General features: G+C 64.4%; 53 protein-coding genes and 1 tRNA gene. 25 read left to right on the plus strand and 29 right to left on the minus strand.

Translation table 11 applies throughout. The features are described from left to right. Positions 1–132: 132 nt before the first annotated feature. Positions 133–1,038: a PhzF family phenazine biosynthesis protein gene (locus IVA91_RS05335; protein ID WP_247418795.1), complete on the plus strand. Its 906-nt coding sequence runs from the start codon at positions 133–135 to the stop codon at positions 1,036–1,038. Between the two features lie 130 nt (positions 1,039–1,168). Here the strand turns inward: IVA91_RS05335 and IVA91_RS05340 are convergent, their stop codons facing one another. Together IVA91_RS05340 and IVA91_RS05345 are read right to left on the minus strand one after the other, a co-directional pair. Then, positions 1,169–1,630 carry a DUF488 domain-containing protein gene (locus tag IVA91_RS05340; RefSeq protein WP_247280749.1) on the minus strand — a complete coding sequence of 154 codons (462 nt, stop codon included), beginning with the start codon at positions 1,628–1,630 and terminating at the stop codon, positions 1,169–1,171. Between the two features lie 8 nt (positions 1,631–1,638). Then, a complete protein-coding gene (locus tag IVA91_RS05345; RefSeq protein ID WP_247280750.1) occupies positions 1,639–2,475 on the minus strand; it encodes a DUF72 domain-containing protein in 837 nt (278 codons plus the stop codon). A 100-nt stretch (positions 2,476–2,575) separates the two neighbouring features. Here IVA91_RS05345 and IVA91_RS05350 point away from each other — a divergent pair, with 100 nt between their 5' ends. The 4 genes from IVA91_RS05350 to IVA91_RS05365 all read left to right on the plus strand — a co-directional run bounded on the left by IVA91_RS05350 (position 2,576) and on the right by IVA91_RS05365 (position 6,150). Further along, positions 2,576–2,956, plus strand: coding sequence for a hypothetical protein (locus IVA91_RS05350; protein ID WP_247280751.1), 381 nt, complete (start codon positions 2,576–2,578; stop codon positions 2,954–2,956). 88 nt (positions 2,957–3,044) lie between these two features. Next, positions 3,045–3,248: a hypothetical protein gene (locus IVA91_RS05355; RefSeq protein WP_247280752.1), complete on the plus strand. Its 204-nt coding sequence runs from the start codon at positions 3,045–3,047 to the stop codon at positions 3,246–3,248. A 259-nt stretch (positions 3,249–3,507) separates the two neighbouring features. Continuing rightward, on the plus strand, positions 3,508–4,641 hold the full coding sequence (locus IVA91_RS05360; RefSeq protein ID WP_247280753.1) for a glycosyltransferase family 2 protein: 1,134 nt from the start codon (positions 3,508–3,510) through the stop codon (positions 4,639–4,641). Between the two features lie 6 nt (positions 4,642–4,647). After that, on the plus strand, positions 4,648–6,150 hold the full coding sequence (locus IVA91_RS05365; RefSeq protein WP_247280754.1) for a glycosyltransferase family 39 protein: 1,503 nt from the start codon (positions 4,648–4,650) through the stop codon (positions 6,148–6,150). A 5-nt stretch (positions 6,151–6,155) separates the two neighbouring features. Here IVA91_RS05365 and IVA91_RS05370 read toward each other — a convergent pair whose 3' ends face one another. Beyond that, positions 6,156–8,045, minus strand: coding sequence for an adenylate/guanylate cyclase domain-containing protein (locus IVA91_RS05370; protein ID WP_247280755.1), 1,890 nt, complete (start codon positions 8,043–8,045; stop codon positions 6,156–6,158). A gap of 61 nt (positions 8,046–8,106) precedes the next feature. Continuing rightward, on the minus strand, positions 8,107–8,631 hold the full coding sequence (locus tag IVA91_RS05375; RefSeq protein ID WP_247280756.1) for a FecR domain-containing protein: 525 nt from the start codon (positions 8,629–8,631) through the stop codon (positions 8,107–8,109). 671 nt (positions 8,632–9,302) lie between these two features. Here IVA91_RS05375 and IVA91_RS05380 point away from each other — a divergent pair. After that, the gene (locus IVA91_RS05380; RefSeq protein ID WP_247280757.1) at positions 9,303–10,409 is read left to right on the plus strand and encodes a DUF2778 domain-containing protein; all 1,107 of its coding nucleotides are present in this window, start codon (positions 9,303–9,305) and stop codon (positions 10,407–10,409) included. Positions 10,410–10,416: 7 nt separating this feature from the next. On the opposite strand, the gene IVA91_RS05385 is transcribed toward IVA91_RS05380, so the two are convergent. Then, on the minus strand, positions 10,417–11,037 hold the full coding sequence (locus tag IVA91_RS05385) for a glutathione S-transferase N-terminal domain-containing protein (protein WP_247458405.1): 621 nt from the start codon (positions 11,035–11,037) through the stop codon (positions 10,417–10,419). A gap of 11 nt (positions 11,038–11,048) precedes the next feature. After that, complete coding sequence (locus tag IVA91_RS05390; RefSeq protein ID WP_247280759.1) at positions 11,049–11,642, minus strand: cysteine hydrolase family protein; 594 nt, start codon at positions 11,640–11,642, stop codon at positions 11,049–11,051. A 128-nt stretch (positions 11,643–11,770) separates the two neighbouring features. On the opposite strand from IVA91_RS05390, the gene IVA91_RS05395 reads away from it, so the two are divergent. The 4 genes from IVA91_RS05395 to lepB all read left to right on the plus strand — a co-directional run bounded on the left by IVA91_RS05395 (position 11,771) and on the right by lepB (position 13,521). Then, the gene (locus IVA91_RS05395) at positions 11,771–12,604 is read left to right on the plus strand and encodes a LysR family transcriptional regulator (RefSeq protein ID WP_247280760.1); all 834 of its coding nucleotides are present in this window, start codon (positions 11,771–11,773) and stop codon (positions 12,602–12,604) included. A 170-nt stretch (positions 12,605–12,774) separates the two neighbouring features. Next, a complete protein-coding gene (locus tag IVA91_RS36620) occupies positions 12,775–13,185 on the plus strand; it encodes a S26 family signal peptidase (RefSeq protein WP_253075130.1) in 411 nt (136 codons plus the stop codon). After that, positions 13,116–13,298, plus strand: coding sequence for a S26 family signal peptidase (locus IVA91_RS36625; RefSeq protein WP_253075131.1), 183 nt, complete (start codon positions 13,116–13,118; stop codon positions 13,296–13,298). The genes IVA91_RS36620 and IVA91_RS36625 overlap by 70 nt, the downstream gene beginning before the upstream one ends. Then, a complete protein-coding gene (lepB, locus tag IVA91_RS36630) occupies positions 13,228–13,521 on the plus strand; it encodes a signal peptidase I (RefSeq protein ID WP_346015466.1) in 294 nt (97 codons plus the stop codon). The genes IVA91_RS36625 and lepB overlap by 71 nt, the downstream gene beginning before the upstream one ends. Positions 13,522–13,696: 175 nt before the next feature. Here the strand turns inward: lepB and groL are convergent, their stop codons facing one another. Together groL and IVA91_RS05410 are read right to left on the minus strand one after the other, a co-directional pair. Continuing rightward, complete coding sequence (gene groL, locus IVA91_RS05405; protein ID WP_247458406.1) at positions 13,697–15,337, minus strand: chaperonin GroEL; 1,641 nt, start codon at positions 15,335–15,337, stop codon at positions 13,697–13,699. 42 nt (positions 15,338–15,379) lie between these two features. Next, positions 15,380–15,694: a co-chaperone GroES gene (locus IVA91_RS05410; RefSeq protein ID WP_247280104.1), complete on the minus strand. Its 315-nt coding sequence runs from the start codon at positions 15,692–15,694 to the stop codon at positions 15,380–15,382. A 379-nt stretch (positions 15,695–16,073) separates the two neighbouring features. Between IVA91_RS05410 and IVA91_RS05415 the strand changes: the two genes are divergently transcribed. Together IVA91_RS05415 and IVA91_RS05420 are read left to right on the plus strand one after the other, a co-directional pair. Continuing rightward, complete coding sequence (locus IVA91_RS05415) at positions 16,074–16,361, plus strand: usg protein (RefSeq protein ID WP_247280103.1); 288 nt, start codon at positions 16,074–16,076, stop codon at positions 16,359–16,361. 164 nt (positions 16,362–16,525) lie between these two features. Further along, positions 16,526–17,053, plus strand: a complete 528-nt coding sequence (locus IVA91_RS05420; RefSeq protein WP_247280102.1) for a cupin domain-containing protein — start codon at positions 16,526–16,528, stop codon at positions 17,051–17,053. A gap of 134 nt (positions 17,054–17,187) precedes the next feature. Here the strand turns inward: IVA91_RS05420 and IVA91_RS05425 are convergent, their stop codons facing one another. After that, entirely contained in the window at positions 17,188–18,438 is a 1,251-nt protein-coding gene (locus IVA91_RS05425) for a nucleoside transporter C-terminal domain-containing protein (RefSeq protein ID WP_247280101.1), read from the minus strand. 184 nt (positions 18,439–18,622) lie between these two features. On the opposite strand from IVA91_RS05425, the gene IVA91_RS05430 reads away from it, so the two are divergent. Continuing rightward, positions 18,623–19,861 carry an MFS transporter gene (locus IVA91_RS05430; RefSeq protein ID WP_247458413.1) on the plus strand — a complete coding sequence of 413 codons (1,239 nt, stop codon included), beginning with the start codon at positions 18,623–18,625 and terminating at the stop codon, positions 19,859–19,861. A gap of 159 nt (positions 19,862–20,020) precedes the next feature. Here the strand turns inward: IVA91_RS05430 and IVA91_RS05435 are convergent, their stop codons facing one another. The 5 genes from IVA91_RS05435 to IVA91_RS05455 all read right to left on the minus strand — a co-directional run bounded on the left by IVA91_RS05435 (position 20,021) and on the right by IVA91_RS05455 (position 25,072). Next, a complete protein-coding gene (locus IVA91_RS05435; RefSeq protein WP_247280099.1) occupies positions 20,021–20,779 on the minus strand; it encodes an SDR family oxidoreductase in 759 nt (252 codons plus the stop codon). Positions 20,780–20,803: 24 nt separating this feature from the next. Continuing rightward, on the minus strand, positions 20,804–21,562 hold the full coding sequence (locus IVA91_RS05440; RefSeq protein ID WP_247280098.1) for a proteasome-type protease: 759 nt from the start codon (positions 21,560–21,562) through the stop codon (positions 20,804–20,806). A 171-nt stretch (positions 21,563–21,733) separates the two neighbouring features. Continuing rightward, positions 21,734–22,582, minus strand: coding sequence for a transglutaminase family protein (locus IVA91_RS05445; RefSeq protein ID WP_247280097.1), 849 nt, complete (start codon positions 22,580–22,582; stop codon positions 21,734–21,736). Between the two features lie 124 nt (positions 22,583–22,706). Further along, entirely contained in the window at positions 22,707–23,651 is a 945-nt protein-coding gene (locus tag IVA91_RS05450) for an alpha-E domain-containing protein (protein ID WP_247280096.1), read from the minus strand. Between the two features lie 2 nt (positions 23,652–23,653). Further along, positions 23,654–25,072: a circularly permuted type 2 ATP-grasp protein gene (locus IVA91_RS05455; protein WP_247280095.1), complete on the minus strand. Its 1,419-nt coding sequence runs from the start codon at positions 25,070–25,072 to the stop codon at positions 23,654–23,656. Between the two features lie 277 nt (positions 25,073–25,349). Between IVA91_RS05455 and IVA91_RS05460 the strand changes: the two genes are divergently transcribed. The 3 genes from IVA91_RS05460 to IVA91_RS05470 all read left to right on the plus strand — a co-directional run bounded on the left by IVA91_RS05460 (position 25,350) and on the right by IVA91_RS05470 (position 27,388). Continuing rightward, positions 25,350–26,087: a molybdopterin-binding protein gene (locus IVA91_RS05460; RefSeq protein WP_247280094.1), complete on the plus strand. Its 738-nt coding sequence runs from the start codon at positions 25,350–25,352 to the stop codon at positions 26,085–26,087. Positions 26,088–26,129: 42 nt separating this feature from the next. Then, positions 26,130–26,657 carry a xanthine phosphoribosyltransferase gene (gene gpt / locus IVA91_RS05465; protein WP_247458407.1) on the plus strand — a complete coding sequence of 176 codons (528 nt, stop codon included), beginning with the start codon at positions 26,130–26,132 and terminating at the stop codon, positions 26,655–26,657. 113 nt (positions 26,658–26,770) lie between these two features. After that, positions 26,771–27,388 (plus strand): hypothetical protein, encoded by a 618-nt coding sequence (locus IVA91_RS05470; RefSeq protein ID WP_247280092.1) that lies wholly within the window; start codon positions 26,771–26,773, stop codon positions 27,386–27,388. A gap of 18 nt (positions 27,389–27,406) precedes the next feature. Here IVA91_RS05470 and IVA91_RS05475 read toward each other — a convergent pair whose 3' ends face one another. Beyond that, positions 27,407–28,429, minus strand: a complete 1,023-nt coding sequence (locus IVA91_RS05475; protein WP_247280091.1) for a methionine synthase — start codon at positions 28,427–28,429, stop codon at positions 27,407–27,409. Positions 28,430–28,534: 105 nt separating this feature from the next. On the opposite strand from IVA91_RS05475, the gene IVA91_RS05480 reads away from it, so the two are divergent. Then, entirely contained in the window at positions 28,535–29,143 is a 609-nt protein-coding gene (locus IVA91_RS05480) for a 2-hydroxychromene-2-carboxylate isomerase (RefSeq protein ID WP_247280090.1), read from the plus strand. Next, the gene (locus IVA91_RS05485; RefSeq protein ID WP_247280089.1) at positions 29,143–30,120 is read left to right on the plus strand and encodes an NADPH:quinone oxidoreductase family protein; all 978 of its coding nucleotides are present in this window, start codon (positions 29,143–29,145) and stop codon (positions 30,118–30,120) included. The genes IVA91_RS05480 and IVA91_RS05485 overlap by 1 nt, the downstream gene beginning before the upstream one ends. A gap of 91 nt (positions 30,121–30,211) precedes the next feature. Here IVA91_RS05485 and IVA91_RS05490 read toward each other — a convergent pair whose 3' ends face one another. The 8 genes from IVA91_RS05490 to IVA91_RS05525 form a co-directional block, all read right to left on the minus strand. Next, a complete protein-coding gene (locus IVA91_RS05490) occupies positions 30,212–31,102 on the minus strand; it encodes a crotonase/enoyl-CoA hydratase family protein (RefSeq protein ID WP_247280088.1) in 891 nt (296 codons plus the stop codon). 139 nt (positions 31,103–31,241) lie between these two features. Then, positions 31,242–32,663: an amidase gene (locus IVA91_RS05495; protein WP_247280087.1), complete on the minus strand. Its 1,422-nt coding sequence runs from the start codon at positions 32,661–32,663 to the stop codon at positions 31,242–31,244. Then, a complete protein-coding gene (locus IVA91_RS05500; protein WP_247280086.1) occupies positions 32,656–33,828 on the minus strand; it encodes a M20 aminoacylase family protein in 1,173 nt (390 codons plus the stop codon). Before IVA91_RS05500 ends, IVA91_RS05495 begins: the two co-directional genes overlap by 8 nt. A 13-nt stretch (positions 33,829–33,841) precedes the next feature. Next, positions 33,842–35,347 (minus strand): M81 family metallopeptidase, encoded by a 1,506-nt coding sequence (locus tag IVA91_RS05505; RefSeq protein WP_247420734.1) that lies wholly within the window; start codon positions 35,345–35,347, stop codon positions 33,842–33,844. Positions 35,348–35,623: 276 nt separating this feature from the next. After that, a complete protein-coding gene (locus tag IVA91_RS05510; protein WP_247280085.1) occupies positions 35,624–37,273 on the minus strand; it encodes an ABC transporter ATP-binding protein in 1,650 nt (549 codons plus the stop codon). Between the two features lie 129 nt (positions 37,274–37,402). Continuing rightward, positions 37,403–38,290 carry an ABC transporter permease gene (locus IVA91_RS05515; protein ID WP_247280084.1) on the minus strand — a complete coding sequence of 296 codons (888 nt, stop codon included), beginning with the start codon at positions 38,288–38,290 and terminating at the stop codon, positions 37,403–37,405. Between the two features lie 19 nt (positions 38,291–38,309). Continuing rightward, complete coding sequence (locus tag IVA91_RS05520; RefSeq protein ID WP_247280083.1) at positions 38,310–39,251, minus strand: ABC transporter permease; 942 nt, start codon at positions 39,249–39,251, stop codon at positions 38,310–38,312. Between the two features lie 228 nt (positions 39,252–39,479). Further along, the gene (locus tag IVA91_RS05525; protein ID WP_247280082.1) at positions 39,480–40,610 is read right to left on the minus strand and encodes a M20/M25/M40 family metallo-hydrolase; all 1,131 of its coding nucleotides are present in this window, start codon (positions 40,608–40,610) and stop codon (positions 39,480–39,482) included. A 268-nt stretch (positions 40,611–40,878) separates the two neighbouring features. Between IVA91_RS05525 and IVA91_RS05530 the strand changes: the two genes are divergently transcribed. Further along, positions 40,879–42,489 carry an ABC transporter substrate-binding protein gene (locus tag IVA91_RS05530; protein ID WP_247280081.1) on the plus strand — a complete coding sequence of 537 codons (1,611 nt, stop codon included), beginning with the start codon at positions 40,879–40,881 and terminating at the stop codon, positions 42,487–42,489. A gap of 206 nt (positions 42,490–42,695) precedes the next feature. Then, positions 42,696–44,336, plus strand: coding sequence for a glycosyltransferase family 39 protein (locus tag IVA91_RS05535; protein WP_247280080.1), 1,641 nt, complete (start codon positions 42,696–42,698; stop codon positions 44,334–44,336). Here the strand turns inward: IVA91_RS05535 and IVA91_RS05540 are convergent. Both IVA91_RS05540 and IVA91_RS05545 read right to left on the minus strand, forming a co-directional pair. Continuing rightward, positions 44,327–44,464: a hypothetical protein gene (locus tag IVA91_RS05540; protein WP_247280079.1), complete on the minus strand. Its 138-nt coding sequence runs from the start codon at positions 44,462–44,464 to the stop codon at positions 44,327–44,329. The genes IVA91_RS05535 and IVA91_RS05540 overlap by 10 nt on opposite strands. A gap of 55 nt (positions 44,465–44,519) precedes the next feature. Further along, positions 44,520–45,761, minus strand: coding sequence for a multidrug effflux MFS transporter (locus IVA91_RS05545; RefSeq protein ID WP_247458408.1), 1,242 nt, complete (start codon positions 45,759–45,761; stop codon positions 44,520–44,522). A 370-nt stretch (positions 45,762–46,131) separates the two neighbouring features. Between IVA91_RS05545 and IVA91_RS05550 the strand changes: the two genes are divergently transcribed. Beyond that, entirely contained in the window at positions 46,132–47,418 is a 1,287-nt protein-coding gene (locus IVA91_RS05550; RefSeq protein WP_247458409.1) for a hypothetical protein, read from the plus strand. Positions 47,419–47,531: 113 nt separating this feature from the next. Here the strand turns inward: IVA91_RS05550 and IVA91_RS05555 are convergent. After that, a tRNA-Leu gene (locus tag IVA91_RS05555) sits at positions 47,532–47,620 on the minus strand. A 174-nt stretch (positions 47,621–47,794) separates the two neighbouring features. Here IVA91_RS05555 and IVA91_RS05560 point away from each other — a divergent pair. Next, positions 47,795–48,217, plus strand: a complete 423-nt coding sequence (locus IVA91_RS05560; protein ID WP_247458410.1) for a twin-arginine translocation pathway signal — start codon at positions 47,795–47,797, stop codon at positions 48,215–48,217. A 25-nt stretch (positions 48,218–48,242) separates the two neighbouring features. On the opposite strand, the gene IVA91_RS05565 is transcribed toward IVA91_RS05560, so the two are convergent. Together IVA91_RS05565 and IVA91_RS05570 are read right to left on the minus strand one after the other, a co-directional pair. Further along, positions 48,243–49,445, minus strand: coding sequence for an FAD-dependent monooxygenase (locus IVA91_RS05565; protein ID WP_247458411.1), 1,203 nt, complete (start codon positions 49,443–49,445; stop codon positions 48,243–48,245). A 19-nt stretch (positions 49,446–49,464) separates the two neighbouring features. Further along, a complete protein-coding gene (locus tag IVA91_RS05570; RefSeq protein ID WP_007602543.1) occupies positions 49,465–49,710 on the minus strand; it encodes a zinc-finger domain-containing protein in 246 nt (81 codons plus the stop codon). 305 nt (positions 49,711–50,015) lie between these two features. On the opposite strand from IVA91_RS05570, the gene IVA91_RS05575 reads away from it, so the two are divergent. The 3 genes from IVA91_RS05575 to IVA91_RS05585 all read left to right on the plus strand — a co-directional run bounded on the left by IVA91_RS05575 (position 50,016) and on the right by IVA91_RS05585 (position 52,667). Next, positions 50,016–51,152 (plus strand): hypothetical protein, encoded by a 1,137-nt coding sequence (locus tag IVA91_RS05575; protein WP_247458412.1) that lies wholly within the window; start codon positions 50,016–50,018, stop codon positions 51,150–51,152. 165 nt (positions 51,153–51,317) lie between these two features. After that, positions 51,318–52,073, plus strand: a complete 756-nt coding sequence (locus tag IVA91_RS05580; protein ID WP_247458414.1) for an alpha/beta hydrolase — start codon at positions 51,318–51,320, stop codon at positions 52,071–52,073. Between the two features lie 351 nt (positions 52,074–52,424). Beyond that, the gene (locus tag IVA91_RS05585) at positions 52,425–52,667 is read left to right on the plus strand and encodes a hypothetical protein (protein ID WP_051056887.1); all 243 of its coding nucleotides are present in this window, start codon (positions 52,425–52,427) and stop codon (positions 52,665–52,667) included. 906 nt (positions 52,668–53,573) lie between these two features. Here the strand turns inward: IVA91_RS05585 and IVA91_RS05590 are convergent. Continuing rightward, positions 53,574–53,751, minus strand: a 178-nt coding sequence (locus tag IVA91_RS05590; protein WP_256466398.1) for a DUF899 family protein, incomplete at its 5' end; no start/stop codon positions are given.

The raw sequence follows: 53,751 nt of genomic DNA on the forward strand, positions 1-53,751 counted from the left end.
AAGCGCTCACCGTCTCTTCCGCGAATGCTCCGATTGCTCCGAATTTTGGGGCATGACGGGCGATGCTGCCGGCCTGTAGTGTTGCCGAAGACGCGGCCGGTTGCGGCCGCGACTTGCATGGGGAAACGAAAGATGCAGCGCCGCTACATCACCGTCGATGTGTTCACCGACCGCGCCTTTGGCGGCAATCAGCTCGCCGTGGTGCTCGATGCCGGCGGGCTCTCCACTGAGCAGATGCAGGCGATCGCCACCGAATTCAACTACTCCGAGACGACCTTCGTGCTGCCGCCGCGCGACAAGGCGAATGATGCCGAGGTGCGCATCTTCACCCCCGTCAGGGAGATGCCCTTTGCAGGTCATCCGAATGTCGGCACGGCCTTCGTGCTGGCGACGATCGCCAAGGAGCCGAAGCCGCGCCTGCTGTTCGAAGAGAAGGCCGGACTCGTGCCGGTCGACATCCGGCGGGAGCAGGGCCGGGTGGTGAGCACCGAGCTCACCGCGCCGCAGCCGCTGTCCCGGCTGTCGCAATTGCCTGCCCTGGATGCCGCGAGCTGTATTTCGCTCAGCGCGGAGGATATCAAGGTCGACCGTCACGTGCCGCAGGTTGTCGGTGTTGGAACGCCATTTCTGGTGATCGAGCTGCATTCGCGCGATGCGCTCAAGCGGGCGAGATCCGATGCGGCGGCCTTTGGCCGGGTATTTCCGCGCGACGGCGCGGCCTCGGCCTGGTTCTATACGCGCGATGTGCCCGCGGCGGAGGCGCCCTGCGAGCTTCAAGCGCGGATGTTCATGCGCGGTGCCGGCGGTCTCGCCGAGGATCCTGCCACCGGCAGCGCCACGGTCGCGGCCGCCGCGCTGTTCGCCGACCTCGACCCCGCGCGCGACGGCGAATTCAAGCTCACCGTCGGTCAAGGTTTTGACATGGGCCGGCCGAGCCTGCTGCTGACGCGGGTGCGCAAGCAGGACGGCAAGATCCGCTCCGCCCATGTCGGTGGCAGCTGCGTGCAGATGATGGAAGGGACGTTTAAGCTGGGCTGATTTGTCGTTCCGGGGCAGCGCGTTGCGCTGAGCCCGGAAGCCGTCCACCAACTCTGCCGCCCGATGGATTCTCAGGTGCGCAATTGCGCACCGTAGTTCGCGCTGACGCAGGCTCCGGAATGACGAAGCGCTACACCTGCCGCCCCGCCAGATTCGTCACCGCCACGCCATCGCGCTCCTCGATGATCTCCGCAATCATCTGGCGGTGGCAGTGGGTGTGGTCGCGCTCGTAGCAGAGCAGGCACACCGGGCCGGCCTTCTTCACCAGCGCCGAGAGCTCGTCCATCTCTTCCCTCGCCTGCGGCGTCTTCAGGTGCTTTGAATAGATCTTCTCCAGCACGTCGTATTGCCCGCTGCGCGCGGCGAGCCGGCCTTCCTTCGGAGTGCCGAGCGCGGCGAGGTGGACATAGCCGATGCCGCGCTCATCGAGGCCCGCGGACAGCTGCTTCTTGGAAAAGCCCGGCCGGCGCGAGGACGTCACCGCGCGCACGTCGACCACGAGCTTGACGCCGGCCTGCTCCAGCTCGTCGAGAACCGCTTTGGGCGGTGTCTGCTCATAGCCGATGGTGAAGAGTTTTTTCGCCTTCGCCATGGACATCCTCAGCTCACCCGCGCGATCAGTTCCATGGCGCCCTGCGGCGCGCGCACCTTGCCTTCGTGGATGACGTAGGCGAACACGTCGCGCGGCTCCTTCTTCGGCTTGGCTTTGTCAACCTTCGGCAGGTCATCGGGTTCACTGCCCGAAGCCCAGGCCTGAAAGCGCGCGGCCCAGGCATCGAGCTGCTTCGGCGGATAGCAGGTCTTGATCTCGTCATTGCCCTTCTGAAGCCTTGCATAGACGAAGTCGCCGGCGACGTCGGCAATCGCCGGATATTTGCCGTGCTCGGCGAACACCACCGGCGTCTCGAATTCGCGGATCAGCGCAACGAAATCCGGCGTGCAGAAGCTGTCATGGCGCACTTCCACGACATGGCGCAGCGCGCGTCCGTCGAGCTGGCGCGGCAGCAGCTCCAGAAACTTGCCGAAATCGGCGCCGTCGAATTTTTTCGTCGGCGCGAACTGCCAGAGCACCGGCCCGAGATGGTCGCCGAGCTCCAGCACGCCGGAATCGTAGAACCGCTTGATGGAATCGCCCGCCTCGGCGAGCACGCGGCGATTGGTGGCGAAGCGCGGTCCCTTCACCGAGAACACGAAACCCTCGGGCACCTCGCTCGCCCATTTGCGAAAGCTCTCCGGCTTCTGTGAGCCGTAATAGGTGCCGTTGATCTCGATCGAGGTCAGCTTCGAGGCGGCGTACGACAGCTCCTTGGCCTGCGTCAGCTTCTCCGGATAGAACACGCCGCGCCAGGGCTCGAAGGTCCAGCCGCCGATGCCGATGAAGATGTTGCCGGATTTTTTTGACGCGGTTTTTGCTTTGGCCACGGAAGGATCTCGCATCGACGGGGAGGGACCTCATCCTAATCAAACCAGTTGTGATTGGCCAGTTGGCCGGTCCTGTCTAAGCTCGCGCCTGGACCCGCGAAAAAAGGAGAACAAGATGCGGATGCTGTTGCTGGGAGCCGCGCTCGTCATGATGACATCTGCTGCCATGACATGTTCTGCTTTGGCGGATGACGACGACACCAAAAGCGCACAGAAACTCGCCCAGCAGGGCCGCGACGATTACTGGCATTGCCTGGCGCGGGAATATTCCCGCGACTCTAATCAGGGCCTGTCGGAACAGGATTTTGGCCGTTCGGTCGCGGGCGCCTGTCCATCGGAGCGGCAATATTATCGCGTGGTGCTGCTCGATTATCTCACCACGCATTACCCCAACATCGATGCCGGCGCCCATCTCGATACCGCAAACAGGGCGGTGGAGTCGGCGCAGAAGGACATTGTGATGGCCTACGTCAAGCACCGGCCGCCGCAGAAATAGCTCCATTGAGCTTTGCGGCATGGCGAACCCTTCCGGCTGTGCGGTCATCCATGATATCACTGGGCGCATCTGGAACAGGGATGGGTCCATGTCGTCTGAGTCGGTGGGGGGCATTCTGGGCGCGATCGTCGCGGCGGCCGTGCTTGCGGTCGCCGTCGTATTCGGCCCGATTGGCCAGTACGGCAGGCCGCCCAAGCCGGTAAAAGTCGAGTCAGCCCCTGCCGCGGCACCCGCCGCCCCTGCCGCGCCGGCGCCGCGAGGGCCTGTGATTCGGGAAGTGCCCAACCAATAGGGGGCGGAAAAGTGCCCTGAAGGGGGCCTTGCGGAGCGGCCTCGCCATTCCTATCTAGCTTCTAACGGCGACGTTGAGTGACGTTCTCCGTCGTTGGAACGACCTTGGAATAGCTCAGGCCTGCGCCGGATGTACGCGCGGCCCGCCGTTCCGGGGTCGTTGGCATTTTAGGCCCTCTTTTGGGCCGTTCCCCACACAAACCTCGGCTTGGTAGCGCAAGAACTTGGCAGCGCAAGACACGGCGGATATACGCTCCGTCATGAATGAAGCGATCAGACCGGGCGCCGACAACCTGCCGCAGGCTCAAGAGGGGCCGGAACTGTCGGTGATCGTCCCGACTTTCAACGAGCGCGACAACGTCACGGTGCTGTACCGGCGGCTGGAGGCGACGCTCGCCAGCGTCGCCTGGGAAGTCGTGTTCGTCGACGACAATTCGCCCGACGGCACCTGGGACGTCGTGCGTGCGCTGGCGCAGCGCGACAGCCGTGTGCGCTGTGTCCGCCGCATCGGCCGCCGCGGCCTGTCAGGCGCCTGCATCGAGGGCATCCTCGCCTCGAGCGCACCCTATGTGGCCGTGATCGACGCCGACCTGCAGCATGACGAGACGCAACTGCCGAAGATGCTGTTGCTGCTCGCGAGCGATCAAGCCGACATCGTGGTCGGCAGCCGCTACATCGAGGGCTACAAGAGCGAGGGCTTCAACAAGCAGCGCGCGGGGGCCAGCGCGCTGGCGACCGAGTTCGCCCGGAAGATGCTGCGGGTCGAGATCGCCGATCCCATGAGCGGCTTCTTCATGATCCGCCGCGATCGTTTCGAGCAGCTCGCGCCAAAGCTGTCGGTGCACGGTTTCAAGATCCTGCTCGACCTGGTCGCGACCGCGCATGGCAACTTACGTGCGGTCGAGATTCCCTACACCTTTGGCGCCCGGCAGCACGGCGAGAGCAAGCTCGATTCCATGGTCGCGCTGGACTTCCTTGGCCTCGTGCTGGCCAAGCTGAGCAACGACATCGTCTCGCTGCGCTTTATCTTGTTCGCGATGGTCGGCGGCATCGGCCTCGTGGTGCATCTCGCCACGCTGTTCATCGCGCTTCAGCTGTTCAAGGCGCCGTTCGCGGAGGCGCAGGCCGCCGGCGCCATCGTCGCCATGACCAGCAATTTCATCCTCAACAACTTCCTCACTTATCGCGACCAGCGGCTGAAGGGCTTTGCGCTGCTGCGCGGCTTGATCGCCTTCTACATCGTGTGCAGCGTCGGCCTGCTCGCCAATGTCGGCGTCGCCTTCTCGGTCTACGACCAGGAGCCGATCTGGTGGCTGGCCGGCATGGCCGGTGCATTGATGGGCGTGGTGTGGAACTACGCGATGTCCGGACTGTTCGTCTGGCGCAAGAAATAGCGCGATATGGGCGGAGCTGACGCGCGGATCGTCCGCAACACCGCGCTCACGATTCTTGCGTTGGTCGTGTTGCGGCTGGTCGCCGCGGCTTTCACGCCGATCACCTTCGACGAAGCCTATTACTGGATGTGGTCGAAAAATTTGGCGGGCGGTTACTACGACCACCCGCCGATGGTGGCCTATGTGATCCGCGCCGGCACCATGATTGCCGGCGACACTGAGCTCGGCGTCCGCCTTGTCTCGATCCTGCTGGCGCTGCCGATGAGCTATGCGGTCTACCGCTCGGCCGCGATCCTGTTCGGCAGCGCGCGCGTGGCCGCCACCAGCGCCATCCTGCTCAACGTGACGATGATGGCCGCGGTTGGCACGCTGATCGTCACGCCTGATGCGCCGCTGCTGGTCGCCTCCAGTTTCGTGCTGTTCTTCCTCGCAAAGGTGCTGGAGACCGGACGCGGAGCATGGTGGCTTGCGGCCGGCGCGGCCGTCGGTGCGGCGCTGCTGTCGAAATACACCGCGATGTTCTTTGGGCTGGCGATCCTGATCTGGCTCGCTTCCGTCCCGAAGCTGCGGCACTGGTTTCTCTCGCCCTGGCCCTATCTCGGCGGTCTCGTGGCCCTCGCGCTGTTCTCGCCGGTGATCCTCTGGAATGCGGACCATCACTGGGTGTCGTTCGCAAAGCAGCTCGGCCGCGCCAGAATCGAGGACTTCCGTCCCGTCTTCATCGCCGAGCTGATCCCGACCCAGATCGCGTTTGCGACCCCGCTCGTCTTCATCCTGGGCGCGATGGGGCTGCATGCGCTGACCTGGCACCGGGCCGGCGCGCTGGCCTCGCGCGTGCTGATCGCGACGATGTTCTGGACCGTCGTTGCTTATTTCGTCTGGCATTCGCTACACGCCCGCGTCGAGGCCAACTGGTTTGCGCCGGTCTACCCACCCTTCGTCGTCGCCGCGGCCGCCGCCGCCAACCTCGTGCAGTGGAAGCCGCGCCAGCGGCGCCTGGTGGATTTCTGCCTGCGGTGGGCCGCGCCGGTCAGCATCGTGATGTTTGCGGTCCTGATCGTGCAGGCCAATACCGGCTGGCTGTCCGGCTATCGCCGCGATGCCACTGTGCGCAGCGTCGGCGTCGGCTGGCGTGAGCTTGCCGCGCAGATCGAAGCGGTGCGCGCGCGCAGTGGCGCGACCTGTGTGCTCGCGCAGGACTATGGCACCACGGGCTGGCTCGCCTTTTATTTGCCGCGCGGCACCTGCGTGGCCCAGCAGACCCAGCGCATCCGCTGGGTCAACATGCCCGACCCCGATCCCAAGCTGCTCGCCGGCAAGCTGCTCTATGTCGACGAGCTGCGCAGCGATGGTCATCCTGCCCTCAACGACCTCTTTGAGAAGGTGACGCAGATTGCGCAATTGCAGCGCAAGCGCGGGCCGCTCGTGGTCGAGACCTACGGCATCGATCTCTTGGAAGGCGCCAAGGGCGACGTGCTCGACCGCTCCCCGCCGCCGGAAGCGCGGTAAGGGCTTCAGCCGATCATCTCGGCCTTGGTGGCGGCCTGGTCCGGTACGTCCCGATCGCGCCAGAACCAGACGGTCACGACGCCGGAGCGGCCGCGGACTTGCGTGAGCAGGGGGCCTGACAGGATGCCGTCGGGAGCGCCGTGGAAGTCGGCGGTGTCCAGCAGCGTATCGCTCAGCGCAAGCCGCGCGCCGTTCCGGGCGGCGACCTCCATCAGCCGGCTCGCGACGTTGACGGTGTCGCCGGTCGCCGTGATGTGCTGGTGGCTTTCGCCGAGGCGGGAGGCGACGATCTCGCCGAAATGCGCGCCGATCTTGAAGCCGAGCTGATGTCCGATGGCAGGCGGCAACGAGGCGATCCAGCGCTCGACTCCGCGATGCAGGTCGATCGCGCATTTCAGCGCGCGCGCCGCGTCATCGGGTATTGCGCGCGGCAGTCCGAACAGGATCATGGCGCCATCGCCGAGAAAGCCGGTGATCAAGCCGCCGCAATCGGCTGCGGTCTTGTCCAGCAGCGCGTGGAACGCCTTCAGGATGTCCTGGAGCGCGTCCGGATCGGTCCGTTCGCTCAAGCCTGTGAAGCCAGAGAGATCGATGAAAACCACGGCGGCGTCTTGCCGAATGGGCTTGGACAGGAAATTCGGATCGCGCGCCAGCCAGTCCTGCACCGCCGGCGCCTGGAATTGCGCCAGCGACCTGCTCTTGGCGGCGAGATATTGCGTGCGGCGGCCTCCCGCCCACAGCTGCACGCCGGCAAAGATCGCAACCGGCGGCACGGCCGCGGCGAGCGTCGTCGCGGCATTCAGCCAGATGCCGTGGGTGAACGCGAACAGGTTCAGCCCGGCCCACGCGATCATCACCGCGGCCGCCGCCATGATGCCGAGTGCACTGCGCCGCCAGGCAAGCAGGCCGACCAACAGCATTGGCAAGAGGATCGCGGCGAATGCGTCGGCGGTATGCACCCTGCGGTCGCGCACGATGCCGTCGCCAGCGACGAGGTGGGTGATTGCGGTCGCGACCACCTCGACGCCGGGCATCAGCGAATCGAACGGCGTCGGGTAGAAGTCGCCGCCGCCGGCGACCGCGGCGCCGATCACGACGATCCGGTTCTCGATCGCGGCGCGGTTGAGCGTGCCGTCGAAAATGCTCTGCGCGCTGACGGTGCGGATGGTGCGGCGCGGGCCGTAATAGGTGATCGGCAGCGCGAAGTCGGTATCGGTCGGCACCACGCGGTCACCGAGCCTGAGATGATCCGGCGCGATCGTCAGCGGCTTGTCGAGCGCGCGGGCCGCCACGCGCAAAGGAAACGACAGCTCGACCTTGTCGGCCGTCCGGAACAGCATCGGCACCGAAAGCGGCGAGCCCGACTGTCCCGTCGCGACGTTGACGACGCCGACCTCTGCATGCTCGGCGAAGGCGGGCAGCGGCAGCAGGAAGCGCTCGGCCTGCGGCAGGACCGCAAGGGGACCTTCGCTGCTCGGCGCCACGGTCTCGCTGTCGGTCGGGAAGATCGCCGCCGCCGCGAGCACCATCGGACCGGTGGCGAGCGTGTTGGCGAGCGTCGCATCGCCGATCGCGGCACTGCGGTCGACCAGCAGCAAGTCGATCGCGATGACCTTCGGCTTGAACTGCACGATGGTGTCGACGACGCGGGCGAGATCGGCCCGGGGCAGCGGATAGCTGCCGCCGCGCTTCACCACAGTATCGTCGATCGCTACGATGGTGACGAGATCGGGCGGGCGCTGCACGCCGCGGACCTGGGTCCGCCAATCCGTCAACGTCGCTTCGAGGCGGTCGAGAAAGCGCAGATGGCCGTTGGCGTGCGCGGCAAAGATGCCCGCGCCCCATAGCGCGGTGAGAACGAGTGCCACCAGGATCTGAACGCGTCGGCTACGCATGCGGTCGGTTTGCAATCTTCTACTGTCCAAATCTTATTGAGCTGAGCCTTATCGACCCAGCTTATTGTCCGAGTCGTGCCATCAGCGCGTCGACGCGCGGCTGGCCCCACGTCTTGACGGTCAACGGGCCGGTTGCCTCGACATCGACCCCTTCGCCGGGTCCGAGCACGACACCGCGTCCACGAGCCCTGCGGGTCACGCCGACGCGGCCGTCAGCGACGAACACGGAGGTCTTGGCGTCCGCGACATCGACCGCCCATTTCGTGCCGCGCACCGCCGCGATCGCCTGCGGGGTCAACACCTTGAAGGGATTGCCGCCGGGCTTCTTGGGCACCTCGATCAGCAGGGCTTTGCTGCTCAATTCCACGGAGTCTATATGTCCGTCGCGGTTGGCGTCCTTTAGTTCAAATCTGGCGCCGTTTTCCGCAACGATCGTGATGCCGTTGTCGCAGCGCCAAACCTGCGTGCCCACGGCCGACGGCGATGCCGTACAGCCCGCATTGGCAGCAGACTGTGCCCTTGCAAACCCAATCAACAACAATAAACACGCCAGGGCGCAAAACCCGGCGCGCGAAAAGCCTCTCATGCCTGCCTCCGTTTGCGTGCTCGGCACAGTTCAAGGCGATGTTGATACGGTACCGTATCACACGCAGAGGCTGCCGAAAAGTACTGACTCAGGAGCTATTTTCTCGTCGCGGCGATTTCCAGGCCGGCGCGATCAACTTTCAGTCACAGCGCCGTGCCGCGTGAGCACTTCCGTCCCGCGGTGCGTGACCTGCATGAGCTGTTGCCGCGACCGCCCGGCGCGCGGCAGGGCGGCTGGAGTCCACCAGCCTCGCAACCCCTCGGCGCTGTGGTCAGGCCCAGTTTGATGATCACGAAAAAGGCGCTGTTGGGTGCGTCTTGGCTGCGGGCGGAGGCGTCGGGTGGCCGGCCTGAACCGGTCGAGAATTCATGGTTAACAGTTTCGGCTAAGGCCGTAATTCTGCGGGCTTTTTTCCCGAAATGGGACGACGTTAACGAGTTGCCCCATATCCGCCTGAACTTAATCTGCATTTAACTAAAAGTCGCCTTAATGACGCTCCGACCCTCTGCGAGATGCTGGTCCCGGATCGTGACCAGCGGCGCTTCGAAGGGGGACTGAGTGACACCGTCCTGGACGCAAGGCGAATGAGTACGAGTATCGCTGCGCAGAGTAACGCGGCACGGAAGTCCAAGAAATTCTCGAAGAATTATTCGCGGAAATCTTCCCGGAAAATGACCACCCGTAATTGGCTCGGCGCCACGGCGATCGGCTGCGTCGTGATTGGCGCCGGCTGGACCATCTACCACAACATCCTTGGCGCCAGCGTCTATCCGACCGTCGGCAACAGCGGCTACGACGAGCCCGTGATCAAGCGCGCACCCAAGGTGGTGCTGCGCGAGGCGGGCGAGGCGGTCAAGGAAACCTTCGCGCTCCTGCCGGACCGGTTGCAGGTGACCGCGCCGATCTCGCGCGAGATGTTCAACGAGCGCTTTGCCGCGGCTGCGACGCAAGGCGTGGCCTCGAGCGCGGCCAGCGCCGCGCCTGCAGCGCCGGCAATCAGCGTTGCCGAGGCCAAGGACGCTATCAAGGATGCGTCGAAGGAAGCCGCGAAGCCCAACGTGATCGCGAAGGTCGCGGACGCGCTGAAGCCGCAAGGCTCGGCCAAGATCGTGGACGCTGCCAAGGCCAAGCGCGCTGACGCCGGTGTGCAGCTGGCCTCGGCCGATCCGGCCGAGATCGTGCCGGCGCCCGAGGCTAAACCAAAATCCTTCGCCGATCGCGCCAAGGCTGCGGTGATGTCGATCACCGGTCCGCGCCAATCGATGGTCGAGAAACTCTGGGGCAAGCGTGAGCCGTCCGGCGGGCTCTTGGCGTATGCCTCGGCCGATGCCAGCATCACAGCGTCCATCGCGCCGAAGGAGCAGAATCCGATGTTCGGCGGTGCGCCGCCCTATGAGCGCGACACCGCGGTCTACGACATCACCGCCAAGACGGTTTATCTGCCCGATGGCACCAAGCTCGAGGCGCATTCCGGCCTCGGCTCCAATCTCGACGATCCGCGCTCCCAGCGCCAGCGTATGCGCGGTGTGACGCCGCCGCACATCTACACGCTGAAGCCGCGCGAGGCGCTGTTCCACGGCGTGCCGGCGCTGCGCCTGACCCCGCTCGGCGGCGAGAGCGCGATCTACGGCCGCGACGGCCTGCTCGCGCACACCTTCATGCTCGGTCCGAACGGCGATTCCAACGGCTGCGTGTCGTTCAAGGATTATTACGCGTTCCTGGACGCCTACCGCAACAAGGGCATCCGCAAGCTCGCGGTGCTGGCGCGGGTGGAGTGAGACGCGCTCAACTCGCCATCGTCTTGCGCAGCGCCATCTCGGTCGCGATCGCCTCACGCACGGCGGGCCGCGCCTGCATGCGCTCGAGATAGGCGGCCAACGATGGCCACTGCGCGATATCGATTCCTGCATGACGGAGCAGCAGCAACGCCCAGGTGAGATGCGCATCCGCAACGGTGAAGCCGTGACCGACCAGGAATTCGCGGTCCGCCAGATGCGCTGATGGCGCCGACAATGTCTGCACAATTCTAGCGCGCGGCTTGGCGAGCGAGCCGTCGTCCTTGTACCAGAAGGCCGGAAACAGGAACGCCTTGTGGATCTCGGCGCCGATGAAGCTCAGCCATTCCTGGAGGCGATAGCGGTCGGGATCGCCAAACCGGGGCGCAAGGCCCGCCTGCGGCCTCACATCGGCGATGTATTGCAGCACTGCCGCGCTTTCGGTCAACCGCTCGCCGTTCTCCAGGACGAGGACCGGCACCGCGCCCTTCGGCGACACATCGCGGAAATCGGTGTCGTCGTCCACGACCTTCTTCGTCCAGATATGGGCAAGGTGATACTGAGCCTCGACGCCCGCCTCCATCAGCGCGATACGGCTCGAGGCCATCGGGAAGAAATAGAGCTGCAGCATCCTGAACTCCTTCACGCCAGCGCATCGCCGCGCGCGATGATCGCGAAGCGGTCCGAGAGCTCGGCCAGCGCGACCTCGTGGATGGTCCGGGCATCCAGCGTGCCGCCGCGGCCGTCGGGCAGATCACGCGTGGCGCAGGAATCGGCATCGATGGTCGTGCGAAACCCGAGATCGAGCGCGGCGCGGGCGGTGGAGCTGACGCACATGTGCGTCATGAATCCGGCCAACACGATGTTGTTGCGTCCGCTGGCGGCGAGCTGCGCCTGCAGGCCGGTGCCGGCGAAAGCGTTCGGCAACTCCTTCTCGATCACGAGCTCGTCCGCAAGCGGCGCGAGCTCGGCGACGATGGCGCCGCGATCGGCGGAGCGATCGAACAGGCCGCCGGGCTTGCCGCGATGGGCGATATGGATGATCGCAGATCCGCGCTCGCGCGCCCGCGCCAGCAGGACGGTCGCCCGCGCGATCGCAGGCTTGGCGTCCGGCAGGGCGAGGGGACCTGCGAGATATTCGTTCTGGATGTCGATCAGCACCAGCGCGGCGTCGTCAAGACGCGGCGGAGTGAGGTCGGCACCGGCGAGCTGCAGCAGGGTCTTTGCGGGCATCATGATCTTCAGAATCTCCAAGCGTAAGGTTGGCCGAGCATAGCTCGTCGGTAGCCTGCCGATATGCAGGGATATTGCAGCCGACGGCTGCGATATTGCAGGCCAATGCCAGCCGATGTAGCCTTGAAACCATGAATTGGGACGATCTTCGCATCATCGCCGCGGTCAGAGACGAGGGCACCTATGCCGGCGCCAGCGCGCGGCTGCGCATCGACGAGACCACGGTCGGACGTCGGCTGGCGCGCATCGAATATGCGCTCGGCCTGCGCCTGTTTGAGGCTGCCGACGGTGTCCGCAAGCCGACGCGTCAGTGCGAGGCGGTGCTGGCGCACGTCCAAGCCATGGCCGCGCATGCCGCCGAGATCGGTCGCATCAGTGAGAGCATGCCCGGCCCCGTGGGGCGGCTGCGCATCGCCGCGACCAATGCGGTCGCCGAGGAGGTGCTGTCCCCGCATGCGAGCGAGTTCCTGCGCGCCAATCCCGGCCTGACGCTGCAATTCCTGACCTCGAGCGAGAACGTCAGGTTCTCGCGCTGGGAGGCCGATCTCGCGATCCGCCTGCGCAAGCCCGACAAGGGCGACTTTTCGATCTCCAGGCTCGGCGACATCCGCATCTACTATTTTGAACCGGACGCGACTGAAGGCGAGCCGGTGCTATGCGCTTATCCGGACGAGCTCGGCGCCATTCCCGAGATGCAATTCCTGCGGACGAAGAAAATCCGCCCTCGCTGCGTGACCGACAATGTCCGCATCATCCGCACCCTGATCCGCTCGCATCAGGCCGCTGGCGTGTTGCCGGAGCACAGCTGCACCGAGCTGCTCGGCGATCGCCGCCTGCGCGCCACGCTGCTGCCGAAACGCCGCGACGTCTGGCTGCTCGTGCAAAACCATCTCAAGCGCGACGCCGCGACACGTGTGACGATCGACTGGCTGCGAGCGTGTTTCAGCGAACTTGCGCGGGGATAACCCGAGAGCGCGTGAAAACCCGAAGGCCCATGGGCGGCCTTCACATATCCGTTGTGTCGCCCTTGCCATGAATGGCCGAACCTATGCGACCGAGATCACGGAGCCGGGATTGCACGCGCGCGAAAGTTGCGTAATCTCGCGACGGCTACGGATTTGATCAGGGCAGGTGCATGACCATTCAGGAAACATTCCGGCCGCGGTCGTCGGCGCAGTCGCGTGAATGGAAGGCGATTGTCATCCTGATCCTGTTGATTCCGCTGCTGTGGTCGCCGCCGTTCCTGTTTCGCTTCTTGCTGTATCAGCCGTTCAACATCCCTTCTCGTTCGATGGCGCCGACGCTGATGGTCGGCGACTACGTCTTCGTCGCGAAATATGCCTATGGCTACGGCCGCTATTCCTTTCCTTTCGCGCCGTCCTGGATCTCGGGCCGCCTGTTCGCCGCCGAACCGGAATATGGCGAATCGTCGTGTTCCGGACGGCGAAGGACAGTTCGGTCGATTACGTCAAGCGCATGGTCGGGCTGCCCGGCGACCGCATCCAGGTGCGGCAGGGCCAGCTCATGCTCAACGACCGTCCAGTGACGCGCGCCGCTCGAGCACGGGCTCGCAGGCATCGCCTGCGGTGTGGATGGCAGCTTCAAGGTCAAGCGGTGGCGCGAGACGCTGCCGAGCGGCGTGTCCTATGTGACCTATGACTGCATCGATAACGGCTTCCTGGACAATACGGATGTCTTCACGGTGCCGCCGGGCCACTTCTTCGTGCTCGGCGACAACCGGGACAATTCCACCGACAGCCGCATGACGTCGACATTCGGTTTCGTGCCGATGGACAATCTCGTCGGGAAGGTGACGCGGATCTTCTGGTCGTTCGACGAAGACGGCGAGCCGCACATGGAGCGGCTGGGGAAGGTGCGGTGAATGGTCTCGTCATCCAGGCGGTGTGCGTGGCCGGATTGCGCTGCGCTCCGTCCGCTCGTCATTCCGGGGCTCGCGCCCAAGAGGGCGCGCCCCGGAATGGCGGTGGCGGGAAGGTTGCCCAAAACAAAAACCCCGGCATTGCTGCCGGGGTTTCGTACTCCTTGAGATGGCTGGATCAGAAGTCCATGCCGCCCATGCCGCCGCCGGGGGGCATCGCCGGGCCGGCGCCGCCCTTCTTGGGCAGCTCGGCGACCATGGCTTCCGTGGTGATCAGGAGCGCGGCCACCGAGGCTGCGTTCTGGATCGCGGTGCGGACCACCTTGGTCGGGTCGATGATGCCCTTCTTGACGAGGTCGGCATATTCGCCGGTCTGGGAATCGAAGCCGTAATTATAGGCCTTGTTCTCCAGGATCTTGCCGACGATCACCGAGCCGTCTTCGCCGGCGTTGATAGCGATCTGGCGAGCGGGCGCCGACAGCGCCTTGCGCACGATCTCGACGCCGGTCTTCTGGTCGTCGTTCTTGGTGCGCAGGCCCTTGAGCTGCTCGGAGGCACGGAGCAGGGCGACGCCGCCGCCGGGGACGATGCCTTCTTCCACGGCCGCGCGGGTCGCATGCATCGCGTCATCAACGCGATCCTTGCGCTCCTTCACCTCGACCTCGGTCGCGCCGCCGACGCGGATCACCGCGACGCCGCCGGCGAGCTTGGCCAGACGCTCCTGGAGCTTCTCACGATCGTAGTCCGAGGTGGTCTCCTCGATCTGCGCCTTGATCTGGGCCACGCGCGCCTCGATGTCGGCCTTCTTGCCGGCGCCGTTGACGATGGTGGTGTTCTCCTTGTCGATCATCACCTTCTTGGCGCGACCGAGCATGTTGAGCGTGACGTTCTCGAGCTTGATGCCGAGGTCTTCCGAGATCGCCTGGCCGCCGGTCAGGATCGCGATGTCCTGGAGCATGGCCTTGCGGCGATCGCCGAAGCCCGGAGCCTTGACGGCCGCGACCTTGAGGCCGCCGCGGAGGCGGTTCACGACCAGGGTCGCGAGCGCTTCGCCTTCCACGTCCTCGGCGACGATGACCAGCGGCTTGCCGGTCTGCACAACGGCCTCGAGCAGCGGCAGCAGCTCGTTCAGCGAGGAGAGCTTCTTCTCGTTGATGAGGATGTAGGCGTCGTCCATCTCAACGCGCATCTTGTCGGCGTTGGTGACAAAGTAGGGCGAGATGTAACCGCGGTCGAACTGCATGCCCTCGACGACGTCGAGCTCGGTCTCCAGCGACTTGGCTTCCTCGACGGTGATCACGCCCTCGTTGCCGACCTTCTTCATGGCGTCGGAGAGGAACTTGCCGATTTCGGCGTCGCCGTTGGCGGAAATGGTGCCGACCTGGGCGATTTCGTCGTTCGAGGTAACCTTCTTCGAGTTCTTCTCGAGGTCTGCCACCACGGCTTCGACCGCGAGGTCGATACCGCGCTTGAGATCCATCGGGTTCATGCCGGCGGCGACAGACTTGGCGCCTTCCTTCACGATCGCGGCCGCGAGCACGGTCGCGGTAGTGGTGCCGTCGCCGGCCGCGTCAGCGGACTTGGAGGCAACTTCGCGCACCATCTGGGCGCCCATGTTCTCGAACTTGTCCTCGAGCTCGATCTCCTTGGCGACGGTGACGCCGTCCTTGGTGATGCGGGGAGCGCCGAACGACTTGTCGAGCACGACGTTGCGGCCCTTGGGACCGAGCGTGACCTTCACCGCGTTGGCGAGGATGTCGACGCCGCGCAGCATCTTGTCGCGCGCCTCAACCGAGAATTTGACTTCTTTGGCTGCCATCTGGATTTTTCCTTGAAATTTAAAGGGAAGGGAGCGGGGCTCTTAAGCCGCCTTCTTCTTGGACTCGCTGACTTCGAGAACGCCCATAACGTCGCTCTCCTTCATGATCAGCAGATCCTGTCCGTCGATCTTGACCTCGGTGCCGGACCACTTGCCGAACAGCACGCGGTCGCCGACCTTGAGGTCGATCGGGATCAGCTTGCCGGACTCGTCGCGGCCACCGGGGCCGACGGCGATGACTTCGCCCTGGGAGGGCTTTTCCTTGGCAGTGTCGGGAATGATGATGCCGCCAGCGGTCTTCTCTTCTGCGTCGATGCGCTTGACCACGACGCGGTCGTGAAGCGGACGGAATTTCATGCAGTCCTCCTAAGCAATTGCAAGAGTTGAGGAATTCGAGGTTGTTAGCAGTCGTTGCCCGCGAGTGCTAGCACAGGCGAGGAAGAAATAGGACAGGAATTTTGCGGGGGCAAGGGCTTCTAGCAGAAAATTAGCACCCGGAAGCGCGGACTGCCAGAATCTCTTTCACATCGTTAACGGTGCGCCGGGCCGTATTAGCACGGAGCCGCATCTGCTGCTAACGCATTGAATTTCAACAGCTTGTTAAACTTTTGGGCTTGAGATGAATTGTCAGTTTGCGTCACATTTCTCACATGTGAGCGCATCAGTACCGGGTGGCTCGTAAGGCGCACACCGACCAGGCCGCCCCTTGAATGCGCTCCTGCAAAGGAGGTTTGGCATGGGACTGCAGAGTGGGGGCGTTTCCGAGGATTTCCGGAAGCAGATGCTGGGTTACGGGCTGACGACGGCGCAAATTCTCTATCGGATGCCGGATCATCCGTCGCTGCTCCAGACTTACGTCTGGCAGAATTACGACATGTTTCCGAAATTTCCGGCGCTGAAGGATTTCCTGGCGTTCTGGCAGGAAAGGCTCGACGGCCCCCTGCACTCGGTTACCGTGGCGCATTGCAAGCTGATCAAGCCGGCCGAACTCCGCGCTGTCGACGGCGTGTTCCGGCTGCATTGAGATCGAGCACCGGCTTCGTAGGCGAGCAAAGGCGCGCTCGCGCCGCGCCCACCGTCTCCGCGACTGCTTCTCGCAATGGTGGGCACGTTTCGCTTTGCCCCCGCTACATCATCTCGTTCTGTGCTAGTCTCGCCGCATAATAACAAGCAACGGGAGGCGGGCCGATGGTCAAAAAAGTAAGATCGCGCAGCGCAGCGCAAGCCGCGGTGAAGAAGCGGAGTGGAGCCAAGGCCGCAGCTCGATCCGCGGCGCGCAAGGCAGTGAAGGCGAAGGCGCGTATGCTCGCTCAGAGCAAACCCGCCCGGCCCAAGCAGCGCATCGCCATCAGCCATCACCGCGAAGAGGATTTCAAAGCCGACGGCCTGCGCGCCTATGCCAAATATCGCGACCTTGGCATCGCCGATGCGACCCATGGCCTGGCGCAAGCGCATGTCATCCGTCTGCAAGGCCCGTGTAATCCGGCCGAGGTCTCAAAGCTTCACTATCACGATGTCGAATTCCAGATGGTTTACGTGCTCAAGGGCTGGGTGAAGACTTATATGGACGGGCAGGGCGAGACCTTGATGAAAGAGGGCAGCGCCTGGACCCAGCCGCCGAAGATCAAGCACATGATTCTGGATTACTCGGACGATGTGGAATTGCTGGAGGTGATCCTGCCGGCGGAGTTCAAGACGGTGGAGTTGAAGGCGTAGGCGCTATTGTTGGAGGGGCGCAGGCCTCTCAACTCGTCATTGCGAGGAGCCCTTGCGACGAAGCAATCCAGAATCTCTCCGCGGATGCAGACTGCATTGCTTCGCTTCGCTCGCAATGACAAGCGGAGAGAAGTCTAGTTCAATACCCCCACCACCGCTCCCATCAGGCACGTCGTCAGCGTCCCCGACACGATCGACTTCAGCCCCAGCGCGTTGATCTCCTCGCGCCGCTCCGGCGCCATCACCCCTAAGCCGCCGATCATGATGCCGAGGCTGGCGAAATTGGCGAAGCCGCACATCGCGTAGAGCATGATCAGGCGCGAGCGCGGATCGAGCGCGTCGGGCGGCAGTTTTGAGAAGTCGACATAGGCAATCAATTCGTTGAGCACGGTTTTCGTGCCCATCAAGCTGCCGGCGGTGACCGCCTGGTCCCATGGCAATCCCATCAGCCAGCACACCGGCGCCATCGCGAGGCCCAGCAGGCGCTGCAACGAGATCGCGGCGCCGCCGATATCGGGCAGCAGGCCAAGGATGGCGTTGACGAGATAGACCAGAGCCACCAGCACCAGCAGCATTGCGACGATGTTGAGCAGCAGCTCGAGGCCCGCGGTGGTGCCCTTCACGATCGCGTCCATCGTGCCGGAGACCTCCATCTCGGGATTTTCCAGCGCGCCGCCGGTGCGTCTGTCGGATGTCTCGGGCACCATGATCAGACTGACGAGGATCGCGGCCGGCGCGCCCAGCACGGAGGCAATGACGAAGTGCGCGGCGGCATCGGGGATAAGGGGTGCCAGCAGCGTCGCATAGAGCACCAGCACGGTGCCGGCGATGCCGGCCATGCCGCCGGTCATCACCAGGAACAATTCGCTGCGGGTCATCTGCTTCAGATACGGCCGCACGAACAGGGGCGCCTCGACCATGCCGAGAAAGATGTTGGCGGCGGTCGACAGCCCCACGGCGCCGCCGACCCCTAAGGTGCGCTCCAGCAGCCAGGCCATGCCCCGCACGATCGGCGGCAGCACCCGCCAATAGAACAGCAGCGTCGTCAGCACGCTCATCACCAGCACGATCGGCAGCGCCTGGAACGCCAGGATGAAATCCGCACCGGGCACTTTGACCTCGAAGGGCAGGGCGCCGCCACCGATATAGCCGAACACGAACGAGGAGCCGGCGCGCGAGGCCGCGGAGATCGCGCCGACCGCGTCGTTGATGGCGCCGAAGGCGCGCGCGACCGCGGGTAACTTCAGGAGGACGATGGCGGTGACGAAGGTGACGAAGAGGCCGATCGCCGCCTGCCGCAGCGATACGGCGCGGCGATTCTCTGCGAGCGCGAAGGCGATCAGCAGCAATGCGAAAATGCCGAGTGCCGATTGCAAGCGCAGCATGATGTCCCCAAAGCCTCAATGATTATGGCCGCGCCTGCGTTGCAAAGGCAATGCCGGGACATGCGGGAGGCGTCCCGCTGTTGACAAGCCGGTCCCCCTCAGTCACGCGGGGGCGCGTCGAGATCAGGGCACGGACGGTCCGAGGGTGACCCAAAAGACGATCCAAGAGGTGGTCGAAGCGGCGATGCCAGAGCAGTCAATATCCGGTAATCCGCCGGTCAGTGCCCGCGCGCTCCTCGCCCACCGCGCCTTCCTGTTCTTCCTGCTCTCGCGCAGCCTGTCGCGTTTCTCCAGCCAGATCGCGGCGGTCGCGATCGGCTGGCAGATCTACGATCTCACCGGCTCGGCCTTCGATCTCGGCATGGTCGGCCTCGTGCAGTTTCTGCCCACCGCGCTGCTCGTGTTCGTCGCCGGCCATGCCGCCGACCGCTACGAGCGCAAGCGCGTCGTCCAGCTCTGTCAGCTCGTGGAAGCGGCAACCGCACTCTATCTCGCTGTGATCACCTATCTCGGCGCGGTCGGCGAGGTGCAGATCTTCGTCGCAACCTTCGTGCTCGGCATTGCCGGCGCCTTCGAGAGCCCGACCACGGCGGCGCTGCTGCCGCTGATCGCACCGCAAGGTTCTCTCCAGCGCGCCACCGCGGTCTCCAGCGGCGCGGCGCAGGTCGCGACCATTACGGGGCCCGCGCTCGGCGGCTTTGCCTATGCGGTGGCGCCGCATCTCGCCTATGCAGTGATGGTGCTGTTCTGGATCCTTGGGATGATCTTGACCGGCTTCATCCGGCCGCGTCCGCAGGCGGTCGCCAAGGAAGGGACGAACTCGGACAACGTCTTTGCCGGTGTCCGCTTCATCCGCAGTAATCCTGCGATCCTCGGCACCATCTCGCTTGATCTGTTCGCAGTGTTGTTCGGCGGCGTGACGGCGCTGCTGCCGATCTATGCCCGCGACGTCCTCCAGACCGGGCCAGTCGGGCTCGGCGTGCTGCGTGCGGCACCTGCGGTTGGCGCGCTCTTGATGACCATGGTGCTGGCGCGTCACGCCGTCTCGCGGCATGTGGGCCTGCGCATGTTTCAGGCCGTGATCGTGTTCGGTGTCGCCACGATCGTATTCGCGCTGTCGTCCTGGATGTGGCTCTCGGTGCTCGCGCTCGCCGTTCTCGGCGCCGCCGACACGATTAGCGTCGTGATCCGTTTCTCACTGGTGCAGCTGTCCACGCCCGACGAGATGCGCGGCCGGGTCGGAGCGGTGAATTTCCTCTTCATCAATGCCTCGAACCAGCTCGGCCAGTTCGAGAGCGGCCTCACCGCCGCCCTGTTCGGCGCCATGCCCGCCGCTGCGCTCGGCGGCGTCGCCACCGTCGCGGTGGCGCTCCTGTGGATGAAGCTGTTCCCGAGCCTGCGCCAGGTGGAGAGTTTGGAGTAACACTCCGCCCTTCGACGCGTGATTGCGAGGAGCTCGCGACAAAATTGCGAAGCAATTTTGCGCTGATGCGACGAAGCAATCCAGAATCCCTCCGCAGAGAAATCCTGGATTGGTTCGCCGCGCTCGCAAGGATGATTGTGGAGGCGCTGCGTTCTTTGTTTACCCCCGCCCCACGAACGGCATCTTGGTCGCCATCACCGTCATGGTCAGCACATTGGCGTCGAGCGGCAAACTCGCCATGTAGGCGACGGCATCGCCGACCGCCTTGGCATCCATGCGCGGCTCGTGCTTGGTGGTGCCGTCCGGCTGGAGCACGCCGGGACCGTTGACCATGCGGTCGGTCATCGGGGTGGCGGCATTGCCGATATCAACCTGGCCGACCGCGATGTCATACATGCGGCCGTCAAGATTGGACGCCTTGGTGAGACCCGTGATGGCGTGCTTGGTCGAGGTGTAGGCGGCAGAGAACGGCCGCGGCGCGTGTGCCGAGATCGAACCATTGTTGATGATACGGCCGCCGCGCGGGGTCTGGTCCTTCATGATGCGGAAGGCGTGCTGAGTGCACAGGAACGGGCCGGTGAGGTTGGTGTTCACTACCGCCTGCCACTGCTCAAGGCTGAGATCCTCGAAGTTGACGGCCGGCGCGCCCATGCCGGCGTTGTTGAAGAGCAGGTCGAGGCGGCCATAGGTCTCCTTCACCTTGGCAAACAGCGCCGCGATCGAGTCCGGTTTGGTCATGTCGGCGGTGACACACAGGCTTTTTCCTGCGGGGCCGAGCTTTGCGGTCTCCTCGAGCATGTCGAGCCTGCGCCCGACCAGCACCACGGTGAAGCCGGTGTTCATCAGCGCCAGCGACGCCGCACGCCCGACACCGGTGCCGGCGCCCGTCACCACTGCGATCTTTTTTGCTTCACTCATCGTTTCCTGCCTTTTGTCATGCTGTCAGGTTTTGGGTTCTTTTTCGTTCTTGTAGGGCGGGCGCGGAATGTTCTGATGTGCGGCGCGCAACGCCGCCGACCAGCGCGAGCGCAAATCGTGGAAATAGGGCTCGCCCGCCTCGATGCGGTGATTGAGATCGGCCTCGCAGGCATCGTTGCGCACCACCAGCACGTCGATCGGCAGGCCGACGCCGAGGTTCGAGCGCATGGTGGAGTCCATCGAGATCAGGCCGGTCTTCAGCGCCTCGTAAAGCTCGACGTCGTAGTGCATGGCGCGGTCGAGCACCGGCTTGCCGTATTTGTGCTCGCCGATCTGCAAGTACGGCGTATCTGTGGTGCACTCGATGAAATTGCCCGCGGTGTAGATCATGAACAGGCGCATCCGGGAACCCTTGATCTGGCCGCCGAACAGGAAGGAGACGTCGAAGGAAACGTCCTCGGACTTCAGCGCCGGACCTTCGGTCGCGTGCACGGCCCGGATCGCCCGGCCGATGCGCTGGGCGGCCTGGAACATGGTCGGCGCGTTCATCAGCGTCTCGATCTCGCCCGTGTCGGGGTCCTCCAGGCCTTCCGTCAGCGTCGACAGCACCGACTGGCTGATGGCGAGGTTGCCGGCGCTGGCGATCGCCATGATGCGCTCGCCGGGCTTGGAGAAGATGTGCAGCTTGCGGAAGGTCGAGACGTTGTCGAGGCCGGCATTGGTGCGGGTGTCGGCGATCATCACCAGACCGTCCCGAACCAGGATTCCGCAACAATAGGTCATTTCCAGTCCCCGAACGCGTTTGCGCGGAATTACTAGCCAATTTCGGGAGCCGCTCCAACCCCGATTCCTAGGGATCATGTCGTCATTCCGGGGCGCCGGAAATCCATTCCTCCGCTAACTCTGCGGCCAATGGATTTCGGGCTCGTGCTGAGGCACGCCCGGAACGACGAGTTAGCTTTGCCGCTGTGACTGCGATTGCGACTGCCCGCCGCGGCCGGCCTGCTCGACCTTGACCGCCACCGCCAGAGTCTCCGTGCCGCCGCCATAGCGGGTACCGCGCACGGGGGCTGCGCCGAGATAATCGAGTCCGATCGCGACGCGGACATGGGCGTCGGTGGCGCAGATGCTGTTGGCGGGATCGAAGCCGACCCAGCCGAGATCGGGCACGTAGGCCTCCGCCCAGGCGTGGCCGGCCTCCTGGTGCACCGTACCGTCAGAGCGCAGGAAGTGTCCGGAGACGAAGCGCGCCGGCACGCCGCCGCTGCGTGCGCAGGCGATGAAGATGTGCGCGTAGTCCTGGCAGACCCCGCGCTTGAGCGTGAACGCCTCCGCCGCCGAGGTGCCGCTGTTGGTCGGGTCCTCGTCGAAGGTCATGTGATCGCCGATCTCGGTCATCAACGTGTGCAGGAAGCCGAGCGTGTCGCTCTCGGCCTCGCTGCGCAACTGGCGCGCAACCGCCATCATCGCTGGATTGACGGAGGTGAGGTCGGTTGAGCGCAGAAACATGCCGGCCGGAAAGCGCTCGTCCGTGCCGCGCAGCACGCCGCCGGTGTCGTGGGTCTCGATCAGGCCTTCGGCGGTGATCTTGATGTCGCCGACGGGACCGCAGGACAGCACATGGGTGACGTTGCCGAACGCGTCCTCGTGCGTGTCGAGCTTGGTGTCCGTCGAGACGTCGATCTGCCATTCCGCCACGTATTGCCCGTCATGGCTGCCGGGCGTCATGCGCAGGATCTGGATCACGCTGGTCGCCGGCGGCTCGTAGCGATAGGTCGTGGTGTGCTGGATTCGCAGGCGCATGGTGATTAACTTGCTCCGTCATTCCGGGATGGCCCGAAGGACCAGACCCGGAATCTCGAGATTCTCAGGTGCGCAATTGCGCACCATAGTTCGCCCTTCGGGCGCCCCGGAATGACAGCCTGTATCAGATCAAATACTGCTTCGTGATGATTTCGCCCAGCCTTGAATTGTCCGTAATGAATTCCTGAATGAATTCATGCACGCCGTGCTGGAAAATGTCGTTCATATTGCTGTGTTCCAGCCGGTTGCGGATGCCGCGGGCGTGGCGCTGAGCGGGGCCCTGGCGGCCATAGGCGACGCCGATCTGGTCGAGGTTGCGCACGAGATTGCCGTAGCAGCTTGCCAGCGAGCGCGGCAGCGTGTCGTTGAGGATGAGCAGGTCTGCGATCAGCCACGGTTTAAGCGTCTCGCGATAGACCCAGTGATAGGCCGTCAGCGCCGAGACCGAGCGCAGAATCGAGCTCCACTGATAGAAGTCGAGCGGGCCGCCGACATGCTCTTTCTCGGGCAAGAGCACGTGATACTTCACATCGAGGATGCGCGCGGTGTTGTCGGCGCGTTCGAGATGCACGCCCATCCGCGAGAACCAGTAGGCGTCGTTGCGCAGCATGGTCCGGTAGGCCGACCCGTCGAAGCGCAGCGAGGTCTCCTGCACGAAGCGCAGGAATTTTGCGAGGTCCTCCCGCGTGGAGGTGCCCTTGCTCCAGACCGCCTGAAGCTCGATCCAGGCCGAGTTGATGGTGTCCCACATCTCGCTGGTGAGCGCGGTGCGCACCGAGCGCGAGTTGAGGCGGGCCGCCTCGATGCAGTTCTTGATCGAGGACGGGTTTGCCGCCGAGAACGAGAGGTAATCGACGACGTTGTGCTCGTTGGCTTCCTCATATTGCTGATAGAAACTGCCGGCGACACCGGCGGTGAGCAGCGCCGAGTCCCATTCATTGGTCTTGCCGATATAGGCGGCGGGAAGCGCGGTGACGCGCAGCGTCGCATCGATGGTGCGCGCGAGGTACTCGGCCCGTTCGACGTAGCGAGCGAGCCAGTAGAGGTTTTCGGCGGTACGCGACAGCATCTCTACTCGTCCAAAATCCAGGTGTCCTTGGTGCCGCCGCCCTGGCTGGAATTGACGACCAGAGAGCCTTCCTTCAGTGCAACGCGTGTCAGCCCGCCCGGCACGATCGTGGTGCGCTTGCTGCCCGTGAGCACGAAAGGCCGCAGGTCGACATGGCGCGGGGCGAGGCCGCTTGCGGTACAGGTCGGGCAGGTGGAGAGCGCCAGCGTCGGTTGCGCGATGAAGCCTTCCGGCTCACGCTTCAGTTTTTCGCGGAAGGCCTCGATCGTGGCTTTCGTCGCGGCGGGGCCGATCAGCATGCCGTAGCCGCCGGAGCCATGGACTTCCTTGACGACGAGTTCGCCCAGATTGTCCAGCACATAGGCGAGATCCTTCGGCTCGCGGCAGCGCCAGGTCGGCACGTTCTTCAGGATCGGCTCCTCGCCAAGATAGAATTTTACGATGTCGGGCATGTAGGAGTAGATCGCCTTGTCGTCGGCGATGCCGGTGCCGACAGCATTGGCGAGCGTGATGTTGCCGGCCGCATAGGCCGACATCAGGCCCGGCACGCCGAGCACGGAGTCGGGGCGGAAGGTGAGCGGATCGAGGAAATCGTCGTCGACGCGGCGGTAGATCACGTCGACCCGCTTCAACCCCTCCGTCGTCCGCATGAACACTTCGTTGTTCTTGACAATGAGGTCGCGGCCCTCGACCAGCTCGATGCCGAGCTTGTCGGCCAAGAACGAGTGCTCGTAATAGGCGGAGTTGTAGACGCCGGGCGTGAGCAGGGCGACCGTCGGCTCGCCGGAGGCGCTTTGCGGCGCGACCGAGCGCAGCGCCGCGAGAAGCTCGTCCGGATAGCGTTCGACCGGCGCCACCCTGTGGCGGGCGAACAGATCCGGAAACAGCCGCATCATGATCTCGCGGTTTTCCAGCATGTAGGACACGCCCGAAGGCGTCCGCGCATTATCCTCCAGCACGATGAAGTCTTCAGCGTCGGTCCGGACGATGTCGATGCCGGCGATGTGCACATAGACATCGTGCGGCACCTGCTGGCCGTTCATCTCGGGCCGGAACACCGGGTTCTGGAAGATCAGGTCGTCGGGCACGATTTCGGCGCGAAGGATATCGCGGCCGTGATAGATGTCGCGCAAAAACATGTTGAGCGCACGCACGCGCTGCTTCAGGCCCTTCTCCAGCAGCGCCCATTCCTTGCCGGACATGATCCGCGGGATCACGTCGAATGGGATCAGGCGCTCGGTCGACTCGGCTTCGCCATAGACCGCAAAGGTGATGCCGATGCGGCGGAACAGCAACTCCGCCTCCTGGCGGCGATATTCGAGGGCCTCGGGAGGCGTCTCCTTGAGCCAGCGCGCCAGCTCCTGATAAGCAGGCCGCAGGTCGCCGCCGGGAATATTCATTTCATCAAACGCGACTGCCATAGATCCCGACTGTTCTCCCAGGCGTTGCGGCATGAGCCAAGTCGCGCCGGCCTTGGTGGAGACCGCAACGTCCTGTGGCCATGCGGCAAGAGTGCATGACTTTCATGTGGTAGCAAGGGGCGGGCCAGCGCGATAAGCATGGAGGATGGGCATTTGCCGAGGATGGCCGGCGGCTTGCCTGAAAAAATGGCTGAGGACTGCTTATTTCGGCGGCAAAACCGCGTGACTTCAACGCGTTACCTCGGCAAAGTTGGCGCCACAGGTGAGGGACAGTTTTATGAGCGAGATCGTCACGGCGGGCATTCTGGTCATTGGGGACGAAATCCTGTCCGGCCGAACCAAGGACAAGAACATCGGGTTCATCGCCGAATACCTGACCAATATCGGCATCGACCTCAAGGAAGTCCGGATCGTCTCCGACGACGAGGACGACATCATCGCCGCGTTGAATGCACTGCGGCAGCGCTACACCTATGTCTTCACCACCGGCGGCATCGGCCCGACCCATGACGACATTACTGCCGACAGCGTCGCCAAGGCCTTCGGCGTCGGCATCGACCATCACCCGGAGGTGGTCGCCCGCTTCCGCGAGCGCTGGAGCGAGCAGGACCTCAACGAGGCCCGCTTGCGCATGGCTCGCATCCCTGACGGTGCTGAGCTGATCCAGAGCGCGACCATCCTCGCTCCGGGCTTCAAGATCGGCAATGTCATCGTGATGGCCGGCGTGCCCTCGATCATGCAGGCGATGATGGACATCGTCTCGCCCAAGCTGAAATCCGGCGTACGCATGCTTTCCGAATCGGTCCGCGCCAATGCGCGCGAGGGCGACATCGGCAGCCCGCTGCGCGCGATCGCGGCCGCCCATCCCGACACCATCATCGGCAGCTATCCCTTCATGGATGAGGAGCAAAGGCCGAACACCAATCTGGTGGTGCGCTCGCGCGATGCGGATAAGCTCGCGGCGGCGATGTCGGCGGTGAAGGAAATGCTGGCGGGATTGAACATCACCCGCTAAAGCGCCCGGCTTGCCGGACGTTTTACGAAGCAGGAGACGACAATGGCGGGTGAATCACCGGAACTGAGCGCGCAGGAGCGGGCGGGCAAGGCCTTCCCGGTCTCCTGGGACCAATTCCACCGGGATTGCCGGGCGCTGAGCTGGCGTCTCAACGAGGTCGGTCCGTTCCATGCAGTGATCGCGATCACCCGCGGCGGCCTGGTGCCGGCCGCGATCGTGGCGCGCGAGCTCGGCGTGCGCGTGATCGATACGGTCTGCATCGCCAGCTACGACCACAACAAGCACGGCGAGCTTCAGGTCCTCAAGAGTATTTCCGAGGCGGCGATGAAGCTCGGCGGCGGCACCGGAAAGGGGCTTCTAATCGTCGACGACCTTGTCGATACCGGAAAGACCGGCAAGCTGGTGCGCGAGATGCTGCCCAATGCGCATTTCGCCACCGTCTACGCCAAGCCGATGGGGCGTCCGCTGGTTGATACCTTCATCACGGAAGTGTCGCAGGATACCTGGATCTTCTTCCCCTGGGACACTGCGCTGTCCTACCACCCGCCGCTTCGCGACGGGGCCGCGTGAGAGACGAAGTCATTCCGGAGCGATGCGAAGCATCGAACCCGGAATCTCGAGATTCCGGGATCGGTCCTGCGGACCGCCCCGGAATGACGTCGGTTTAACGGGCGGAGGCAGCCATGCCCCTGCAAAATCGCGTCACGCCGACTGGTGAGATCATTGCCACGCCCCATCGCGGCCTGTTCACCGGCAATCGCGGCATCATCCATGATCCCGCGACGAAGACGCTGCTTCGGAAGCGGTGGTCGTCGCCGGCCTGGCTCACCTGCACTTGCGAATTCCGCGGACGGCGCCGCGAGGTGATGGCACAGCGAAGCTGGACCGAGCTGTTCTTCCTGGACGAGGCCACTGCGCTCGCCGCCGGCCATCGCCCCTGCTTCTATTGCCGCCGCGACGATGCCAATCGCTTCCGGGCTGCGTGGGAAAAGGGCAATCGCGTGCACGGCGTCCGCATGCACGACATCGACACGGTGCTGCATCATGAGCGGCTCGATCACGGCAGCAAACGACTGCACGTACTGCTGGTGCCGCTCGACCAGCTCCCCGACGGCGCAATGGTTCAGCAGGGCGAGGAGAGTTTTCTGGTGATGCGGGGCAGGGCGCTGTTGTGGTCGCCGGCGGGTTATACCGCGGTCGAGCGTCAGCTTGGCGAAGCGACGTTACTGACGCCGCCCTCGACGCTGCGCACATTGAACTCCGGCTACGCGCCCGTGTTGCATCCGACGGCGCTGCCTTAGCACAGCGCGCCCTTGCCATTACCCGAGTTTCTCGCGCGCCAGCGCCGCGCCGGCGCCGAGCGCCATCAGCTTGGCTTCGGCGATCTCCCGCCGCATCGGCGCCATGCCGCAATTGGTGGTGGCGATGATGTTGCTCTTCGGGACGAATTTCGACACTGCCTCGATCACCTTCACGACGTCGTCCGCCGTCTCCACCGTGTCGCTGGCTACGTCGATCACGCCGGCCTGCACAATCTTGGTCTTGAGCAGCGCCAGCAGGTCGAGCGGCACCTTCGAATTGCGGCACTCGATCGCGACCTGCTGGATCGGGCTGGCATCGATTGCCGGGAAGATCTGCTCATACTGCCGCCATTGGCTGCCGAGCGTCGCCTTCCAGTCAGTGTTGGCCTTGATGCCGTAGCCATAGCAGATGTGCACGGCGGTGGCGCAGGTGAGACCCTGCGCCGCGTGCTCCAGCGCCTTGATGCCCCAGTCGTTGACCTCGTCCATATAGACGTTGAAGGCGGGCTCGTCGAACTGCACGAGATCGACGCCGTCGGCCTGGAGCGCCTTGGCCTCTTCGTTCAGCAGCTCGGCGAAAGCGAACGCCATCTTCACGCGGTCGCCGTAATAGCGGTCCGCAATCGTGTCGATGATGGTCATGGGGCCGGGCAGCGTGAATTTCAGCTTCTTTTTCGTGTGCGAGCGCGCGACGCGCGCCTCGTCGGCATGAACGCGGCCCTTGAGCCGGAGCGGAGCGACTACCTGCGGCACCATCGCCTTGTAGCGGTCCTTGCGAATGCCCATCTCGACCTTGTGCGCGAAGTCGATGCCTTCGACCTTCTCCAGGAAGCCGTGCACGAAATGCTGGCGGGCCTGCTCGCCCTCGGTGACGATGTCGATGCCGGCGTCCTCCTGGATCTTCAGCCAGATCAGCGTCGCGTCGCGCTTGGCGCGCAAGAGCTCCTCGCCCTGCGATTTCCAGGGCGCCCACAGCATGTTGGGCTCGGCGAGCCATTCCGGCTTCGGCAAGGAGCCGGCGATCGTGGTTGGAAACAGCATGGCGGCCTCCCGGCGGGTTATGTTGCGCCTCTTCCTGCCATGTCTTAACGTCGAGGTACAGAACGACAAAAGTCGTCAACCCCGCGACGCCGGACCGGAAACGCCATGATCGAATTCTTCTTCGACTGTTCCAGCCCCTGGACCTATCTCGCCTTTCACAACATCCAGCCGCTGGCGAAGGAGCTCGGCGCGGAGATCATCTGGCGGCCGATCCTGGTCGGCGGCATCTTCAACACGGTCAATCCGAGCGTCTACGCGCAGCGCGAAAAGCCGGTGCCGCTCAAGGCGCGTTACATGAAGAAGGATCTCGCCGATTGGGCGCGCTCGGCAGGCCTGTCGATCAAGATGCCGCCGACCGTGTTTCCCGTGAACAGCGTCAAGGCGATGCGCGGCTGCATCTGGCTCGGCAATCACATGGTGCCGTTCGCCGCGGCCGTGTTCGAGACCTACTGGGGCGAGGACAGGGACATCTCGCAGGACGCGGTGCTCGCCGACATCTGCAAGAAGGTCGGCATCGACGAGCAGAAATTTTTCGCCGGCATCGCAGAGCAGGGCATCAAAGACCAGCTCAAGGCCAATACCGAAGAGGTCGTGGCGCGTGGCGGTTTCGGCTCGCCGACGATCTTCGTCGGCAAGACCGACATGTACTTTGGCAACGACCGCCTGCCGCTGATCCGCGAGGCGCTGCAGCGTCAAAAGGCGAGTGCGGCCTGATGGTGCGGGCCGTCATCTGCCGCGAACTCGGCGCGCCCGAGACGTTGCGGCTGGAGGAGTTTCCGTCGCCGCCGCTAAAGCCCGGCGAAGTGCGCGTTGCGATCCGCGCTGCCGGCCTGAACTTTCCCGACGTGCTGATGGCGGCTGGCGAATATCAGCTCAAGCCGGAGCTGCCGTTCACGCCCGGCATGGAAGCTGCCGGGGACGTCATCGAGGTGGGTGCGGAGGCGAGGGGCGTTGCCGTCGGCGACAAGGTCATCGTGAAGATGCGCCACGGCGCCTTCACGGATGAAGCGGTGGTGACGCCATCGCAACTCACCCCTAAGCCGTCCACTTTCGACTATGCTGAGGCCGCGACCTATCTCGCTGGTCATGGCACGGCCTATCATGCACTGATCGATCGCGGCCGGGTCGCGCCGGGCGAGGTGCTGCTGGTGCATGGCGCCGGCGGCGGCGTCGGTCTCGCGGCCGTCGAGATCGGCAAGATGCTGGGTGCGACCGTGATCGCAACCGCCTCCAGCGACGAGAAGCTGGCGATCGCGAAATCGCGCGGCGCCGATCATCTCGTCCGCTACGATCGTGAGCCGTTTCGCGATGCTGTCAAGCACATCACCGACGGCCGCGGCGCGGATGTGGTGTTCGATCCCGTCGGCGGCCAGGTGTTCGAGGATTCGATGCGTTGCATCGCCTGGGGCGCGCGATTGCTGGTGATTGGCTTTACCGGCGGCATCGGTTCGGCCAAGACCAATCTCCTGTTGATCAAGGGCGCGAGCGTGTTAGGCGTGCGCGCCGGCGAAGCGGTTCGAAGGAATCCCGCACTCGGCGACGTGCGCCTGAAGGCGCTGCTGCAATGGGCGGAGGAGGGCAAGCTGCGTCCCAACGTCTCGCATCGCCTGCCGCTGGAAGACTATGCAAAGGCGATGCGATTGCTGATCGAGCGCAAGGCGATCGGCCGCGTGGCGCTGGTGATGGATTGAGTTTTACCACCGTCATTCCGGGGCGCCCGAAGGGCGAACCCGGAATCGAGATTCCGGGTTCTCGCTTCGCGAGCCCCGGAATGACCGTGAACTATTTATATTCCCGCTCGGTCCACCACGGGAAATAGTCCGGCATATCGCTGGACACCTTGTTCTTGAATTGCGCCGGACGCTTTTCCAGGAACGACACCACGCCTTCCTTCACATCGTCGGAGCGGCCGCGGGCGTATATGCCGCGGCTGTCGATCTTGTGCGCCTCCATCGGATCGTCCGCGCCCATCATGCGCCACATCATCTGGCGGATCAGGGCGATCGAGACCGGCGCGGTCTTGGCGGCAAATTCCTGGGCAAGCGCGCGCGCCGTCGGCAGGAGATCATCGGGCGGCACGACCTTGCTGACGAGACGGCCGGAGAGCGCTTCCTGTGCCGGGAAGACGCGGCCGGAATAGCACCATTCCAGCGCCTGCGAGATGCCGACGATGCGCGGCAGGAACCAGCTCGAGGCGGCCTCCGGCACGATGCCGCGCTGGGAGAACACGAAGCCGAAGCGAGCGGCATCCGAGGCGATGCGGATGTCCATCGCGAGCTGCATGGTGACGCCGATGCCGACGGCAGGGCCGTTCACGGCAGCGATGACGGGCTTCAAGCATTTGAATATGCGTAGCGTCACCTGGCCGCCGCCGTCGCGCACCTGCGGATCGCTGTAATCGACCTTGCCGTCGGCGAGCCGCTTCACCGGCCCGCGGCGCGCGTCGCGGTCGAACGTATCCGCGCCGGACGAAAGATCGGCGCCCGCGCAAAAGCCGCGGCCCGCGCCGGTGACGATGATGGCGCGGATATTGTCGTCCTTGTCGGCGGCGTCGAACGCGTCGATCAGCTCTGCTTGCATCTGTGCGTTGAAGGCGTTGAGCTTGTCGGGCCGGTTCAGCGTGATGGTGAGGATCTGCTCGGCGACCTCGTACTTGATCGTCTCATAGGCCATGGTGGTTTCCTTCCCTTGTCATTGTTGAATCAATTCTGTCATTGCCGGGCTTGACCCGGCAATCCATCTTTTTCGGAGAGGATGGATACGCGGGTCGAGCCCGCGCATGACGAGTTGTGCGCAGACGCTAGATGCGATTCTAACCCGCCGGCGGGCTCGGCCAAGGCCGCTGCGGGCCGCGTAGACCTTCAAAAGTCTTGGCCATGCCGAGCACGCCGATATCGTCGAAGCGACGGCCGACGATCTGCACGCCAATGGGAAAACCCTTGGCGTCGAAGCCGCCGTTGACGGAGATCGCGGGATTCTCCGACATATTCCACGGCACGGTATAGGCGATGTGCTCGAACGGCTTCATGGGATCGTTGGTGGGCGAGGCCCATTCCGCCGGATAGTTCACATTCGGCGCGGTCGGCGAGATCACATAGTCGATCTCGCAGAACAGCTTTCCTGCTGCTGCGCGGATCGCCATGGTCTGATTGAAGCCGCGGATGACGTCGACGCCTGACAGCTTTGCGCCGGACTCGCCCCATTTGAAGATGTAGGGCAGCACCTTGGCCTGCTCGGCCGGCGTCAGCTTGGACAGATCGTCCCACATGCGCGCACGCCAGAAATTGTCGAGGCCGTCGAGCATGTCGCGTGTGAGAATGCCGTCGACCTCGGTCACGATCGCGCCGGCGGATTCGAACGCCTTGGCCGCCTTCACGGCGACCTCGCGCACCGGCTTGTCCAGCGGCAGGCCGACGCCGGGATCGAGCATCAGGCCGATGCGCAGTTTGCGCGGAGACTTCTCCAGCCCCTTCCAGTTGAGCGGCTCGGCCGGCAGGCTCATCCCGTCGCGGCGATCGGGCTTGGCGATCACGCTCATCATCAGCGCACAATCGTCGACCGTGCGGGTCATGGGACCTGCGACGCGGCCGACATAGGCGGGATCGATCGGCACGCGGCCGAAGCTGGGCTTCAATCCGACGAGGCCACACCAAGCGGCGGGCAGGCGCACCGAGCCACCGATATCGGTCCCGAGATGCAAGGGACCATAGCCGGCGGCAGCGGCGGCGCCCGCACCCGCGCTGGAGCCGCCGGGATTCTTGGAGAGGTCCCAGGGATTGCGCGCGAGCGCGTGAAAGCTGGAGAGACCGGAGGACAGCATGCCGTAATCGGGCATGGTGGTCTTGGCGAAGATGATGGCGCCGGCCTCGCGCAGCCGCGCGGCGGGCGGTGCGTCCTTCTCGGCCGGCACCAGCTTGACGCTGGCAGCACCCAGCGGCACCGGCACGCCCTTGGTCGCGATGTTGTCCTTCACCGTAACAGGCACGCCGTCCAGTGCGCCGCACGGCTCGCCGCCGCTCCAGCGCGCGGTCGAGGCCTTTGCGACCTCGCGCGCGCCGTCGGGATCGAATGCATAGAGCGCCTTCAGATGCGGTTCCCACGCCGCGACATGCGCAAGCACGTCTTCAAGCACCTCGCTCGGCGAGAACTGCTTGGCGCGATAGCCCGCGATCAGATCGACCGCCGACAGATCATGCAGCGAGGTGACCGTCTCTTCGACGCTCTCTTTATGCATTGCCACCCACCGGCATGCGGGTTTCGATGATGCGGGCAAACATGCTGGCGCCGATCGGCAGGATCTTGTCGTCGAGCACGAAACCGGGATTGTGCACAGGCACCGAGCCGTCATGGCCGACCCAGAAATAGGCGCCGGGGATGGTCTGCAGCATGTCGGCAAAATCCTCGCTGCCCATCTTCGGTTGGGCGCGGGTGATCACGTTGGCAGGATCGACCACGGTGCGCGCGACCTCCTCGACCACCTTGGACTGCTCAACCTGGTTGACCAGCACGCCGAACGTGTCGCGGATGTCGGCCGCGATCTCGCACTGGAATGCGGCGGCGATACCAGCGCAGATCGTGCGGATGCGCTCGCTGATCATGGCGCGGACTTCGTTGGAGAAGGTGCGGATGGTGCCGCAAAGATGCGCTTCGCCTGGGATGACGTTATAGGCGGAGCCCGCATGGATCTGGGTGATCGAGATGACGGCGGATTGCAGCGGCTCGACGTTGCGGCTGACGATGGTCTGGATCGCCTGCGCCAGCGTGGTCGCGATGATCACCGCGTCCTTGGATCGCTCGGGCATCGCGCCATGCGCGCCGTAGCCCGTGATGCGGAGGTCGAAGAAGTCGGCGCCGGCCATCGCCGGGCCCGGCAGAATCGCGATCTCGCCGTGGTTGAGATCGGGCGCGTTGTGCAGGCCGTAGAGCTCGTCGCAGGGAAATTTTTCGAACAGTCCGTCCTTGATCATGGCACGGGCGCCGCCGAGGCCTTCCTCGGCCGGCTGGAAGATCAGGTGCACGGTGCCGTCGAAATTGCGGGTCTCGGCGAGATAGCGCGCGGTGCCGAGCAGCATGGTGGTGTGGCCGTCGTGGCCGCAGCCGTGGAAGCGGCCGGGAATTTTCGAGCTCCATTTCAGATTGGTGTTCTCTTCCATCGGCAGCGCGTCCATATCGGCGCGCAGGCCGATGCGCTTGCCGCTCGTGCCCTTACCCTTGATGACGCCGATCACGCCGGTGCCGCCGAGACCGCGATGCACCTCGATGCCCCAGCTCTTCAGCTTGTCGGCGACGATACCGGAGGTGCGCACTTCCTCAAAGCCGATCTCGGGATGGGCGTGGAGGTCGCGCCTGATAGCGGTGAGTTCGTCGGCATAGCCGTCGATGCGGTCGATCGTGGGCATGTGTCCTGTCCGGTTAGCGTGAGGAAGGGGTGAAGGCGGGTCCGTTCGGCTTGATGCGGATGCCCGGCCGCAGGCGCGTCCAGGGCAGGCAGGCGGTGTCGGCCGGCATCGCGCCCGGTGCGGCGCAAATCAGCAGCTTTTCCGCGATCGGCTCGAAATCGGCGCGGAAGTGCACCGAGCTCTTGTTGACCAAAATCTTCTCTCGCGTCGGCTCGATGCCGACATAGCGGTACATTGCCTGATCGGCGAGCTGCGCCTTGTGCGAGGAGACGACGACGCGGACGTCGCCGATGCGCAAGGCTGCGGAGGGGCCCATCTCCATCTCGCGGCCGCCATAATAAGGGCCGGACGCGATGAAGCGGCCGTCGGAGAGTTTTTCGACCACGAAGGTCTCGCGATAGGGCTCGTCGCCCGGAATGCCGGACTTGCCGCCGAGCGACAGCGTGACGGCGGCCCCGACGCCGGCTGCATGCGCGGCTCTGGCCGATTCCGGATCGTAGATCACCCCCGTCGCGGCACTTGCCTTGTTGCGCACCAGTGCGCGCAGCATACCGGTGGTATCGGAATCGCCGCCCGCGCCGGGATTGTCCTGGGTGTCGGCGATGACGATCGGCTTGCTCGCACCCTTGGAAAGCTCCATCGCATGGCGCACGCCGTCGTCGGGCGACCAGATCTTGCCGTCGAAGTCGTCCTCGTGGCTTTCGATCAGCTTGAGAAGCGCATCGGCCGCGCGGTCGGCGTCCGCTTGCGTCTTGCCATAGGCGAACACGCTCGGCCCGCAATCGCGGAAATCGGCGGCGGGGAAGCCGGGCGCGAAGGACAGCGTCGGAACCGCGTCACCCTCCAGCGCGGCGAGCTTCTCGTAGATGCTTTTGGTCGGCTGGTCGCTCGTGCACTGCCAGCTGATCGGGATCAGGAATGGCAATTGCCGGAACGCCTTTGCGAAGCGTTGCCTGGACTTCAGGAGCAGTGCGAGATGGCGCGCACAGGCGCGGCCGGTTGCGGCCATGTCGACATGCGGATAGGTGCGGTAGGCGATCAGCGCGTCGGCATGCTCGATCATCTCGGGCGTGACGTTGGCGTGCAGGTCGAGGCTCGCGACCAGCGGAATATCTTTGCCGATGATCCGGCGCACGCGCGCCAGGATCTCGCCTTCGCCATCGTCGAGGTGCTCGGCCACCATCGCGCCGTGCAGGTCGAGATAGACGGCATCGAGCGGACCGGCGGCTGCGATGCCGTCGATCATCACCTTCACGATGCGCTCGAAAGCATCTTTGGTGACATGCGCCGACGGGCTCGCACCGCAGGCGATCGTTGGGATGAGTTCCCAATCGTTCATTTCAGCGCCGTCGACGAAGCCCGCGAGACCGACATTGATGCGCCGCATCACCTTCAACACGTCGGCGCCCTGCGTCATCGCCGGCCAGCCGCCGCCATGCTGGAAGTCCGCGAACGTCGCCTTCGTCGGCGCGAAGGTGTTGGTCTCGTGCAGGAAGCCGCCGACGGCGATACGTGTCATTCGATCCAGTCCAATCGATCAAGAGTGCGCGAAGTTAGCCTTGGCCTTGCTGCAAGAGCAAGGTGGGAAGCAATCGCGCCATGCATGGGGTCAGATCGTTTTGGGAATGCTGCGGATGCGGTGGGGTGTGAGAGGAGCCATCTGCCACACCGCGGAGTCGTCCTGGCGAAGACCAGGAGCCACCGCGAGGTCCATCTGTCGTGTGCGCTGTAGTCCCGAGTGATGAGCCTCGCCAAACGTCTCCCGTAATGGGTTCTGGCTTTCGCCAGAACGACGTCAGGCGCTCGCCGCCACGCCCTCCGACACCGGCCGGAAGTTCGCAAAGTCCCAGCCTCGCCCCGGAGCCGCATCCAGCAGTGCCTTGGTGTAGGCCTCCTTCGGATGCGTCAGCACTTCGGCGGCGGGGCCCTGTTCGACGACGCGGCCGTGCTGCATCACCACGACCTCGTCGCAGATTTGCGCGGCGACGCGCAAATCATGGGTGATGAACAGGATCGCGATGCCGAGCCGCTTCTGGATCTCGTCGAGCAGCTCCAGCACTTGCGCCTGCACGGAGACGTCGAGCGCGGAGACCGCTTCGTCCGCGACCAGCACATCGGGATCGAGCGCGAGCGCCCGGGCAATGGCGATGCGCTGGCGCTGTCCGCCGGAGAACTGGTGCGGATAGCGCGACACCGCATCGACCGGCAGGCCGACCAACTCGAGCAGATCGCGCGCCCGCTTCATCGCCTCGGTGTGCGAGACGCCGTAGTTGATCGGGCCTTCGGCGATGCTCTCGCCGACGGTGACGCGCGGATTGAGCGAGCGATAGGGATCCTGGAACACGATCTGAATCTTTTGCCGGTGCGGCTGGAGCAGGCGGCGCGAGATATCGGCAATCTCGCGGCCGGCGAGGCGCACGCCGCCGGAGGTCGGATCGATCAAGCGGACGATGCAGCGCGCGACCGTCGACTTGCCGGAACCGCTCTCACCGACGATGCCGAGCGTACGGCCCTTGCGCAGTGTCAGCGTCACCTTGTCGGCGGCGACGACCTCACGGCCTTTGCCGAAGAAGGCGCGCTCCTTATAGACCTTGCTGAGCTCGTTGGCTTCCAGCACCACCGGCTCCTTGGTCTCGTCCCGCGCCGCGCGCGGCACCAAGCTCGGCACTGCGGCGAGCAAATTGCGGGTGTATTCCATGGTGGGATTGCGCAGCACGGTATCGAGCGCGCCGGTCTCGACGAGGCGGCCCTGCCGCATCACCGCGACCCGGTCGGCGATCTCGGCCACCACGCCCATATCGTGAGTGATGAACAGCACGGCGGTGCCGTGATCGCGCTGGAGGTCGCGGATCAGGGTCAAAATCTGCTTCTGCGTGGTGACGTCGAGCGCGGTGGTGGGCTCGTCCGCGATCAGCAGCTTCGGCTCGAGCACGAGCGCCATTGCGATCATGATGCGCTGGCGCTGGCCGCCGGAGAGGCGGTGCGGGTAAGAGGCGAAGATGCGCTCGACCTGGGGCAGGCGGACCTGCTCCATCATGTCGAGGATGCGCTTCTTGCGCGCTTTGGCGTCAAGATCGGTATGGGCGCGCAGCACCTCGTCGATCTGGCGGCCGACCGGCACCACCGGATTGAGCGCGGTCATCGGCTCCTGGAAGATCATCGCCATCTGCGTCGCGCGGAGCTGGCGCAGGCGGCGGTCGGTCGCGGTCAGCAGCTCCTCGCCGACCAGCTTGATGCTGCCGCCGGTCGGCACCAGCGTGCCCTTCGGCAACAGGCCCATCGTGGTGAGGGAGGTCACCGACTTGCCCGAGCCGCTTTCGCCGACGAGGCACAGCGTCTCGCGCTCGCGTACCTGGATCGAGATGCCGTCGATGATCTTCGGCCCACCCGGCTTCTTGCCGATGGAGACGACGAGGTTGTTGATGTCGAGGATGGTGCTGGTCATGCAGGGTCTTTCGTCATTCCGGGGCGCGCGCAGCGCGAACCCGGAATCCACCGGGCGTCAGTCCAAGCGGTGAAATGGATTCCGGGTTCGCGCCAAGAGGCGCGCCCCGGAATGACACTATTACCTGTTTCACTTCCCCTCCCGCTGCTTCATGCGCGGATCGAGGGCGTCGCGGGCGGCATCGCCGATCAAATTGATGCTGAGAATGGCGATCGAGAGCAGCAGGCCCGGCCAGAAGATCAGCGACGGCTTGAGCTGGAAGTACTGGCGGCCCTCGGCCATGATGTTGCCCCAGGTCGGCGTCTCCGGCGAAATGCCGGCGCCCAGGAAGGAGAGGATGGCCTCGGTCAGGATCGCGGAGGCGCAAACATAGGTGCCCTGGACGATCAGCGGTGCAATCGTGTTCGGCATCAGATGCCGCCACATGATCTTCGGCAGGCTGGAGCCGACCGAAATCGCTGCCTCGACGTAGGGCTCCTCGCGCGCCGACAGCACCACCGAGCGCACCAGGCGCGCCACGCGCGGGATTTCCGGAATGGTGATCGCGATCAGCACGGTCCAGAGGCTGGCGCCAGAGAGTGACACCACGGCGATCGCGAGCAGGATGCTCGGCATCGCCATCAGGCCGTCCATGATCCGCATCATCACGGCATCGACCAGCTTGAAGAAGCCGGACACGAGACCGATTGCAAGCCCAATGGCGACCGAGAGAATCGCCGAACCGATGCCGATCAGGAGTGAGATGCGGCCGCCATAGATGACACGCGACAGCAGGTCGCGGCCGTAGGCGTCGGTGCCGAGCAGGAACTGCGCCGACGACGGCTTCAGCCGCTGCGACGGCGCAAGCTGGATCGGATCATGCGGCGCGATCAGCGGCGCGAGAATCGAGATCACCACGACCAGCCCGAGCAAGACCGTGGCCGTCGCGATGATTGGCGTCGAGGTGAGAAATCCGAAGCGCGGCCGCAGCGGCGACGTGATCGGAATGGATGACTGGGGAAGGCTATCGACCGACATTATTGTTGTTACCCTTGCCTCAGTACCGAATCCGGGGATCGAGCAGCGTATAGGCGACGTCGATCAGGAGATTGACGACGACATAGATCAGCGACGTCAGCAGGATCATCGCCTGGATCACCGGATAGTCGCGCGCCAGCACCGCATCCACGGTGAGGCGGCCGATGCCGGGAATGTTGAACACGCTCTCGGTGACGACGACGCCGGAGATCAGCAGCGCAAAGCCGGTGCCGATCACGGTGATCACGGGCACGGCCGCGTTGCGCAGCGCATGCCGCATCATCACCGCGACCTCGTTGATGCCCTTGGCGCGCGCCGTGCGGACATAATCTTCGCCGAGCACGTCGAGCATCGCCGCACGCGTCATGCGCGCGATCAGCGCGATGTAGATGAAGGAGAGCGCGCAGGTCGGCAAGATGATGCGTTCGAAGAAGGGCCCAAAACCACTCGAGATGCTCTTGAAGCCCTGCACCGGGACCCAGCGCAGATTGATCGCGAAGATTTCGATCAGGACATAGCCGACGACGAACACCGGGACGGAGAAGCCCAGCACGGACAGGCCCATCACGAAACGGTCGATCCAGGTGCCATGCTTCCACGCCGCGATTACGCCCAGGGGCACGGCGACGACGACGGCGAGGATGATGGTCGACAGCGCGATCGAGATCGACGGCTCGACACGCTGGCCGATCATCTTCATCACCGGCAGGTTGGAAATCAGCGACGTCCCGAGATCGCCGTGCAGCAGCTTGTTCACCCAGGTGACGAACTGCACGATCAGGGGCTCGTTGAGGCCGAGCGAGGCGCGGATGCGCTCCAGCCGTTCCGGCGTCGCGTTGTCGCCGGCAAGAATCGCGGCGGGATCGCCGGGGGTGAGGCGGAGCAGCAGGAAGACGAACAGCGCGACGACGCCCATTACGGGCACGGCGGCGAAGATTCGGCGAACGAGATATCCGAGCAAGTTGGATCCGTCAGATTAGAGTCAAATCGGGCAGGGCCTTCGGCAAGCCTGCCATTAGCCTAACATTTCAGCAATTCCCGTGCCATCCGGGCCACAGCTTTTACAGGGCGGCCTGTCGTGGCGTGCTCTCTTTGCCCGTCGTCATTCCGGGGCGCGTCGAAGACGCGAACCCGGAATCTCGAGATTCCGGGCTCGGTCCTTCGGACCGCCCCGGAATGACGCAGACAGTCACTCCAGCGTTGCCAGCAGCCCCGCCATCAGCCGGCCGCGTTCGACCAGGCTTTCGACCTCGATATACTCTTCGAGCGTGTGGCCGTTACCGCCGCGCACGCCCAGGCCGTCGAGCGTCGGGATTCCCATTGCGCCGGTGAAATTGCCGTCGGAGCCGCCGCCGGCACTCGCATGCGGCAGCTCGGCGCCGAGCGACTTGGCGATGCCGCGGGCTTTTTCATACAGCGCCATGGTGCCGGCGTCCGGTTCCCACACCGGCCGCGTTACGCCACGGGTGACCTTGAAGGTGACATCATTGGTTGTGCCCGACAGCGCCAGCATCCTCTCGACGCCGCGGTCGAGATCGGCCTGGCGCTTGGCCATCGAGAGCGCTTCGCCTGTGGCCGTCGTGGCAACGCAATTGACCCATTGGCCGCCATGCACGACGCCGACCGAGAAGGTGCAGTCGTCCGTGGTCATCGCGTCGATCGCGAGGATCTGCCGGGCCATCTCACGGATCGCCGAGCGTCCCGCCGACAGCGTCGCGCCGGCGTGGCTCGGGCGGCCCGTCGCCTCGAGATTGAAACGCGCGATGGCGTATCGTCCGGTGGTGACGCCATTGTCGGCGCGGCCAGGCTCGGGCACCAGCACGTATTTGTTGCGCGCGGCCTCCGCCTCGATGATGTCGCGGGTGGCGGGCGTGCCGACTTCCTCATCCGGCGTGAACAGCACGGTGATCGGCAGCGGCGTAGTGAAGGCGGCGCGCGCCAGCTGCCGGATCGCCTCCAGCGAGAGATAATTGCCGCCCTTCATGTCGTAGATGCCGGGGCCGTAGCACTTGTTGCCCTCGCGCCGCCATTTCAGCTTCTCGATGGTGCCGACCGGGTGCACGGTATCCATGTGCCCGGCGATCAGGATGCCCGGCCCGCCCTGCTTTGGATGGGGGAAGCGCGCGCGGATCACGCCGCCAAAACCCTGGCGGCCGGCGATGCGCTCGATCGTCGCACCCATGATCGCCATATCCCGCGCTGCGATATCGAGCATGCGGTTCACGGCGCCTGCGTCCCAGGTCGGACTCTCGCATTCCACCCAGCCGCGCAGGCCCTGGAGCATCGCCTCGGAATCGAAGGGAAGATTGGCTGGGTTCATCTCAATGTCTCTCAAGCTTCAAAGCTGGAACGCGCATTGCATTGGCGCAGGGGAGGACGGGCCGAGAGCGTTGTAAAGCCAAACCGATCTTTTTGGAGCCCTTGCACACGCCGCGACGGCTTGCACCGAAACCGGATTGACGCGCTCGGCACTGTCTGCAAGTCTCGAAAGATAAAGGCATTGCATGAGGTTAGTTCGCCCAAAGAACGAACCGGATGCTCAATCAATAATCTGCCTTTGAACAGTTTCACGTCAGGAGAAACTTTCCATGTTCAACTTCATGCGCCGGGGGCCTCGCGCGTTCGCCTCCAAACTTGCGCTGTCGGTGGTCGCGCTTTCGGTCGGCTTGGCCTCGCCCGTGCTTGCCGCCGGCAAGACTCTTACGGCGGTGATGCATTCGGATCTGCGCATCATCGATCCGATCTTCACCACCGCGTACATCACGCGGGACCATGGCTACATGGTCTACGACACGCTGGTCGCCACCGATTCAAACTTCAAGATCCAGCCGCAGATGGCGGATTGGAAGATTTCCGATGACAAGCTCACTTACACCTTTACGCTGCGCGACGGCCTGAAGTGGCATGACGGCGCGCCTGTGACGGCGGAAGACTGCGTCGCCTCGCTGAAGCGTTGGGCCGCGGTCGACGGCATGGGCCAGAAGCTCATGGATTTCACCGCGAGCATCGAGGCGACCGACGCCAAGACCATCACGTTGAAGCTGAAGGAGCCGTACGGCCTCGTGCTGGACTCCATCGGAAAACCCTCTTCGCGCGTCGCCTTCATGATGCCGAAGCGCCTCGCCGAGACACCGCCGGACAAGCAGATCCCGGAGCAGATCGGCTCGGGTCCCTTCAAGTTCGTGCAGTCGGAATTCCAGCCGGGCGTGAAGGCGGTCTACGTCAAGAACACCGATTACGTGCCGCGCAAGGAGCCGGCGAGTTGGACCTCGGGCGGCAAGGTGGTGAAGGTCGACCGCGTCGAATGGATCACCATGCCGGACTCGCAGACTGCGGTGAACGCGCTGCAATCGGGCGACATCGATTTCATGGAGAATCTGCCCTACGACATGCTGCCGATACTGGAGGCGAACAAGGAGCTCACGATCGAGGTCTCGAACAAGTTCGGTTTTCAGACGCTCGGCCGCATGAACTTCCTGCATCCGCCGTTCGACAACGTCAAAATACGCCGCGCAGCCTTCCTGGCGATAAACCAGAAGGACGTGCTCGACGCGCTGGTCGGAAACCCGAAATATCAGAAGATCTGTGGTGCCTTCTTCGTGTGCGATACGCCGCTCGCAACCGAGGTGGGCGCCGAGACCCTGGTGAAGGGCAACGGCATGGCGGAGGCCAAGAAGGCGCTCGCCGAGTCCGGCTATGACGGCACCCCGGTCGTGATCATGGCCCCAGGCGATGTCACGACGCTCAAGGCGCAGCCTATCGTTGCGGCCCAGCTACTGCGCGAGGCCGGCTTCAAGGTCGATCTGCAAGCGACCGATTGGCAGACGGTGGTAAGCCGCCGCGCCAGCCAGAAGCCCCCGAAGGAGGGTGGCTGGAACATGTTCTTCACCAACTGGGTCGCGGCCGACGTCTCCAACCCGATTGCCAATCTCTCGATCGGCGGCCAGGGCAAGAAGGGCGGCTGGTTCGGCTGGGCGGAAGACGCCAAGATCGAGCAGCTCAAGGATGCCTTCGTCCGCGCGTCCTCGATCGACGAGCAGAAGAAGATCGCCGCGGACATCCAGAAGGAAGCCTATGAACAGGTGATCTACATCCCGCTGGGGCAGTATCTCCTGCCGAGCGGCTGGCGCAAATCGCTGACCGGCGTGCTCGACGGCCCGGCGACGCCGCTGTTCTGGAACGTCGACAAGTCGGAGTGAGCGGAAGACGTATCCTCGCGCCATTGGCTCGATGATCCTGCGGCGCCGCTGTCATGAGCGGCGCCGTTGTCGTTTGTCAGCCTCGCGTCAGTTTGAAACCGGTGGAGCTCTTAACCCTTCTGACTTCCAATCATTGCTATTTGTTTCAATCCTGAAATAGATGTCCTTGTCCTCACGCATCACTTTTCCTCTCGAATTTAGTTCCTGTGCCGATCGATTTTGCATTCCAGGCGAGGGCCGAACGGTCCGATCGCGCGCCGGCGCGTTGGCGGCGACCGTTCCTGCGTTGGCTGGATGGCGTCGAGGCGGGTTGGGCCGTGCCGCTTCTCATCGCCTGCTTCGTTGCGATCTGGACGCTCTATCTGGCGATCGCCTATGCCGGAGGCGGTCTGCACCCTGATACGCTCGAGGCCTGCACGCTGGGGCGGCATTTCGCCTGGGGCTATCACAAGCATCCGCCCTTGATGGGCTGGATTGCCGCTGGCTGGACTTCCGTGTTCCCGCTCAGCGACTGGTCGCTGCAATTGATGGCAATGGCCAATGCCGGGCTTGCACTGTACTTCGTCGACCGGATCGCACGGCAATTCGTGACCGGACACAAGCGCGTCCTGGTGCTGCTGCTCCTGATGCTGACGCCGGCCTATCAGTTCCATGCTCAGCGCTTCAATGCCAATGCCGTGCTGCTCGCGGTCTGGCCGCTGGCGACCTGGTGCTTCCTGCGTGCGTTCGAGACGCGCGCAGTATCGTGGGCGGTCGCGCTAGGATGCACGACAGCGCTGGCAATGGTCGGCAAGTATTATTCGATCTTTCTCGTCGCGAGCTTCGCGTTTGCCGCGCTGGCGCACCCGGCGCGGCGCGCCTATTTTACCTCCGCTTCGCCCTGGATATCGGTGGTCGTCGGCCTGGCGGCGCTATCACCACACGTTTATTGGCTGGCGACGACGGGGGCGCCGACTTTCAGCTATGCGTTGGCGCACGCTAACGGCAATGTCCTAAGCTCGCTCGGCGAAGCCAGGAACTTCCTGCTCGGGCTGGCGGCGGCGATGATCGTGTCGGCTGTGACGTGGGTATTCATCGCCGGCACGCGATTGAAGCAGTTTCCGGCCGACTTCGCCGCAATGGGTCCGGGACTGCGACTTCTGTTCCACGTTGCCATAGGCACGATCGCGCTGCCGATAATGACATCCCTCATGATGGGCACCGATCTGCCCTCGCTGTGGGCCTTGCAGGGGCTGTTCCTGTTCGCCGTTCTCGTGGTCTGCGGCGCGCGCTATCCGATCGAGCGCTTCTACACCGTCAATCTCACCGTGATCGTGGCTGGCGTCGCGCTCGCCGCCGTCCTGGTCGCCGCGCCGATCCATGCCGTCTATCGTAACGATCACGGCTACGAAGAAGGCAGGAATTTCTACGCGCAGCTGGCTAGCGAATTGACGCGCGAGTGGCGCGAGCTGACCGGTACGCCGCTCAGCGCCGTGAGTGGTGATGATTCGCTGGCCTTTGCGACGGCGTTCTACAGCCCCGATCATCCGTATTATGCACGACCGTTCGAGTCTGAATACGGTTCGGGCTTGCAGCGCAAGACGACGCCCGACCGAGGCTGGGCCGCGGCGTGTTTCCGCGGCCAGGACTATTGCGGCCGCTGGATGGAATGGGCGTCCTCGAAAGCCGAACACGTCGTCCGACGCGAGTTCACGGTACAGGCCAATTTGTGGGGCCGGCGCGGTCTGGCGTGGCACGTGGTCGTGCTGATGGTGCCCCCGCGGGGAAGCGGGCCGGCGCACGAGGCCGCTGCGGATGATTTCAGCGCCAGCAGGCGGCGACCGACCAGACTTCGTGATCAGCAGTGACTGTCGCGCAACTGTTCGAGCCCTTCGCTCGCCAAAGGCGTCGTGGACGTGGTCCGCTCAGCGGCCGGCTCTGAACGCTCCTGCTCCTGCTGTTCCGGCTCGCGGTCTTCGCGGTGTTTCAGTCCCATCTCGTCATCCTCTCGAATTGCTGCGGTACAACATCGAGGGGGAGCGGGAAGTTCCTCAGATGGCAGGGCGATGATGCGGCTTGAACAGTCGCCCCACCAGCACGATCGCAAGCGCCGCAAGGGTCGACAGGAAGAAGCCGACCGAGAACGGCAGCAGCGTGCCGTCGAAGCTCTGTCCGATCGCCATGCCGACCGCGATTCCGATCAGTGTCGTGATCGAGCCGTAGAGCGAGGACGCGGTGCCGGCGATGTGGCCCTGCGGCTCCATCGCGAGCGCGGTGAAGTTGGCGATCATCATGCCGAACGAGAACATCATCAGGGCGGAGAGCGCCATGAACAAGGATAGCGGCAGCACGCCGAGGCTTTCGGTGAGCAGCATCACGCCCGCGACCGCGGTGTAGAGCATGAGTGCCCCGTGCGAGATCACGCGCATGCCGAGCCGACCGACCAGCCTCGCATTGAGGAAGCCGGCGATGGCGGTGCCAGCCGCAATCGCCGCGAAGGCGAGCGGGAAGTAATGGCCGAGGTGATAGATGCCGGAGAAGACCTGTTGGGCGCAGAAGACGTAGGCAAACAGGGCGCCGATGACGCTGCCGGCCGCCGTGGCGTAGCCAATGGTCTGGCGATTCGTCACGGTCTGGCGGAACGCCGAGAGCACGTCGGCGGGCGCCAGCGATCTGCGCTCGGACTCGGGAAGGGTTTCAGGCAGCCGCAGCACGCACCATGCGAGCGCGAGCAGGCCGTAGAGCATCAGCACGACGAAAATGCCGCGCCAGGCCGTCACCAGCAGCACCGCCTGTCCGAACGAGGGGGCGACCACGGGCACCGCGATGAATACCATCATCGCGAGCGACATCACGCTCGCCATGCGGCGGCCGACGTAGCAGTCGCGCACGATCGAGGTCGCGATCACGCGCGTCGCCGAGGTGCCGAGCCCTTGCAGCGCGCGCGCCAGCAGCAACGTCTCGAACGAGGGTGCTGCCACTGCCAGCACGCTCGCCACCGCATAGACCGCCATGCCGCCGAGCAGCACGGGGCGGCGGCCGAAACGGTCCGACAACGGGCCCATGACGAACTGGCCCGCGCCGAAGCCGACCAGGAAGGTCGACAGCACCAGTTGAAGATGGTTGGCGATAGGAATCTGGAAGGCGGCGCCGATGTTGGGCAGCGCCGGCAGCATCATGTCCATCGCAAGCGGATTCAGCGCCATGATGGACGCGATCACGATGACGAATTCGGGAAAACCCATGGGACGGTGCCCGGAAGACACCCAATCATCTGCATTGACGTCGGACAAGAAGCTCACCTCTGAAATTGAGAGCTTTATTTAGTCCGATGTTGCGTTGCACAACCCCCGTTTCGGGATGGCTGTCAGGCGGAGCCGGAGCGGACAAGAATTGGTGAGAGACCAGTGTTCCCTGCCGCTGGATCCCGCGGACCGCGCAATCTCACGCCGGCCGGAAAACCAGTGATTCACCATCCCGTCCTAAAGATTGGCGTCCTGCGTGGCCTGTCCCTCCGGCAGGATAAAACCGAAACGCATCCTGCCCAGAGTGCGGCTGAGATGATGACGCGCCGCAGTGGCGCCGAGAGAAACAAGCCAAACAAGGTATCCGCCGATGTCCGAGATGTCAGGTGCAGCACGATGGTTGGAGCCCACGGCCAACATGGCCACGAGGCGCAACGTCTGGCTTGCCGGCCTGATCGCGCTGACGGCGCTGCTGGTGCTCGGCAATCTCGCTAACGACGCCAGGCTCGATTTGAAATATGGCTATGGTTGGGACATTCGCGTGAATTGCGCTGCAGTCGACGCGTATGTCGGCGGACTCGATCCTTATTTCGTCAAGAACCTGAAGGGCACCAAGCTCTCCTACCCCTATCTGCCGGTGACGCTGGACGTCTTTCGCCCCCTGTGCGCGGGCGGCTTTCTGCTCGATCACTACAGAGGAATCTTTCTCGTCCTCGCCGTGCTCTGCGGCCTCCTCTTACCCAGGCTCGGCCGAAGGGGCCCGAGCGCGCGCGATGCTGCGCTCAAGGTGCTGTGCGCGCTCGGCGCGTTCGTCGGTTTCGAATGGGTGCAGGCCTCGGGCAACTTCGCGATCCTGAGCGGACTGCTGACCGCGATCGCGCTGAGGCTCCTGCTTCCTCCGCCATCCTCCGGAGCGTTGGAGGGCCGCAACTCTTTGCTCCGCGTCGCGGGCGCTGCGTTGCTCGGTTTCGTGATGTCGTTCAAGTTGGTGTTCTTTCCCGTTCTGGCCGCGCTTTACTTCCTGCCTCTGCCGTGCTGCCGCAAGCTGGCGCTGATCGCGGTGGCGACATTCAGCTTCGCATTGCCGATCCTGATATCGGGGCTGGAATATCCCGATCTGTTCGCAAGCTGGCGGCTTGCGATGGCCCGAGAAATCCCCGACCAACACGTCGTCGATCTCTTCGAGATCAATCCGTCGCTGCTGCTGCTAGCGCGAAACCTCATGGATCATGCCGGCCTCGGTGAAAGCAAGCCGATCATATTCGCGACATATGCGTCCGCCGCGTCAGCGCTCGTGCTCGTGCCGTTCGCTTTGTCTATCTTCCGCGTGGCGGTAAACCAGCCGGCGCGGGAAGGGGCATCGGTTCTGAAGCGGCTGGATCGCTGGTTGATGGATCATCCCCGCGCGGCCATGCGCGTCACGATGCTCGCCATGTTTGCGCTCTATCTCAGCTCGCCGCGCCTCAAGGAATATGCCTTCTTCGAGCTTGCGCTCTATGCTGCCATCCTCATCGTCGATCTTCCGGCCCTGGCGCTTGCCGCATGTCTCTCGATCGGACTCCTCGTTCCGGCGCTGATGTCGCTTTTGGGAGCGATGATCGAGGGCACTTTCGCCCTTCTCGTCGTTTCCCTGTCATGCTTCTGGATCCTGCTGCTCGATTTTCGCGCCGAGCCGAAGCGCCTTGAGACGGAAGGCGCGCCATGAGCAACGCCGCCGCGTCCGCAGTGCCAGAATAAGGGCGCTTTGCCGCCGCGACTCCAGCTGGTTCGGTTGCCTGCTTTGCGGATCTGCGCGCAGGCGAGCGTCATCAGCACCGATGGTGCGGGCAGCCGGGGTCGAACCGGCACAGCGCTTGCGCGCCGAGGGATTTTAAGTCCCTTGCGTCTACCAATTCCGCCATGCCCGCTTGATCTAACGAGATCAATCACTTAAGCGCCACTCCCGGCCGTCTGGAATTGGCGTCTTGCCGGCCGGATGGGCGGTCCTTCCTTAAGCGAGCCGGGCGCACAAGGCAAAGCCTCAATCCGGACATCTGTTGTTGCTTTAGGCATTCTCAATCCACGGGGGCTATTTATCCGGCATGGCTGCTTCGTTTTCCTGTCTCCTGCGCGGCTTCGGCGCGCTCCTCGCGCCGCTTGCGGCCGGCGTCGCGCTGTCCGGCTGCGCCGGCATGAGCGAGACGGTCGCGCCGGCCTTCGCCGATCCCGGCAAATACGAATTGTACGACTGCAAGCAGCTCGAGACCGAGCGCAAGGCGCTCGCCAACCGCACGGCCGATTTGCAGAGGCTGATGGACAAGGCGGAGACCGGCGCTGGCGGCGCGGTCGTGTCCGAGCTTGCCTATCGCAACGACTACATCGCGGTGCGGGGCCAGGCCCAACTTGCCGACGAGGCCTGGCGCCGCAACAGGTGCCGGGAGACACCGCCCGAGCCGACGCCGCCCGCCGCGTCACCGTCATCCGCTGCCAAGCCGGCGTCGAAATCCGGAAAAGCGATCCGCTGAGGCACCGCGCCGGCGGTGCCTCGCTTCAAGGCCGCCAGTTGTAGATCCAGTCCTGCCGCGCCAGCATGCGGTCCGGTCCGAGTGCGCGGATGGCTAGATCGCGCGCGATCGCGAGCGGCCCGCTGAAATGATAGATGCGGCCCTGCTGTCGCGCGGTCCGCTGCACCCGCCGCACGCGCGCTTGGCGCGCGCGGCCATATTGCGTCAGCGCGGCTGTGATGCCGGCGGTGCTCTCGGCCGCCTCGACGCTCAAATGCCGGGCGAGCACGGCGGCATCCTCGATCGCCATGCCGGCGCCCTGCGCTGCGAACGGCAGCATCGCATGCACGGCATCGCCGAGCAGCCCGACGGGACCCTTGCTCCACGGGCAGCCGTCAGGCACGCCGAACAGCGCCCATTTCCGCCAGGCTTCGACCGCGGCGAGCATCATCCGCGCCGGTGGCGGCCAGCGCGGTGCGGCGAAAGCCTCCATGACCTCGAGAGGATCGCCGGGCGTGCTCCAGCCCGGCCTGTTCCACGTGCCCGGCAGCACCGCGACCACGTTGATCTGGCGTCCGCCCGCGATCGGATAGGCCACGAGATGGGCGTTCGGGCCCATCCAGAGCTGCACCCGGCGCGCGGTGTAGTCCTTCGGCAGTTGCGTCGCATCGAGCGTGCCGCGCCAGGCGATCAGGCCTGAAAAGCGCAGCTGCACGTCGGGAAACAGGTGCTGGCGGACCGTCGACCAGATGCCGTCGGCGCCGATCAATGCGCTCGCAAGATCGCTGCGGCGGATCGTGCCGCTGCGATGGACCACCGTCAGCCCCTTGGTGTGAGGCGCGACGTCCTCGAAGGTTGCGCCCAGCTTCAGGTCGATATCAGGATGGTCGGACACCGCGCCGGCGAGCGCCGATTGCAGATCGGCGCGGTGCACCACCCAATAGGGAGCGCCGGCGCGCGCGGAGGCTGCCTGGCCAAGCGGCATGCGCAGCAGCTCGCCGCCGGCCCGCGCGCTTATGATCGAGACCGCCTCCGGGGTCACGACGCCCAGCTTGAGGCGTTCGGTCAGGCCGAGCTCGACCAGCACGCGGCTGGCATTGGGGGAGAGTTGCAGACCGGCGCCGGCTTCCTCGAGGCGCTCGGCTTTTTCCAGCACGACGATGCGGAAGCCGCAGGCCGCGAGCGCCAGCGCGGCCGTCAGGCCACCGATGCCGGCACCGGCGATGACAATCGTTCGGGAGAGCGCCACCCCTGACCGATGGGAGCGGTCAGGCCACCTTGTCCTTCAGCACGCATTCCGGCGGACGGGCCTCGCCCGCCTTCAGGTCGGCCGCGAAGCGGTACAGCGTCGAGCAATAGGGGCAGATGATCTCGTTGTCGTTGCCGAGATCGAGGAAGACGTGCGGATGATCGAACGGAGGATTGGCGCCCACGCACATGAACTCTTGCGAGCCGATCTCGATGACGGGAACACCGGCATCGTTATGGAAGTGCGGGACGACATGGTCGGACATCGTAGTTCATCCTGGAGTGGCAATGGCGGCAGATACAATCAAACTGACGCGGCATTAGTAAGGCGCCGCGGACCATACTGGCGGGTGTAGATGATTGCTAGTCCAGCGGAACCGAAAGCTCCGCAATTGCCCCATGCTCATTTGCTCATGCAAATTCGACACAATCTTGCGGCTTGAGAGAAGCCCTTCTTTCGTCGGGGACGTTGTGTCGCAATTTCGGCGTACTATGTCTGTGGGCGAGCGCAATTGCGACGACAGACGAATCGTCAGGCGTCAACGATTTTAGGACCGTCCAGGCTTTCCGCATGAAATGGCTGCGAATCAGCACAGCGTTGACCGGTGTCGCGGCCTGCGCGTTCCTGCTCGCGCAGGTTGCGCCGCATGCCCGCGAGGCCGGCGCGCTTCTCGCCGCCCAGGATGATCCCGCGGTGCTCTCCGAGCTCAAGCTCGATGCGCTGCTGCGGCAGAACGATCGCCTTGTTCAGGACAACATCGAGGCTGCGCTCGCCGCAGGCGACGCCGATCTCGCCGACAGTTTCGTCGCGCTCGCGCGTGACCGCAACATCGCGCTGCCGGACGACCTCCTGAACCGCGTCAGCGATGCGGTCAAAGCCGAGAATTCCACCTCCCATTTCGCCAAACGATTTGCCACCGGTCTCGTCACCGGCAATGCCGACGACGTCGCGAGCCTGTCGGGAACGGTGGCCGGCGATCTCTTCGTAATCGGCGACATCAGGGACGTCGTCCGCGAAGGCAAGCACCTCGCCATGGGCGAGGATACCGACCGCCTCGTGCTGGGGCTGGCGGCGGCAGGCCTTGCGGTGACGGCGGCGACCTACGTCACCGTCGGTGGTGCCGCGCCGGTGCGCGCCGGGCTGACGCTGGTGAAGGACGCGCGCAAGGTGGGGCGGCTCGGCGAGGGGCTGGCCGCGTGGGCCGGCCGGTCCGCGCGCGAGATCGTCGACGCGCCGATGCTTCAGAACGCGGTCGCCAAGGGTTCGGTGCTGCGCCCGGGCGAGACCGTGAGTGCGATTAAGGCTGCGTTCCGGGCCGAAAAGGCCGGCGCGCTGGTTCGGCTCGGCAAGGACGTCACGCGCGTCGCCGGAAAGACCGGCACGCGCGGGGCGATGGACACGTTGCGGATCGCCGAAGGCCCGAAAGATGTGGCGCGCGCGGCCCGGCTCGCGGAAGCGCAGGGCGGCAAGACTCGCGCCATCATGAAACTGCTTGGCCGCGGCGCGCTGCTCCTCATCGGCGGTGCGTTCGATCTGACGCTCTGGCTATTCGGCGCGGCACTGACCCTGTTGGGACTGTTGTCCTCGATCAAGGCGACCACCGAGCGCCTGACCCAGGCCTGGTGTGATCGCAGGCGCGCGCGGCGGCTCCGCCGGGCGCAGAGGGCCGCCGAGGCCGCCCTGGCGGATGCAGCCCTCAGGGTCTGAAGCGCGATGAGATTGAGGTCATTCGTAGCCGCGATAGAGGCTATTGTTTGAGCATGATCTCCGCGCAAACGCGTTCCGCGTTTGTGGAGCGGAAAAACCCGCTGCACACTTGTCCGGATCGTGCTCTAAGATCGACTTTTCCCCTCAAGACCTGCGGAACTGATGATGCCGAGCTTCCACAACGGCGCCGTTGAAATTGCCTATCTCGACGAAGGTGAGGGCGACCCGATCATTCTCGTGCACGGCTTTGCCTCCAGCAAGAACGTGAACTGGGTCTATCCGACCTGGGTCTCGGAACTGCGCAAGAACGGCCGCCGTGTCATCGCACTCGACAATCGCGGCCACGGCGAGAGTGCGAAGCTCTACGAGCCCCAGCAATACTCGATCCCAATAATGGCCGGCGACGTGCTGGCACTGATGGATCATCTCGCGATCCCGCAGGCCGACATTATGGGCTATTCGATGGGTGGACGGATGGCGGCGTGGCTTGCGCTCCACGAGCCGCAGCGCCTGCGCTCGGCGATCCTCGGCGGCATCGGCATCGGCGGTCTGATCGAGGGCACCGGCCCCGGCGAGAACGTCGCCAAGGCGCTGGAGGCACCTTCGCTCGACGACGTCACCGATCCCGTTGGGCGCACCTTCCGCGCCTTCGCCGATCAGACTCGTTCCGATCGCCGTGCGCTCGCCGCCTGCCTCCGCGGCACGCGCGACCTCATGACGAGGCCGCAGGCTGCACGCATCAAGGTGCCGGTGCTGATCGCGGTCGGCACCGCCGACGACGTCGCAGGCTCTGCCGGCGCACTCGGTGCGATCATCCCGGGCGCGCAAGTGCTCGATATCCCGGGCCGCGATCACATGCGGGCGGTCGGCGATAAGGTCTACAAGACCGGCGTGCTCGATTTCCTCTCACGTCGCGGCTGAGGCAGTGTCGTCTGGGCGATGAGGTTGTTGCCCTATTATCCTAATGTCCATCAAAAGCGGGCCGTGTACTCCCTTCGGGGCAACCGTCGACTCGTTCATGCGCAGAGATCTGGAGTCCGCTAAGGGCGCTGAGGAGACGTCAGCTCGAAGCGGGTGGGAACGTCGGCAAAGGACCACGTGGTGCCCTGACCTTCCGCCGCCACTGTGGAGCCAAGTCGCTCGGGCGGTGGTCGCATGGTGGTCGGCGCACGAGACGGAAAGTTCCACTCCGGCGGCCTGCCTGTGACTGCGCCCGTATAGGCAAATCGCGGAGCGACGCTCCGACGTCGGCTTTCGGGGAGCACAAGCGTCATGGATGAAATCCTGCGTTGGGTGGCGACAGTCGGCACGATCGGCGCCGGGCTGATCCTAGCTGCCCGGGCGCGGCCACTCATTACCGGCTGGGCCTTCGTCGTGCTGAGCGGTGCATCGGTGATCTGGATCGTCGTCGGCTATCTAACAGCGGAATATGCGCTGATGGTGCAAAACGTGGTGGTGACACTTATCAACGTGTTCGGCGTCTACCGATGGCTGATCTGGAAAGGAAATGTATGAAAGCGCTCTGCCTGCGCGCTCTGCCGCCCTCGCGCGCACAGGTCAAGCTTAGCTCGGCGGCCTCTGTCCGGTCTACCTCGCACAGCCGACACGGCGACGGCTCACCCGGTGTTCGGCTCAGGGGCCAGAAGGCGAAGTGACTCCCTCCGCAAAAGTGCGAGATGCGGCTAATTCGAGCGATTTGAGCAAGAGTGCTTGCAGTTCTTTATGCGAATAGGCTGAAATGGTCTGGATCATTGCTATTTCGCTCTTGGGGTTTGATTGGTGGCGCGTAACACGCGCTCGCGAACGGACCGCTGAGCTGGCAGCAGCGGGGGTTTGCGCTCGCCTTTGTACTGGTCGTCGAACGCGCTGGTCGGCCTGCTTCTAGCCCTAGTGCTGTAGATCGCCCACACTCACAATCACTCGCCTGTCCCGGCTTTCCTCTGGTTTTCCGCCCTGGCGATCATCGTGGCTTTACTCTTCCTGCGCCGCGCGTTGAAATGGCGCTACCCGGTTTAGCTAGACGGCCGTAATTCTGCACTAGGGTCATGCCGGATAACACGAGCAACATCCCGACCGGACGAACCTATCTGGGGTTTGCCCTAGCTTGGACCGTCCTGCTTTTCTTTGTTTATCTGATTTGCATCGCTCTATTTGCTGCCGGTCGTTGGGAGATTGGCCTTCTCACGATCTTGCTCACTGGCTGCGGCTTTGTTCGACACAGCGAGCGGCTCGGCAGACGCGCGAAGCGGGGCCTTGTTCGTAGGCGATAATGTCCGTTCGGGGGTCACAAGCTGACGGTTGGCCGGCAGCGCGGCAAGGTCAGCTAAGGGCTAATCGCGCCGCTCTGCTCCTGATTGCGGGACTTTCGGTTTACCCCCGACTGCGGAAGCTCTCCTAATCCAGTGATCTCGCCAGTGACTGTCAATGACATCCAGTCCTCGCGCCGCTGGGTCGCCCGATTGTTCGGACGTCCCGGCCGTCGTCACTAAGCCGGCTGTGACCGTCATCGAATTGATGGCGGCCTTTGGGCGTGAGATCGAGCCACATGAAGGCACCCATCAAATTTTCAATGCCACGGGAATATGCCGAGTACGTGTGG

It is taken from the genome of Bradyrhizobium sp. 153 (genome assembly GCF_023073835.1).
Classification (GTDB): domain Bacteria; phylum Pseudomonadota; class Alphaproteobacteria; order Rhizobiales; family Xanthobacteraceae; genus Bradyrhizobium.

Coding starts and splice junctions, on each gene's coding strand:
- IVA91_RS05335 (WP_247418795.1), top strand. CDS start 133: ATGCAGCGCCGCTACATCACCGTCGATGTGTTCACCGACCGCGCCTTT.
- IVA91_RS05340 (WP_247280749.1), bottom strand. CDS start 1,630: ATGGCGAAGGCGAAAAAACTCTTCACCATCGGCTATGAGCAGACACCG.
- IVA91_RS05345 (WP_247280750.1), bottom strand. CDS start 2,475: ATGCGAGATCCTTCCGTGGCCAAAGCAAAAACCGCGTCAAAAAAATCC.
- IVA91_RS05350 (WP_247280751.1), top strand. CDS start 2,576: ATGCGGATGCTGTTGCTGGGAGCCGCGCTCGTCATGATGACATCTGCT.
- IVA91_RS05355 (WP_247280752.1), top strand. CDS start 3,045: ATGTCGTCTGAGTCGGTGGGGGGCATTCTGGGCGCGATCGTCGCGGCG.
- IVA91_RS05360 (WP_247280753.1), top strand. CDS start 3,508: ATGAATGAAGCGATCAGACCGGGCGCCGACAACCTGCCGCAGGCTCAA.
- IVA91_RS05365 (WP_247280754.1), top strand. CDS start 4,648: ATGGGCGGAGCTGACGCGCGGATCGTCCGCAACACCGCGCTCACGATT.
- IVA91_RS05370 (WP_247280755.1), bottom strand. CDS start 8,045: ATGCGTAGCCGACGCGTTCAGATCCTGGTGGCACTCGTTCTCACCGCG.
- IVA91_RS05375 (WP_247280756.1), bottom strand. CDS start 8,631: ATGAGAGGCTTTTCGCGCGCCGGGTTTTGCGCCCTGGCGTGTTTATTG.
- IVA91_RS05380 (WP_247280757.1), top strand. CDS start 9,303: ATGACCACCCGTAATTGGCTCGGCGCCACGGCGATCGGCTGCGTCGTG.
- IVA91_RS05385 (WP_247458405.1), bottom strand. CDS start 11,037: ATGCTGCAGCTCTATTTCTTCCCGATGGCCTCGAGCCGTATCGCGCTG.
- IVA91_RS05390 (WP_247280759.1), bottom strand. CDS start 11,642: ATGATGCCCGCAAAGACCCTGCTGCAGCTCGCCGGTGCCGACCTCACT.
- IVA91_RS05395 (WP_247280760.1), top strand. CDS start 11,771: ATGAATTGGGACGATCTTCGCATCATCGCCGCGGTCAGAGACGAGGGC.
- IVA91_RS36620 (WP_253075130.1), top strand. CDS start 12,775: ATGACCATTCAGGAAACATTCCGGCCGCGGTCGTCGGCGCAGTCGCGT.
- IVA91_RS36625 (WP_253075131.1), top strand. CDS start 13,116: ATGGTCGGGCTGCCCGGCGACCGCATCCAGGTGCGGCAGGGCCAGCTC.
- groL (WP_247458406.1), bottom strand. CDS start 15,337: ATGGCAGCCAAAGAAGTCAAATTCTCGGTTGAGGCGCGCGACAAGATG.
- IVA91_RS05410 (WP_247280104.1), bottom strand. CDS start 15,694: ATGAAATTCCGTCCGCTTCACGACCGCGTCGTGGTCAAGCGCATCGAC.
- IVA91_RS05415 (WP_247280103.1), top strand. CDS start 16,074: ATGGGACTGCAGAGTGGGGGCGTTTCCGAGGATTTCCGGAAGCAGATG.
- IVA91_RS05420 (WP_247280102.1), top strand. CDS start 16,526: ATGGTCAAAAAAGTAAGATCGCGCAGCGCAGCGCAAGCCGCGGTGAAG.
- IVA91_RS05425 (WP_247280101.1), bottom strand. CDS start 18,438: ATGCTGCGCTTGCAATCGGCACTCGGCATTTTCGCATTGCTGCTGATC.
- IVA91_RS05430 (WP_247458413.1), top strand. CDS start 18,623: ATGCCAGAGCAGTCAATATCCGGTAATCCGCCGGTCAGTGCCCGCGCG.
- IVA91_RS05435 (WP_247280099.1), bottom strand. CDS start 20,779: ATGAGTGAAGCAAAAAAGATCGCAGTGGTGACGGGCGCCGGCACCGGT.
- IVA91_RS05440 (WP_247280098.1), bottom strand. CDS start 21,562: ATGACCTATTGTTGCGGAATCCTGGTTCGGGACGGTCTGGTGATGATC.
- IVA91_RS05445 (WP_247280097.1), bottom strand. CDS start 22,582: ATGCGCCTGCGAATCCAGCACACCACGACCTATCGCTACGAGCCGCCG.
- IVA91_RS05450 (WP_247280096.1), bottom strand. CDS start 23,651: ATGCTGTCGCGTACCGCCGAAAACCTCTACTGGCTCGCTCGCTACGTC.
- IVA91_RS05455 (WP_247280095.1), bottom strand. CDS start 25,072: ATGGCAGTCGCGTTTGATGAAATGAATATTCCCGGCGGCGACCTGCGG.
- IVA91_RS05460 (WP_247280094.1), top strand. CDS start 25,350: ATGAGCGAGATCGTCACGGCGGGCATTCTGGTCATTGGGGACGAAATC.
- gpt (WP_247458407.1), top strand. CDS start 26,130: ATGGCGGGTGAATCACCGGAACTGAGCGCGCAGGAGCGGGCGGGCAAG.
- IVA91_RS05470 (WP_247280092.1), top strand. CDS start 26,771: ATGCCCCTGCAAAATCGCGTCACGCCGACTGGTGAGATCATTGCCACG.
- IVA91_RS05475 (WP_247280091.1), bottom strand. CDS start 28,429: ATGCTGTTTCCAACCACGATCGCCGGCTCCTTGCCGAAGCCGGAATGG.
- IVA91_RS05480 (WP_247280090.1), top strand. CDS start 28,535: ATGATCGAATTCTTCTTCGACTGTTCCAGCCCCTGGACCTATCTCGCC.
- IVA91_RS05485 (WP_247280089.1), top strand. CDS start 29,143: ATGGTGCGGGCCGTCATCTGCCGCGAACTCGGCGCGCCCGAGACGTTG.
- IVA91_RS05490 (WP_247280088.1), bottom strand. CDS start 31,102: ATGGCCTATGAGACGATCAAGTACGAGGTCGCCGAGCAGATCCTCACC.
- IVA91_RS05495 (WP_247280087.1), bottom strand. CDS start 32,663: ATGCATAAAGAGAGCGTCGAAGAGACGGTCACCTCGCTGCATGATCTG.
- IVA91_RS05500 (WP_247280086.1), bottom strand. CDS start 33,828: ATGCCCACGATCGACCGCATCGACGGCTATGCCGACGAACTCACCGCT.
- IVA91_RS05505 (WP_247420734.1), bottom strand. CDS start 35,347: ATGACACGTATCGCCGTCGGCGGCTTCCTGCACGAGACCAACACCTTC.
- IVA91_RS05510 (WP_247280085.1), bottom strand. CDS start 37,273: ATGACCAGCACCATCCTCGACATCAACAACCTCGTCGTCTCCATCGGC.
- IVA91_RS05515 (WP_247280084.1), bottom strand. CDS start 38,290: ATGTCGGTCGATAGCCTTCCCCAGTCATCCATTCCGATCACGTCGCCG.
- IVA91_RS05525 (WP_247280082.1), bottom strand. CDS start 40,610: ATGAACCCAGCCAATCTTCCCTTCGATTCCGAGGCGATGCTCCAGGGC.
- IVA91_RS05530 (WP_247280081.1), top strand. CDS start 40,879: ATGTTCAACTTCATGCGCCGGGGGCCTCGCGCGTTCGCCTCCAAACTT.
- IVA91_RS05540 (WP_247280079.1), bottom strand. CDS start 44,464: ATGGGACTGAAACACCGCGAAGACCGCGAGCCGGAACAGCAGGAGCAG.
- IVA91_RS05550 (WP_247458409.1), top strand. CDS start 46,132: ATGGCCACGAGGCGCAACGTCTGGCTTGCCGGCCTGATCGCGCTGACG.
- IVA91_RS05560 (WP_247458410.1), top strand. CDS start 47,795: ATGGCTGCTTCGTTTTCCTGTCTCCTGCGCGGCTTCGGCGCGCTCCTC.
- IVA91_RS05570 (WP_007602543.1), bottom strand. CDS start 49,710: ATGTCCGACCATGTCGTCCCGCACTTCCATAACGATGCCGGTGTTCCC.
- IVA91_RS05575 (WP_247458412.1), top strand. CDS start 50,016: ATGAAATGGCTGCGAATCAGCACAGCGTTGACCGGTGTCGCGGCCTGC.
- IVA91_RS05580 (WP_247458414.1), top strand. CDS start 51,318: ATGCCGAGCTTCCACAACGGCGCCGTTGAAATTGCCTATCTCGACGAA.
- IVA91_RS05585 (WP_051056887.1), top strand. CDS start 52,425: ATGGATGAAATCCTGCGTTGGGTGGCGACAGTCGGCACGATCGGCGCC.